Below are 57,205 nucleotides of genomic sequence, written 5' to 3' on the forward strand. Positions count from 1 at the left end.
CGCCGTCTCGCCGGTGAAACCACCCGCGGTCATCAGCACGCCGCTGTAGTGCGGACGGAACAGCACCATGGCCGACGGCACGTTCTCCCAGTGGACGTCGGCACGGCCGGCGCCGCTGGAGCGCGGCTCGATCAAGTGCAGATAGGCGAGGCCGAGCTTGTCGAGCGCCTTCACCACATGGGTGTAGAGCGGCATCGGGTCGGGATCGGCGGAATCGTTGGCGATACCGTGAGGCGACAGCCGCACGCCGACGCGGTTCGCGCCCCAGACGTCGATCGCGGCCTGGGTCACTTCGAGCAGCAGACGGGTTCGGTTCTCGATCGAGCCGCCATATTGATCGGTGCGCTGGTTGCTGCGCGATTGCAGGAACTGCTCGAGCAGATAGCCGTTGGCGCCGTGGATCTCGACGCCGTCGAAACCGGCGGCGAGCGCATTCTTCGCGCCCTGCCGGAAAGCCTCGACGATGCCCTTGACCTCGTCCGTCTCCAGCGCGCGCGGCGTCTCGTATTCGGCGATCTTGCCGTCGGCGGTCATCGCCCGCATGCCTTCGGCCTTGATCGGGATCGCCGAAGCGGACACCGGCAGCTCACCACCATGGAACGAGGAATGCGAGACGCGGCCGACATGCCAGAGCTGGAGGAAGATGATGCCGCCCTTGGCATGCACGGCGTCGACCACCCTGCGCCAGCCGGCGATCTGCGCCTCCGAATAGATACCGGGGGTTGCCGGGTTGCCGCGGCCTTGCGACAGCACCGGAGAGGCTTCGGCAATCAGCAGGCCGCCAGGCGTAGCGCGCTGACCGTAATATTCGGCGTTGAGCGGCCGCGGCGAAAAGCTCTCGCGCTCCGCGCGCATGCGCGTCAGCGGCGCCATCGCGACGCGATGCGCGAGCTTGTACGGACCGACCTGCAACGGTTGGAACAACGCCTTGAATTTCATGGGGGCCCCGGATGTCTTTGAAAGGATGCGGATCATATAGCGAGGGGCGGCCACCGGAAAAGGCGCCGCCCCTCACAAAAGCAGATATTCCCTCGCGCGGAACGCGGCAGAGAACAGGCCTTACGCCGTCTTGACCCAGACGGCCTTGACGTTGAGATATTCCTCGACGTGCTGCTTCCCGGACTCGCGGCCGTAGCCGCTCATCTTGTAGCCGCCGAAGGGCACTGCGGGGTCCATGGCCTGATAGCAATTCACCCACACCGAGCCGGCACGCAGACGCTTCGCAACCGCATGCGCCTTGGTGACATCACGCGTCCACAGGCCGGAGCCGAGGCCGAAGGTGGTGTTGTTGGCGCGCTTGACCAGTTCGTCCATGTCCTTGAACGCGATCGCGGAGATGACGGGACCGAAGATCTCTTCCTGCGCGATGCGCATGTTGTCCTGGACGCCGGCGAACACGGTCGGCGAGACGAAGAAGCCCTTGGCAAGCGCGCCTTCCGTGACGCGGCCGCCGCCGGCAAGCGCCCGCGCACCTTCCTTCTGGCCGATGTCGAGATAGCCGGTGACGCGCTTGAGTTGCTCCTCGGACACGAGCGGGCCAATCTGCACATTGGGATCGAGGCCGTTGCCGACCTGCAGCTTCTTGCCGAACTCGGCAACGCGGCCGACGAACTCTTCATAGACCGACTGCTCGACGAACAGGCGCGTGCCGGCGCTGCAGATCTGCCCCGAATTGGCGAACACCGCCATGGCCGCGCCCGGCACGGCGGCATCGAGATCCGCATCCGCGAACACGATGTCCGGCGACTTGCCGCCGAGCTCGAGCGAGACGCGCTTGAGGTTCCCGGCCGAGGCACGGATGATCGACTGGCCCGTGATGTGCGAGCCGGTGAAGGCGACCTTATCGACGTCATGGTGCGAGGCGAGCGCGGCACCGGCGGTCTCGCCGTAGCCCGGCACGACGTTGACGACGCCGGGCGGAATGCCGGCTTCCATCGCGAGCTCGGCGATGCGCAGCGAGGTCAGCGGCGCCTCTTCGGCGGGCTTGAGCACCACGGTGCAGCCGGTCGCGATTGCAGGTCCGATTTTCCAGAGCGTCGCGGTGAGCGGGCCGTTCCAGGGAATGATGGCGCCGACGACACCGACGGGCTCCTTCAGCGTATAGGAGAAGATTTCGCCAGGCAGCGAGTTCTCGATGGTCTCGCCGTGGATCGCGGTGGTCTGGCCGGCATAGTAGCGGAGCATGCCGACGGCGCGGAGGCGATAGGCGCGGGTGCGGCTGAGCGGCGCGCCCATGTCGAGCGTGTCGAGCTGCGACAATTCGTCGAAATTCTTCTCGACGAGGTCGGCGAGCCTCAGCAGCAGATTCTGCCGCTCGAACGGCTTGACCTTGCTCCAGGGTCCTTCGAAGGCACGGCGGGCGGCGGCGACCGCGCGGTCGATGTCTTCCTTGTCGCCCTCAGCCACGGTTGCGAGCAACTCGCCGGTGGCGGGGTTATGGGTCTCGAAGCGCTTGCCGGAAGCGGCATCGACCCACTTCCCGTCGATCAGCATCTGCTTGTAGGAGCCGTTGGCGAACGGATGACGCGTGATCGGAATAGCCTGCGACACAGCCATGGCTGCACTCCCTAGGTTAGCTCATTGATTGGATTCGATCTGGCTCGATCGTTAGGTCGCGCAGAATACAGCGGTGCCGGATGAGCGTAAAGGCGGCGCGGAACGAAGATCTCCCATGCCGACTTGTACAGGCTCGTGCGCGTGCCATGTTATAGCTCGACCGAACGCAACGCCATGTCCCGGAGAATAGCCATGCCGCATCCTGTCATCACCAAGGGCAATGTTGCCGTGATTACCGGGGGTGCATCCGGCATCGGTCTCGCCGCCGCCATGGCGTTTGCGCGCGCCGGGATGAAGGTGTGCATCGCCGATGTCGATGCGGGCCGGCTGGCCGAGGCCGCAACAAAACTGTCATCGATTGCGGGTGCAGCGAATGTGATGACGTCCGCGATCGACGTCAGCCGGGTCGAAAGCGTGACGGAACTGGAACGCGCCGTGGGCGCGCATTTCGGCGGCACCGATCTGCTGATGAACAATGCCGGCATCCAGCCGGGCAGCACAATGTTCGGCGAACCCGACAATTGGCAGCGCATCATCGGCGTCAACATGTGGGGCATCATCAACGGCGCGCGCATCTTCGCGCCCAACATGATCGCGCGCGGCAAGGCCGGCCTGATCATCAACACCGGCTCCAAGCAGGGCATCACCACCCCGCCCGGCGATCCCGCCTACAACGTCTCCAAGGCCGGCGTGAAGGCGTTTACGGAAGCGCTGCAGCACGAGCTGCGCAACACGAAAGACTGCCACATCACCGCGCATCTGCTGATCCCCGGCTTCGTGTTCACCAACCTCACCGCCAAGGGCCGCACCGAGAAGCCGGCCGGCGCGTGGACGCCGGAGCAGACCGTCGATTTCATGATCGCGCGGCTCGAGGCCGGCGATTTCTACATCCTCTGCCCGGATAACGATGTACCCCGCGCGCTCGACGAGAAGCGCATGCTTTGGGCCGCCGGCGACATCGTCGAGAACCGTCCGCCGCTGTCGCGCTGGCATCCGGATTACGCGGATGCGTTCAAGAACTTCGTCGACCGGAGTTAGCCCGGGCGATCAGCTCAGCGCCAGCAGAAGCGCGGTGCCGATCGGCACGCCCCAGCCGGACACCGCATCGAACCCACGCCTCGCTTCGTATCCGACGCCGGGCTTCGGCCTGGATACGTTGTGGCCGATGGTGATGTCGTAGCAGACGAGATCTCCTGTCGGCCGGCCGAGCGACGATTTGCGATAGAGCAACGGCGCGAGGAAGCGCTGCCGTTTCTCCGGCGGCAGGAGCGCATTCACGCGCGCGATGAGCGCAGCCAGGAGCGGCGCAGACGCGCTGGTTCCACCGCCGTAATCCGCCTTGCCGCGGAAGATCATCGCGTAGCCGGGCGGGCCGGCAAGCGCCGCGATGTCGGGCACGATGCGCCCCCACCGACCGGAACCGTTTAGCGACGCAATATCGAGTCCGCGCTGCCACGCAGGACGCCGAAAGACCTCGCTGACTCCTCCACCTGTCGCCCCGCCTCCCGCCTTCATGCGCCGCCCCGGCGTCTCCCACCACACTTGCTCCGTGACCTCGCCGCCAAGACGCGTAATCATCGTGCCACCGACCGCGAGAACGAACGGGCTGCAACTCGGAAAATCGACATGAGCGGCGCCGTCGGTCTCCTCGTCGCCCGCGCCATCGTCGCCGGAGGCGCCGCAGATCGTGATGCCCAGCGCGGCAGCTGCCTGGAGCCGCTCGTTGATGGCCGTACGTGCCGCCGGCGACCAATCACTGGAATCCTCTGCAGACCCCCAGCTTATCGACAGTGCGACCGGCCTGTCCTTGATGACGCGATTCAGTAAATCGACCCAGCCCTTCTGATCGAACGTCGCAAAATAGACGGACAGCTCGGCACCGGGAGCCAGGCCCGCAGCCACCTCGACGTCCATCATCACCTCGCCGGTATCGTCGAGCGCGTCCTGACGATCGTCCTTTGGCAATCGCTCGATTTGCCTGCGGTTGCGCACCGGCCAATTGATCGAGACGATCTCGACCTTGGGCCTCTTGCGACCGAATGTCCTGCAATGGAGCGCGAGGTCCTCGGCAAAATAGCCGCCACCGAACTCTGCGATTGCGATCTTCTGGCCGGCGGCATCCCCGGGCGGAAAATGATACAGCGCCTCCAGCGACGACGGGCTGAGCGGCGTCAAACCAGCGCCGATTCTCGCCCTGCTCCGCCACATCACACGCCGCTGGCCGAATCCGATCAACGCGGTGACGATCTTCTTCAGCGAAGCAGGAATCTTGTAGTCGTCCTCTCGATCGCGGAATTGCCCCTGATCCTCGCTCCAATAAACGCCGAGGCGGGGCTGAAACGCCTTCTCCATCTCCGCGACGGTCCCGCTCACGCGCATGCTGCGCGTCTCAAGCGAGACCTCCTCGACCTTGAGGCCGAATTTGCGCAGAACCTGTGACACCTTGTCGGCGTCGCTCTTCGAGGCACTGTATCTTGCCCTGAACTGGGCCCGCGACAACGCTCGACGTCCGAGCTTGTCGCCATCCGGCAATTTCGGTCCACGCAATGTCAGCGTGATCTCGACGTGCTGACGCGGATTCTCGTCGCGCAGACGCCTGGCCCCCGCAGTCGGCGGGCGCGCACTGCCGGACACGACAACAGGGCGCGTTACCGCACCTGCCGATCCGGCCTTGTCGTCTCGCTTTGCGACCTTGCGATGTGCGGCCGACCGGCGGCCGGTACGCGCCTTAGCCTTTGATGCCATATCCGAGCCCCCGCTCTCGACACGACCAAAGGTTGCAGGTTATCGTCGATCCCCGGACCCGTCAAATCTGAGGCCCGCCCGGCACTTTCCGCCGCGCGTTTCCGACCGGCCCTCGACGGTTCTGATTTTTCGATTTTGATTTCGACCTGAGGATTTCAATCATGCGCTCGATTTTCGCACGTCTCAATCGCCGCTACGGCAGGAAGTTCATCGGCTTCGACCGCCAGAAGCTCGTCAGCTCGACCCTTGCCAACGCAATGGTCGTCACTGCGGCCACACCTCCTCGCGACATGCCACGCCCGGCGCGGGCGGCGCCACGGCCGCGCGTCACGATCGTCGGCGCGGGACTCGGCGGCCTGATGGCCGGCTACACTCTCGCGCATTGCTGCGACGTGACGATCTTCGAGGCGCGCGAGCGCGTCGGCGGTCGCGTCTGGAGCAAGAACAAGTCGAGCGGCGTGGTCGAAGCGGGTGGCGAGCTGATCGGCTACAATCACCCGCTGTGGTTGGCCCTGGCGCGCCAATTCCGGCTGGGACTCTCGCTGTTCACGCTGGACTCCAATTTCGACGCGCTCGATCTCGATATGCCGATCTATCTCGACGGTCGAAAGATCTCGAACCCGTTCGCGCTCAAGACCCTGTTCGAGCAGATGGAGGCGGCCTTCGGGCGGATGGCAAGGCGCGCGCGGCACGTGCACAAGCACGCACCCTGGCTCACGTCGGATGCCGACGCGCTGGACCAGCAATCCATGGCGGACTGGATTCGGGGCGAACATTGTTCGCGTCTCGCCAAGCTCGCGATAAAGGAGCAGTTCAGCAACGACGCAGGGCAGCCGGTCGAACGGCAGAGCCTGCTCGCCAATTTCGCGGTGGTGCATGGCGGCGCATTGAAGGGACATCCGGCCGCCTTCTTCACCCAGACCGAGACGCTGCGCTGCTCGGAGGGCAATCAATCGCTGGCCGAGCATCTTGCCGAGGAGATCAGGAAGGTCGGAGGGGTGGTGCATCTGTCCACACCCGTCGTCGCTGTAGACATCGACAAGGAGGGCGTGACGATCACGCCCGAGGGGGCAGCTTCCCATCTCGCCGACTATGTCGTGCTTGCGATACCGCCGAGCCTGTGGCCGGGCGGACGCTTCGCCAAGATCGAGATCACGCCGCAGCTCACGCCCGACCATTACATCTCGATGGGGACGGCCGTGAAATACCTCAGCCCGGTCAAGCGCCGCTTCTGGATCGACCATGGGCTGGCGCCGGCCGCGACTTCGAGCCGCTTCGGCGTCACATGGGAAGGCACCGACAACCAGATCGCGCCGCGCGGCCGCGAGGTCGAGCTCAGCCTGTTCGCCGGCAGCCGACCGGCGCAGCTGGCTATTCGACAATGGGAACGCGGCGGCAAGACCGCGGTCGATGCCTTCTACGCCTCACGGATCGGCCAGGTCTATCGCGGCTATCAGGACAATCTGTCCCAGCCGCCGGACTTCATCGCGTGGCCTGCAGATCCCTGGACCGGCGCCGGCTATTCCTGCCCCGCGCCCGGCGAAGTCACGCGAGCCGGCCCGCTGCTCAACAGCGCATTTCACAAGCGCATGTATTTTGCCGGCGAGCACACCTGCTTTGCCTATTACGGCTACATGGAAGGCGCGTTGCAATCCGGCCTGAAGGCAGGGACGGCGATCCTGAGGGCGACCGGACGCACAAGTCGGCGCCGGTCGGCCTGAGCGTTACAGCGTCTCTTGCTGGTGCCCGCAATTCTTGCAGGCGAACTTGACGCGGCTCTGGCCTTTTTCCGCCTGGACCCGGTTTGGCGCGCCGCACTTGCCGCAGACGGCCTCGATGCGGGTCGAGCCCTGCTTCACGACGATGGTCTTCTTTTCCATCGATTCGCGGATCAGGCGCTCGGCCTCTTCACGCAGGGATTGTTTCGACAAAGCTGGTCTCCGCCTCTGAAAGCGCGAGAGCCATATCGCACTTGCGTACGAATCTCAATCGGCAATGCCGGCTCAGACCTCGACAATCACATAACTGTCTTCGACATGCACCGGAAACGTTTCGGCCACATACGGGCCTTTCTGCAACTCGTCACCGCGTTCCACCGCAACCGGATATGACCGGATCTTGAAGCGCTTGGGATCGAACCAGGACTGGCCGTTGCGCATGTCGAATTCCCAGCCGTGCCAGGGACAGCGCAGCATCTCTCCGACGCGCGAGCGCTCGTAGACGCCCGGCTCGGGCGAGGTCAGCCGCGCCACGCAGGCCGCCTTCTCCAGCGGCGCGCCTTCATGCGGGCAGCGGTTCAGGAGCGCAAAGAACTCGCCATTGACATGGAACACGACGATATCGCGGCCCGCGACGTCGACGACCTTGTTGCCGCCGGGCGGGATCTCCGAGGTGGATGCAACGATGTGACGGGCCATGGGACTCAGAACTTGTAGACCGCACGGGCATTGGTGCTGAAAATCTTCCTGCGCTCGGCCTCGGTGAGCGGCGTCTTGAAGGCAAAGCGCGGATCGTCGAAATCCCAGTGCGGATAGTCCGACGAGAACAGCAGGCGATCGACGCCGACCCATTCGATCAGCGCGCGCAGATGCCGCGCCTCGTCAGGCTCGTCAATCGGCTGGGTCGTGAACCAGAAGCTTTCGCGGACATATTCCGACGGCTTGCGCTTGAGATGCGGCACCTCGCTACGGAACCGCTCGAAATGCTGGTCCATCCGCCACATCGCCGACGGGATCCAGCCGAAGCCGCCCTCGATGAAGACGATCTTCAGTTTGGGAAACCGTTCCGGCACGCCCTCAATCACGAGGCTGGCAAGCTGCGCCGCGATGGTGTGGGCGTTGGATTGGTGCTCTTCGACATAATAAGACGGCCAGCCGCCGCCGGTCGGCGCGTGGCCGCCATAGCCGCCGACATGGATCCCGAGCGGCAGGTCCAGCGCCTGCGCGCGCTCGTAGATCGGCCAGTAGCGGCGGCGACCGAGCGGCTCGTTGGCACGCGGCGAGACGTTGATCTGGATGTATTCACCGACTTTCGCGCAGCGCTCGATCTCGGCGATGGCAAGATCCACACCGTCCTGCCCAACCAGGATCGAGGCCTTCAGGCGCGGATCGCGGTGCGACCAGAACGCCAGCTGCCACTCGTTGATGGCGCGCTGGATCGCCGCGCCGAATTCGAGATTCTGCTGCGAGAAGATGAAGAGATCGAGCACCTGCAGGATCCCGAACTCGACATCGAGCGGATCGAGATGCTGCTTCTGCATGAAGGCGAGGTCTGAACCGGGCGGCCCGCCGGTCGGCGGCCAGGCGTCACGCCGCGCGATCAGCGGCGATGAGCGCGGATAGGGCGTGGTGAAGAGATAGGGCGTGCGCAGATGGCTGCCGTATTCCTTCAGATGCTGCTGCCAGCGCTTCGGCAGGAACTCGTTGAGATCGTCGTGCGAATGCAGGCTCGGATGCACGTCGCAATCGACGATGCGCAAGCGCGAAGCGGCAGGCTTCTCATCGTCGCGCAGCGGGCGGTCGATGACTTCACTCATGCGAACCTCCTGGATCAGTTGACGAGCGACAGCCGCGGAAACGTCTCCAGCGGATTGTCGACGCACATCTTGTCGATGATGCTCTTCGGCAGATGCGGCGGGATCGGATCGTCGCCGTCGAACTGCCAGTGCGGATAGTCGGACGCAAACAGGAACATCTTGTCGGAGCCGATCTGGTCGATGATCTCCAAGACGCTTTTGGCATCGCCCGGCGCATCGAACGGCTGCATGGTGACGCGGAAATTGTCGCGGATGATCGCGGCCGGCTCGCGCTCGACCCAGGGCACCTCGACGCGCACGCCGCGCCAGGTCTTGTTGGCCCGCCACATGAAGGCCGGCAGCCAGCTGACGCCGGACTCCATCAGCACGACGTTCAGGTTCGGAAACTTTCCGAACACACCCTCGTAGATCAAGCTCAGGATCTGCGCCTGAAACGCCTGCGCCTCGACGAAGTAATATTCGTAGCGGTGCGACGGCCAGCCGGCCGAGCTCGGTGCCTGCCGATATTGCGTGCCGGCGTGGATCGCGAGCGGCAGCCTGTACTTTTCAGCAAGCTGGTAGACCGGCCAGAAATGCCGCCGGCCCAGCAGCGTCTCGCCCTGCGCCAGCACCAGGATGGAGACGAAGCGATTGTCGCCGGCGCGACGCTCGATCTCTTCGATGGCGAGATCCGGCGCCTGCATCGGCACCACGATGGAGGCACGCAGGCGCGGATCGCGCGAGAGCCATTCGGCCGCAATCCAGTCGTTGATCGCCTTGCAGAAGTCCGCCGCCATGTAGGAATCGAACACGGCCTGCGCGCCATAGAGCACGTTGAGGATCGCGTGGCTCGCGCCCAGTTGGTCGAAGGCGCCCTTCTGCACCATCGCCAGATCAGAGCCGGGCTTGGCACCGTTGGCCGGCCGCCAGTCGGCGCGGCCGGAAAACGGCATGCTTGGCGGATAGGAGGTGAGGTCGAGGCCGTCGATCGCGCGGCTCACCACCTGCTCCTTCCAGTGATCGCTGAGATAAGGAAGCAGCGTCGTGCGCGTGCCACCAACCGCCGGGTGGATGTCGCAGTCGATCCGCGTCACCGCCATGGATGCTTCCTCGGGCAATCTTTATTGGCGGCGTTCGTTTCCCGCGCCGCCTCGGCAGAGTGCTCCGGCAGGTGCCGACGCGCAAGGGCGCAGACCTGCGCGATCCGTCATGGCTCGGTTGCATTTCGCAGGCGCGATACGAGGTTTGGCGGAATGCACGCCGGCGCCGAAGCAGCGGAGTGGATTGCTCCGCTGCATCCTCGCGTCTTGTCTATGCCTATCAAGCCGCCTTGGAGACTTCCATCAGCAGGCGCTCGGCCTTGGCATCTTCGATGCGGTTCACCAGCCGGCTGCTCTCATGGTTGTCACGCACGGTCTTGGTCAGAGTGATACAGGTCTGGATCAGCATCACGATACCCATCGTGAGATAGCCTTTCATCCAGAGATCGATCGGCAGGAAGAAGATGCCGATCGCGACGAGAAAGGCGGACGCTGCAAAGGACACGTAGGTAAAGGTCACCCAGGCGCCGCTGTGGGGTTGGCCGTTCTGGTTCATGATTATCTCCTGTTGATTCGAATGATGATTGAGCTTGAGATCAGGCAGTCGGCATGCGCTTGGACTTCAACCGCGCCAGCACATCGTCCGCGGTCGTCTTGAGCCGGGGACCAAAGCCCTGCTCGGCGAGTTTCTCGGCGGTGGCGAGCGGACCGGTGGCCGCATCGAGCTCGACCAGCGCGTCATCGGCGGCCTGGGCCTCCATCTGTCGCTCGCGCAGGCGCCTCAAGGTGCTCTCCGCTTCCGGCAGCGTGGATTCGTAAGGGCGTGCCGCCTCGATGCCGCTGCGGCGAAGCGAGCGCACCGCTTCCGAGGCGCGGGCGACACGGCGGCCGCGATCGAGCTCGGTGATGCGGGCCTGCGCATTTGCGACATGCCGCTTCAGCCGGGCGATCTCGGCCGCGAACAACGCGCGCGCGGTCAGCGCCGCGTCGCGGTCGGCCTCGAGGCCGGCGATGGCATCGGCCGCCTCCTTGGCGAGATCCTCGCGGCCGCCATCGAGCGCTGCGACCGCGCGGGTCTCGAGATCGGCGATTCGGGCGACGGTCGCCTCGAGCTTGCCGCCTTCCTGCTGGTCCTGGGCGATCGCCAGCGCCAGCGTCCGCTTGCCGCGCTCGACGGCAGCAGCCGCATCGCGCATCTGCTGGTCGAGGATCAGAAGAGCCGTCCGGTCTTCCAGCTCCTCGCCGGCTGCGGCCACGCTGCCGCGGAAAAGTGTCACTACGGTCTTGAACATCTGCAGCTCCCTGTTATGAGCGTTGCTCACAGATCCTTTGTAGCATCGACTTTGAACATCGTTCAATAAATATTTGAGCGGCGCTCAAGAAATTGGTTAAGAATGACTAAAACCTTGGAGCGTCGAGAGAAATTGCGAACCGACCTGATCCAGGCGGCTGAGCGGATGATCGCCGAGCGGGGATTGGCCGGGCTGAAAACCCGCGATCTTGCCCGTGAGATCGGCTGCGCCAATGGTGCGGTCTACAATCTCGTTGCCGATGTGGACGAGCTGGTCCTGCGCGTCGGCTCGCGCACGCTGCTCCGGCTCGACGAGGCGCTCAGCGCGGCGGTGCGCGCAGGCAATCCATCGCCAAAGGAGACGCTGGTCCGCATCGCGATTGCCTATTGCGATTTCGCCGCAGACAATCTCCAGCTCTGGCGCGCCCTGTTCGAGCACCGGATGGAGATCGAGAAGGCCCTGCCCGACTGGTCGGTCGATGACCAGTTGCAGTTGTTTCGCCACATCTACCAGCCGCTTGCTGCGTTGTTACCAAAGCGAAATGCGGAGGAGCTCGGCATCACCGCACGCAGCCTGTTCTCGGCCGTGCATGGCATGGTGGCACTAGGACTGGAGCAAAGGCTGGTCGCCGTTCCCCTGCCGGCGCTCCGCAAGGAGATCGCAGGCCTGGTGCAGGCGATGATCGACGGCTTGATCGCGCGCGAGCCAGCCGCAAAGCCTGACTAAACTTTCGCCTGTCGCATCGCAGCCGACACGCTTAGCTTTCGCCGCGTCCCGTCCTCCCTGCTCTTCCCGGAGTTCCCATGTCCCTCCTCATCCGCGGCGGCACCGTCGTCAATCATGATCATTCGCGCCGTGCGGACGTGCTGATCGAAGGCGACAGCATCGTCGCGGTCGGCGCAGCCATCACGGCGCCGACCGGCGCGGAGATCGTCGATGCGGGTGGCGCCTATATCATTCCGGGCGGCATCGATCCGCACACCCATCTCGAAATGCCTTTCATGGGCACGGTCACGGCGGACGATTTCGAGTCCGGCACCAAGGCGGCGCTGACCGGGGGCACCACCATGGTGGTCGATTTCTGCCTGCCGGATCCCGGCCAGTCCATGCTCGCGGCCTACCAGGAATGGCGCCACAAATCCGAGAAGGCGGCCACCGACTACGGCTTCCACATGGCGGTGACGTCATGGTCGAAGCAGATCTATGACGAGATGGAGACCGTGGTCAAAACCTACGGCATCAACACCTTCAAGCACTTCATGGCCTACAAGGGCGCGCTGATGGTGAACGACGACGAGCTCTATAACTCGTTCGCGCGCTGCGCCCATCTCGGCGCCATGCCTGTCGTGCACGCGGAGAACGGCGACGTCGTCGCCCTGATGCAGGAGGCTCTGATCGCACGCGGCGTCACCGGCCCCGAGGGCCACGCCTATTCGCGACCGCCGGAAGTCGAGGGCGAAGCCACCAACCGCGCCATCATGATCGCTGATATGACGGGAACGCCGGTCTATATCGTTCACACCAGCTGCCGCGAGGCGCACGAGGCGATCGCGCGGGCACGGGCCGCGGGAAAACGCGTCTATGGCGAACCGCTGATCCAGCATCTGTTGCTCGATGAGCGCGAATATCAGAACAAGGACTGGAATCATTCCGCACAGCGCGTGATGTCGCCCCCGTTCCGCGACAAGTCGCATCAGGACAGTCTTTGGGCCGGCCTGCAGTCCGGCTCGCTTCAAGTGGTCGCGACTGATCACTGCGCCTTCACCACCGAGCAGAAGCGGTTCGGGCTCGGCGACTTCAGAAAAATCCCGAACGGTACCGGCGGCCTGGAAGATCGTCTCGCGCTGCTGTGGACCGCGGGCGTCGCCACCGGGCGGCTGACAAAGGAGGAATTCGTCGCGGTGACTTCGGCGAACATCGCCCGCATCCTCAATATCTATCCGCGCAAGGGCGCGGTCGCCGTCGGCTCGGATGCCGACATCGTGGTTTGGGATCCAAATGCGACGAAGACCATCAGCGCGAAACGGCAGATGAGCCGGATCGACTACAACGTGTTCGAAGGCTTTGCCTGCACCGGCGGGCCGGCCGCGACGCTCTCGCGCGGTCGCATCGTGTGGAAGGATGGCGGTCTGCGTGCCGAAGCGGGCGACGGACATTATGTCGAGCGGCCGGCCTTCTCGCCGGTGCACGTCGCCAATTCAACGTGGAAAGAGCTGACCGCCCCGCGCGCGGTGCCACGCGGAGCGGTGACGCCGTAGCAACCCAGCGGCGTCAGAAACGATAATTCACGCCGACCGTCACGGTATGAATTCTGTCCTTCAGGTTTCCCGAGAAGGTGCGTCCGATCGAGTCGACCAGAACGAAATCGTTGGCGCCGAAATCGTAGTAATTGTACTCGACGTTCGCAGACCAGTGCTGCGCGAATGCCCAATCGAGACCGACGCCGGCCGTCCACCCGCTACGCGTCATGGTCCCCTTTGGATCAATCGGAAATCCCAGGACAGGCGGCGTGAAAACGATGTCTGCCTTTTCTCGCGTCCAGGCGGCACCGCCGCGGGCATAGGCGAGCCAGCTGCCGGCGAAAGTATAGCCGAGGCGCGCTGTCGCCGATGCGAGGAAGTCGTTGCCGACGGTGAATTGCGTCGGGAACAGCAGGCCGCCGGAAGTACCGATGCCCGGCGTCTTGCTGGTCAGGCTCGACCAAGCGGCTCGGCCTTCGACGCCGACGACCCAGGCCGATGCAAACTGATAATCGCAGCCGATCTGTCCGCCGCCGATGAAACCCGTGGAGGTGAAATCGCCCGAGCTTCTGATTTTGTCATAGCTGAAGTCGCCTCCCGCATGCACACCGGCGAAACAGCCGGTCCAGCTGAATGGCTGGGCCGCTATCGGAGCCTTGACCGCGAGATCAGCGGCGATTGCCGCGCTTGCAAATCCCATAATCGAAATCAAACCAACGCCAACCGCAACAAGACGACGCATTCCCGGCCCCTGCCAATTCCAAAAGTAACGGTGTTCTTGTTGCAGGAAACGGGTTGTTGCGACAGCCTGACACACCATCAAAGTTGTGATTTGCATTGATATGTGGCCAACGCGCCACAGCGGGAATGGCGCCATACTTGTCGGGACAAGGCGTGCCAGCTTGCCTACGCTAATTCTTCTCGACCATGCGAACGGCTGAAGCCGCGCGCGCCAGCTCGATCGGAAAGGCCCGCTCCAGCCGTGCCTTGCTTGCGCGGAGCATCGCTGCATCAAGCTTGCCCTGCCGCGATCCGTCGAGTGCACATCCAAAGATCCGGTAGAACTGCGCGCCGTCATAGGCGACGAGCAGCAGATCGACGCCGGCGTTGATCGCCTCGACCACGGCCTTGCAGACGTCGTGCTGATAGATCGCGCCCATCACGAGATCGTCGGTCATCACCAGGCCCTGGTAGCCCCATTTGTCGCGGATGATTCCATCGACGAGGCGCTTCGAATGCGAAGCAGCATGGTCGGGATCGACGGCAGTGAGCGTGATGTGGCCGACCATGAGCGCGCTGTGCGAGTGCGACAGCACCTCGCGGAATGGCAGCCAATCCGTGGCCTCCAGCTCCCTGACCGGCGTATCGAGGTTGGCGCTGAAATGATGCGTGTCCGTACGCACACGGCCGATGCCTGGAAAATGCTTCAGTGTCGCGCCGACGCCGGAGGCCTCCAGTCCGTTCACATAAGCGCTCGCGATCGTGCTGACGACAACGGGGTCGGTGGCAATCGCGCGCTGGCCGATCAACGTATGGAAATCAAGGCGATTGCGCCGAACGGGCGGCTTGAGATCGAGCACCGGCGCGAGATTGAGGTTGACGCCAAGGCCGGCGAGTTCGCGGCCGTGGATCCGGCCAAACTCTTCCGCTTTGCTCTGCTGGTCGTCAGGAGCAAGCCCGGCGAGCGTCGCCAGCGCCGGCACCTTGGTCAGCGGAGGCGCGAGATGTCCGACGATGCCGCCCTCCTGATCCGCGGCGACGATCAGCGGTGGCAGGCCGGCTGCACGGCGCTTGCCCTGAAGCGCAGCGATCTCGGCACGCAACGCATCGACCGATCGGCCACGGATGTTGTGCCGGGTGACGTAGACGCCGCCAATCAGCCCCTGCTCGGCGAGGCGCGCGACCTCGGGAAAGGAGGAATAGCCGACCATAAAATGGAGGCCGAGCTGACGCGCCTCGGTCGCGCCGGCGCTGAGCACATCGTGCTTGCGCAGCTCGAAGCTGAGATGCGCCACCGCCATCAGCATCGGCGGCAGACACCAGAGCATGACAAGGAGCTTGCCGGCCAGGCTGTGCCAGCGCCCGCGGCGAAGCAACAGGATGGCGATCGTGATGCTAGCAAGGACAAGCGCGATGTTTCCGACGCCGCGCAGCGGAAGCAGATAGGGATCGTTCTTGTTCGCAGCCGCGAACGCGACGAGAGGCGCCCCAAACCAGAGCAGGATGAGGCCGATACGACGGAGGAATTGCATGAAGCGTCACGTCCGGGGAGTGGCGAATGCTTCGCACCTATCAAAGCGATTTGCGCTCGGCGAGAGGCAAAAGCGCGCCTGCACGAAATCTGCAAAAGACTCCTGAAACCGTGCAGACGTTGATCCCGGCTTCTGCACAAGGGCCGTGCAGATTTCGTGATGCCACCCATCACGAAAGGTCATCTGCACATGACGAGCCTGGCTTCGACAATCGCCGCCGACATCCAGCCAATCAGGCATTCCGCCATTCCGGCCAAGGTCGGCCTGGCGCTGGCGCTGGCCGCGCTCGCGGACTGGCTGTTTTATGGCGAGCGGATCGGCCTGTCGCTCTCACTCTTTGCGATCGTAATCGCCGTGGTGTCGATGCTGTTCAATCACGACACGCTGGACCTGCGTCGCGCTTTAACAGGCGCAGCGATTTTCGTCGCAGGCCTCGTGCCGGCCGTCGAGGAGCTCAACCCGCTGTCGTCCCTGATCCTTGTCGCTGCATTGCTCATGTCGCTTCTGCTCGCGACCAATCCGGAGACGACCGGGCTCACCGAGCGCGCCCGTGCGCTGCGCAACTTCGTCCTGCTTGGCCCATTCAGGTTCTTCCCCGATGTCCTTCAGGTCTTCAACATGTCGGCGTTCACGCGCGGCATCGCACTCTGGTTGCTGCCGGCGGCGCTCGGCACCGTCTTCGTCGCCCTGTTCGCCGCGGCCAATCCGGTGATCGAGCAGTGGGTGTCCCTGCTCAATCCAAAGATCATCCTCGACTATGTCAGCATCCCGCGCGTGCTGTTCTGGATCATGATGCTGGCGTTGGTCTGGCCGTTCATCCACGTCCGCTGGCGGCGCAGAAAGGTCGCCACCACCGACGTCGACGATGCTCCCATGCCACCGCCACTGCCGCCCGTAGTCTCGGCCGAATTCCTCGGCCCCTCCACGATCCTGCGCTCGCTGATCCTGTTCAATCTGCTATTTGCGGCGCAATCGATTCTCGATGGCCTCTATCTCTGGGGTCACGTGGCCTTGCCCGCCGACATGACCTACGCGGCCTACGCCCATCGCGGCGCCTATCCGCTGATCGCGACCGCATTGCTCGCCGCCGCCTTCGTGCTGGTCGCAATGCGTCCGGGCGGACCCGCTGAAAAGTCGACGGTGATCCGTCCGCTGGTTTATCTCTGGGTCGGGCAGAACGTCCTTCTGGTAGCCTCCTCCATCCTCCGCCTCGACCTTTATGTTGATATCTACATGCTGACTTACTGGCGCATCGCGGCCTTCATCTGGATGGGGCTGGTGGCGCTGGGGCTGATCCTGATCGTGGCGCGGATCGCACTCGACAGGTCCAACCGATGGCTTGTCGGCGCCAACCTGATCGCGTTAACGATCGTGTTGTATAGCTGTTCGCTGGTGAACTTCGATGCGTTCATCGCCGACTACAATGTTGCGCACAGCCGGGAAGTTTCGGGCAGAGGCATGTCGATCGACGTCAACTATCTTTCACAACTTGGACCACAAGCCTTACCCGCGATCGCGAAGCTATTGCCGTTTCGCTCCGATTATACTCTTGTCGGATGCCAGGACCGGCTTGTAGAAGCACAGCGCCTGGACTTGGCCTGGCGGGCCTGGGGTCTTCGCAGTTGGCGTCTGCAACGCTGGCTGGATGCGCAGGCCAAGAGCTCGACCAACAATGGTCAGCCTGCGGGTTGAGCGGAGAAGCCCTTGGCGCATCGCATTCTCATCGTCGACGACGAGGGCCACATCCGCGAGGTCATCCGCGTCGCCTTGAGGAAGGCCGGCATGGACGTGATCGAAGCACGCGACGGCAAGGAGGGACTTCTCCGCTTTGCCGCCGACAAGCCCGATCTGATCGTGCTCGACATCGGCATGCCGGAGTTCGACGGTCTCGATGTCTGCCGCGAGGTTCGCAAGACGTCCGACGTGCCGATCCTGTTCCTGTCGGCGCGCGACGAGGAGATCGATCGCGTGCTCGGCCTCGAAATCGGCGGCGACGACTACGTGACAAAGCCGTTCAGCCCGCGCGAGCTGGTGGCGCGGGTCAACGTCATCCTGCGCCGCCTCACGCCCCGCAACGGCGAGGCCAAGTCCGGCCCCGCCGCCTTGTCGCAAGGCGGCCTGCTGATCGATCCCGAGCAGCATGTCGCAACCTTCGCCGGCACACCGCTGAAGCTGACCGCCATCGAGTTCGGCATTCTGCGCGCGTTCCTGACCCGACCGACCTCGGTGTTCAACCGCGAACAGCTGATGCGCGCGGCCTATCAGCTCAACATCCAGGTCTCCGACCGCACCATCGACAGCCACATCCGCAACATCCGCGCCAAGCTCGCAGCGGCTTCCTGCGACAACGTGATCGAGACCATCCACGGCGTCGGCTTCAAGCTCGGCCGCTGTGAGACAGAGGCATGAGTACGGCCCCCGACAAATGGCGGCCGTCGCTCGGGCTCGTGATCTTCGCGGTGCTGGCGACTGTTGCCGTGCTGCCGCTGGTCGGCCTGTTCTTCTTCCGCCTCTACGACAACCAGCTGATCCGCCAGACCCAGGCGGAGCTGATCGCGCAGAGCCGCGTGCTCGCGACGATCTATGCGCAGGAGGTCGAGGCCCGGCTCGGCAGCGGCCTGACCCTCGGCCCCGAGGTAGCGCCGGACGTGCTGCCCGATCCCGGCGACCAGTTCACGCCGATCCGGCCCGCACTCGATCTCACCGCCAACGATCTGTTGCGGCGACGGCCCGACGCGCAAGCGGCTGCGCGGCCGCCGCAGCCGGCTTACGTCGAGATCGGCGCCAAGCTGACGCCGATCATCCGCGAGACGCAGAAGGTGACGCTGGCCGGCTTTCGCATCCTCGATCCGCAGGGCGTGGTGATCGCCGGGCGGCAGGAGGTCGGGCAGTCGCTCGCCCATATCGAGGAGGTCTCCGACGCACTGCACGGCCAGTACCGCGCCACCTTGCGCAACCGCGTGCCGGACAAACCGCCGCCGCCGATCTATTCCTTCAGCCGTGGACTTGGCGTGCATGTGTTCTCGGCGATGCCCGTGATCGTCAACAACCGCGTTGCCGGGGTGATCTATACCACGCGGACGCCGAGCAACATTTTCGATCATCTCTATCAGGAGCGCGCCAAATTCGTGCTGGCGGGGCTCGCCGTGATCCTCGGCACGATCGCGATTGGGCTGGTGTTCTCGCGCACCATCACGCTGCCGATGCGCGAGCTGATCGACCGCGCCGTCAGAATCGGCCGTGGCGACCGCGAGGCGTTCCAGCCGCTCCGGCACTACGGCACACGCGAGTTTGCCCAGCTCTCGCACAGCTTTCTTGGCATGGCCGAGCAGCTGGCGCGGCGCTCCGACTATATCGCGACGTTCTCGGCCCATCTCACCCACGAGCTGAAATCGCCGCTGACCTCGATCAAGGGCGCGGCCGAGCTGTTGCAGGATTCATTTCAGGGCAAGCCCGAAGGCCTCACACCGGCCGAGCAGCGAACCTTCATCGCCAACATCCTGTCCGACACCCAGCGGCTGGAGGCGATGGCGCAGCGGCTGCGCGAGCTCGCGCGGGCCGAAAGCCTGCCGCAGAACGAGCGGACGGAGCTGGCACCCGTGATCGCGGACCTCCGGAGCCGGTTTCCGGCAAGCGCGATCGAGGCCAGCGGCAGCCTCGAGCGGCCGATCGGCATGTCCGGCGAGAAGGCGCTGATCGTGCTGTCGCATCTCGCCGACAACGCGATCCGGCACAAGGCTGGGATAATCAGGCTGGAGGCGGTCGACGAGCGGACGACGCTGCGACTGACTGTGAGCAATGACGGCGAGCCGATCTCGGCGCCGAACCGCGACAGGATCTTTGACGCGTTCTTCACGACCCGCCGCGACCAGGGCGGCACCGGTATGGGGCTCGCGATCGCGCGGGCGGTGATGGCGAGCCATGGCGGCTCGATCAGGCTCAAGCCGACCGCCGACGGCGTGGCCTTCGAGCTGCAATTCCCTGCGGCCTAGATCGCGAACACCCAGGCGGCGACGATGGTGCCGATGGTGACGAGACCAGCGATGGTCCAGCCGGCGACATATTCCAGCTCAGGATGACCGGTCGCCCGCATGATCTCTGCCGGATCGGCGGTATGCTTCTCTGCCATGACTGCCTCGCACGTGTTTCCCCGTGTCATGGATAAGTCGCACCAGCCGCCATTAGGTTCCATCACGGACGCGCGAATGGCGAAAAAGTCGAAAACAACCCCATGCAAAGTAGAACGACCTTGCCGCCCTGAGACGGGGTCGCGCGTCCCAACCATTTGACCCGTCGAGCCAAAACCGCCGCGCCGCGCAAATCGCCATGCGTGCCGTATCTTGCGCTGCAAAATCCGATTGCATGCTAGACTGGATGCACGCGATCCAAGGCACGTGACAGGGCGGGAGAGAAGCATGGCCGACGACAAGACCAAGCGGGGCGGAGCGGACCGCAAGCTGATTGCGCTCACCGAAAAATACGAAGTCGCCTATTGGTCGAAGAAATTCAAGGTGACGCCGGCCAAGCTGAAATACGCGGTCAAGAAGGTCGGCCACTCCGCGAGAAAGGTAGAAGAGTACATCAAGCTCCAGAAGCACCGCGCCGCCGACAAGAGCCGGATTGCCCTCGGCGAAGCCTATGAGGTCCGCTACTGGTCGAAGAAGTTCAAGATCACGCCGGCCAGGCTGAAGGCGGCCGTCGCAGCCGCGGGCCATTCTTCGAAGAAGGTCGAGGCGTATCTGAGCGCGCAGAAGGCGGCGAAGAAGAAGAAGACCAAGAAGACCACCAAGAAGACCGCCAGGAAGAAGACATCCGCTTCGCGGAAGTAGGCCGGCCAAGTCATCAAGACATAGCCGAGACATCGGGACACCTGTCCGCAAGCCCGGCACATCAGCCGGCGTGCATCGCGCCCTCGCGCACGCACGGCGATTGTGACAATTCAACTGCGTGAGATCGCCGACTGCGTCAGATCGCTTGGCACATCGATGCTGCGTGCCTGCGATACATTGACGCGATTGTGAGGCGCGCGCGGCGCGTTCGGCTTTGCCGCACCGGCATCCCGCTGTTAGGATGCATTACTTCAGTTTGCTATTTTAGGTTTGGTCACCTGACGCGCCGGCGATTTTCTCGCCGCCGCACGACGATTCATTTTCGAACACCAGAACCCTTTCGAACGAACAGGACCTGCGTTCGCAATCCCGGTTTTCCAGCGCGCCACCTCGTACAAGGAGGAAATACTATGTCCCCTAGTGCAACACCCCACATGGTCGAACTTCCCAACTCCGTCCATCAACTGCCGACAGGCTCGAAGGCGATGCGCCGAACCAACGGCCAGCGCTGGATCGAGCTGACGCTCGGCGTGAAGCGCTCCGCCGATCTGCCCGACCTGTCCGATCTGGACAACAAGCTCCCCAAGGCGCGCAAATACATGACGCGCGACCAGCTCGAGAGCAGATACGGCTCCGATCCCAAGGCCATCAAGTCGATCGAGGATTTTGCCAAGGCGCACAAGCTCGTCGTCACCCGCAACGAGCCCGCCGCCGCACGGCTCGGCATCGCCGGCACGGTCGACGACGTCAGCGACGCCTTCGGCGTCACGCTGTTCGACTATTCGCATCCGCATCTCGGCGACTTCCACGCCCGCACCGGCCCGGTGCACGTCCCGACCGAAGTCGGCGATGCCATCACCGGCGTGTTCGGGTTGAACAACCACCGTGTGCTCAGGCGCTCGCGCCATTCGGCACAGAGCGCGAAGCCGGACTTCGCAAGCTCGGTGCGACACTGGTTCGTTCCGACCGAGCTCGGCGCCATCTACAAATTCCCCCAGGTCGACGCCAGCAAGCAATGCATCGGCCTGCTCGCATTCGGCGGCGGCGTGGAGACCCCCGATGTCGCAGCCTATTTCGCCAAGATCGGCGTTCCCGCGCCATCCGTCGCGGTCATCGCGGTCGACGGCGTCTCGACCGATCCGGCCGGCGATCCGGATTCGACCGGTGAAGTGATGCTGGACGTCGATGTCGCCGGCGCACTCGGCGGCGGCGCCAAGATCGCGACCTATTTCTCGACCTTCGACGAAAAGGGTCTGGTCGATTGCCTCGCCAAGGTCGTCAGTGACTCCGACAACGATCCCTCTGTCGTCTCGATCAGCTGGGGCTGGGACGAGAACCAGTCCTTCAACAATGCCGGCGTGATCTGGTCACCTGCGGCGATCGACCATTGCAACCACAGCTTCCTGGCCGCGGCCCATCTCGGCATCACGTTCTGCGTCTCCACCGGCGACGACGGCTCGGAAGCGCAGATGCAGGACGGCCGTGCCCATGTGAACTTCCCCGCAACCAGCCCCTACGTGCTGGCGGTGGGCGGAACGTCCCTGCACGCGCGCGCGAACGCGAAGAAGCAGGTGCAGATCACCGAGACCGTCTGGAACGACGGGCCGGGAAGCGGCACCGGCGGTGGCGTCAGCGACATCACGCCGGCTCCGAGCTGGCAGAAAGGCATCGTGCCGAAGTCGATCAATCCCGGGCACTTTGCCGGACGCGCGATCCCGGATGTAGCGGCCAATGCCGATCCGGCGACCGGCTATCTGACGATGTCGGGCGGCAAGCTCGGCATCGTCGGCGGCACCAGCGCGTCCGCGCCGCTCTGGGCGAGCCTGATCGCCCGGATCAACGCCGCCAATGGTGCACGCTCCGGCAACTTCAATGCCCTGCTCTATTCCAAATTCGGTCCGGCCGGCGTGCTGCGCGACATCACCGTCGGCAACAATGACACCGACGGTCTGCTCGGCGGACAATTCAAGGCAGGGCCGGGATGGGATGCCTGTACCGGCTGGGGCGTGCCGGATGGCGGCAAGCTCCTCGCCGCGTTGCAGGGCGGCCCGACCAGCTAGCCGATCCGCGCTCACACAGGCGGGCAATCGTCCGCCTGTGCGAGACATAACAGCCGGCCGCGTCCGACCGACGCGACCGGTCGCGTCTCGGCGGCGCCAGAATAGAAGTGAAAAATCGAACGCAACCGGCTCAGATCACTGTGGGTGTCCGCTTGTCCTCCAACAGCGGCGCAATAGCGGACATGCTGGGAGGCCTGTTGCGGGCCAAAAGCGGAAGTCGCGATCGGACGACAAGTCCGCTGTCATGGTTGGCGATAAATATCGTACGTGAAGTGGTTCACAAATGGACGGTCGAGACCGCGATACGCTAACCGGGCTCTTGGCCGTCGTGCGCCAGTAGGATCAGCAGATTCGAAATCGAAAATCGACATATACCGCTCCGCCGCGCGTATCGTGCTTCGCAATGCTGGCTCTATGAACTGGCAAAGCTCAAGAACGACCAACCTCCTCGCGCAATTCAGAAAGTTGATTGGAGAATAAGCCACACGACAAATCAGATGGAGGATCCGATGGTGAAGAGAGCGATCACGCTTGGCGGCGGGGGCCCCGCAGCAGGGCTGCATATCGGTGTTTTGGAAGCTCTCGCCAACGCGGGAATAACCTTCGACGTGTGGGCATTGTCCTGCATCGGCGCCTGGGTCGGGATCGTCTATAACCAGTTCGATGATAAAGTCGTTGCGAATAAATACAGGGCGCAAAAGACCTATGAATTCTTCAGGGATGGCGTATTTCGCGACGACGAAAGCTACAAGCGCTTTCCCATCAACATGGTGTTCGGCGCGGATTGGGGAAACATCAGCAAAGCTATGGTCGACTTCGTCACGGATGCCGATACCTACAAGCATTTGTGGGATCCGCAGGCGATCACGAGTGCCGTCGAAGAAACCATGTCGCTCTGGTTCCCTCAACACTCTAACACGAGCTGCGGCGGGAGGTTCACGATCCCGGACGAGGGCGACAGAAATAGATGGATTCTCAATCAGGTGCTGGCACCCAATCCGTTCGTTCGCTACGTCACGTCGATGATGTATCTGTCCCATGTCACTGGCCTCTCCAGGATCAATTATCCAGACAGCCAGTTCATGAAGAGCATAAGGTTCAACGAGCTGAGCAAGCCCGAAAAGCCATTCATATTTCATAACGCCTGGAATCTTGATGCTCACAAGCTCGCGCTGTTTTCCAACCGCGACTTTGCTCAGACTCAGAAGGCGAAGCACATTGAGTACAACGTGCCTATCACTGCATCCAGTTTGTGCGCATGTTCAGCCCTTCCCTTCGTCGAAGAAACGGTAGAGATCGACAAGGTTACATACTGCGAGGGAGCGCTGATCGACACGGTCAACTTCGAGAGCCTGATCCAGGAGCACCATAAGCCGGGCGATGAACTCGACGAAATATGGGTGAGCCGGATCGTCGATGCGAAGCAAGTCCGCAAACCGAAAAACCTTCATGATGGCTTGGCAAATCTCTGCCAATTGTTCGCAGCGACCGTTGGCGAAGACGACGTCAAGCTCTTCAAATACCACGTCCGGTGCGACGCGAAAAAGGACAGTCGGTGGCAAGGCACCGTCGTGGAGATTCATGTGCCGGGGCACATCAATTTCAAATGGAATCACAGCAACCTGCGCGGCGGACGCAAGTTGGGGAAAGCCGCCGCGGAACAAGCGATCGCCGCATACTACGACCACCAAAATCGTCCGCCGCATCCCGGGCCGCATTTCATCAACGAGGATCCCGCGAAAGAGCATGCGCAGGAATGGCGAGAGGTGCAAGGTACCTATCAGGACTGTCGCCAGGAGTTCGATGCTTGACGCCGTGGCGAAGTGGCTTTGCAACTGTTGAGCCAGGCCGCTCTATCTTTAGCGAAAGCAACTACCGCAGCCGGTCGAGCAACGCCTTCGCTTGCTTGAGGTCCCTCGTTTCAGAACCCTCGGTGAACCAGGCGTAGATGGGTGCGAGCAAGTCGAGCGCTTGCGCGCGCTTGCCCTGATCGACCCACAAGGCAGCGAGGTCTGTTGCAGCTCGAAGCTCGAGGGCCTTGGCGTACTGGCTTCTTGCGATTGTCAATGCGCGATCGAGCAGTAGTTGCGGCTCGCTGCCGGCTTCCGATCCGGCACGGACGAGCAACACGCGCGCTTTCAGCCGGCACAGCTCGGCCTCGAATATGCGCTCGCTGTTGCGGCCGGTCGTGGCGAGGCCCTGTTCTATCAGCTCCAGCGTAGGTTCGTATTGATGGCTCGACAACAAGGCCGGCCCCAGGAGCACGTACAGTGCCGTGATGCCGAGCTGATAGCCCGCGCCGCGATATTCGTTCATCGCAGCCTGGACTTCCTCGAGCGCAGCGGATGACGAATCGAGAAAGGTGGCGCTTATCCCCCGGACGGCGCGCGACAATCCTCGCCACTGCCTGAATCCATGCTCTTCCGACAGACCGAGACAACGATCGGCGTAGCGGTGCGCCGTCAGGAACTCGCCCCGAAGCGCGTGGACAATGGACGCATAGTAGGTCGCATAGGCCTGGGAATGGGGATGATTGATGGCGTCGGCGCGCTGGATGGCGGCATTCACACGTGCAAGTGCCATATCGGGGTAGCCCAGCAGCAGCAGCGCCCATGACATCAGGGCAAGGTCGGCCACGCCCGCATCCTGCCCGGCGGCCCGCGCCGCCAATCTGTCCTGCTCGCTGCTCGTCTCGAACGTCTCGAAGGCCCGTTCGATCACTTCGCGCGCGCCGGTAAGATGTCCCATGAAGAGGCGGATCATGCCTTGGCCACGCATCGCGTTGAGCAGCGTCGGTCGATCGTGGTGCGCTTCGGCGAGATCGAGCAGCGCCGAGATCATTTCCTCGGCGACCGGCAGCTCACCGCGAATGACGCTCGCTGTGGTCAACCAGAACATGATCTGCAGTTGCTCAGGGGGATCGGTGAGGCGCTGGCACAGCTCGCGCGCACGCGCGAAGGTCGCCACTGCCTGGGGCGAGGCCGGCCCCAGGGTGGCGATCAGGCATGGTCCCAGCTCGAACTGAAAATCAAGCTCCAGCCTGTCCTTCACCGCGCCGTCAGCCAGATGGGCGGAGACCTCGATGCCTTTGCGCAGGTGTGCAATGGCTTCGAGGTTGGCGGAGCGCATGGCCGCCTTCCTGCCCGCCTGGAGCCAGTAGCCCCTGGCCTTGTCGAACAGTCCGGCCTCCGTCAGGTGGAGCGCGATCGTCTCGGGTTGCGCCTCCACGACTTCCGGAAACCGTTGCTCGAAAGCGTCCGCGATGGTGGCATGCAGCGCCGCGCGCCGGCTCTTCAGAAGTCCCGCTTCGGCGGCGTCCCGCACCAGCGCGTGCTTGAAGGTATAGACGGCCCGGGGGATCTCGCCGCGGCAGAATATCAGCTCCGCCCTAACCAGCTGGGCAAGCGCCTCCTCGAGCCTCTGCGCCGGCAGCCCCGCAACGGCGCTCAGCAGTTCGTAAGAGAATTCGCGCCCGACGACGGCGCCGATCTGGGCCACGTCCTTCACCGGGGCCAGCCTGTCCAGTCTCGCCATCAGCGATGCGCTCAATGTCGACGGAATCGCCATCGGGGGAAGCGGACGGCTGAGCGCGTAATGGTCGCCCTGCTCTTGCAGCAGCCCAGTCTCGAGCACGGTCTTCGTCAGTTCCTCGACGAACAAGGGCACGCCATCGGTACGGGCGAGGATCTGGTCCATGACCTCCTCGGGCAGCGTCTTGCCCGCCGTGACGCGCTCGACCAGTGCGGCACCGTTGCGACGATTCAGCCGTGTAAGCGAGAGCGTCGTCACATGTGCATGGCCGGGCCAGGGCGGCGTGAACTCCGGTCTTGCGGTGATCAGCAGCAGCACGCGAAGCCGCGGCACCTTTTCCAGTGTGACCGTGAGCAGCTCCAGCGAAGTCGGGTCCGCCCAATGGGCATCCTCGAAGATGACGAACACAGGTTGCCGCGCCGCCAATGCGTCGAGCTGGTCGAACAACGCCGCCAGCGTCATGTCCTTGCGGTTCTGTGGACTGAGCTCGGGCAGCCGGTAGCGGTTGCTGACCGGCAGCGACAGAAGATTGGCCAGGGGCGGCACGACGCGGTCGGCGTCGCCGCCAGAGCGCAGCAGCAGAGCCTCGAGCTTGGCGAACTTCTCCGTCGGCGTCTCGCCTCGCTCGAACCGGGCGGCGCGTTCGAGGTTGGCAATGAAAGGATGCAGCGCACTGTTGGTGTGATGCGCCGAGCAGAAATGGCGCACCGTGATGTGCCGTTCCGCCTGCAGCCGCTCCTGCAGCGCCAGTGCTATGTGCGACTTGCCGATGCCTGGCTCGCCGGTGAGAAGCACGACGCAGCCTTCGCCCGACACGGCATGCTGCCAGCGCCGCAACAGCAGCTCGATCTCCTCATCACGCCCGATCGGTGGTGTTAGTCTGGTCTTGTGCTGCGCCTCGAAGCGGCTTTCCACGCCACTGATCCCGAGCACCTGCCAGGCAGAGGCAGGCTCCGACCATCCTTTGAGCGTGACAGGCCCGAGATCGAGATACTCAAAATATCCATCCGTGAGCTGATGCGTGCTCTCGGAGATCAGCACCGTGCCGGGCTCGGCAAACTGCTGCAGGCGAGCGGCGAGGTTCGGTGTCTCGCCAATCACCGCCTGCTCCTTGGCGGCGCCTTCGCCGATCAGGTCGCCGACAACGACCATACCGGTGGCGATGCCGATGCGGACCTGCAGCTGGGTGCCGATGTCCGTCTCGAGGTTGGCGACGGCATCGACCAGCGCGAGCCCGGCGCGTGTTGCCTGCTCGGCATCGTCCTCGTGGGCCTGGGGATAACCGAAATAGGCGAGCACGCCATCCCCCATGTACCGCGCGATGATGCCTTGGCTCCGCGCGATGATCTCCGCGATGCAGGCATGATAGGCGCGGATGACCGCGCGCAGATCCTCCGGATCAAGTCGGGCCGAAAGTGCCGACGAGCCCACCAGATCGCAAAACATGACCGTGAGCTGGCGCCGCTCGGCGCTGTCCCGCGGCGCCGGTCTGGCGGCCGCTTGAGCCGATACGAGGTCACCCTTGAGGTCTGCGATCACGCGCAGCAGCTTACGCCGGTGCCCGAGCAGGACGCCGAGGTCCTTAAGGTCCTGCTCCGTGAGGTCGCCAATGACGGAAAGGTCGATGGCATTCTCGGCGAAACGCTGGGCGTACTCACCCAACCCGATCGATGCGAGCCACTCTGCAGTACCTGTCATGGGATACCTATGGCCAATGCGATGAGAATAGCACATTGGAATAGCCAGCGAAGGCGCATCTATCGCCAGAAGCGCAGATCGCCGGACCTCTCGCCCAATTGAAAGGGCTCCGGCGAAAACTGGATGCCGCCAAGCGATGTCCGCTCAGGGTCAAAGGCCGAAGCATTCACTTCGAGCTCAATTGGTCCGCTGCGCTCTCGGAAGCAGACTTCCGTCCGGCCCCTCATGAGTACACGTTCTTGTTCGTCAAGTGACTTCGTCGCGTTCAACTCTCCCCGGCCCATGACTATAGCCCTCCCCCTCATGGGAAATCTGTCATAGGCTCCGACTGTCATGTGGCGGCAAAGCCGTGGCCTTCTAGGAGAAACGTCAATGAAAATTACGATGCCGGCCTGCCTCGCCTGTGCCGTCCTTGTCGTTGGCACCGCCCATGTCGCCACCGCTAACGGCGCCGGCGCCGCACCCTCCAAAGTCTCGGGCTCCACGGCGCTGGCGCTGGCCGGCGTGATCGCGCCGCTGTCGCCGCTCCTGTCGGGCGCCGAGAAGAAGGCGGTGGCGATGCTGTTCGCCGCCAATGCCGACATCCCCTACAAGAAGCCGATCGTGGTGACCGCGGACAGGATTGTCTGCCGCACCAGCAATGTCGACATCACCTTGCGCAACTGCGAGGTCACCTTCGGCAAGAAGGTCAGGAACGTGAACGGATCCACGGCCAACGAGATCTTCGCGACCGAGGCGCTGGCCGGCATTCCGCCCGATGGCGCGGCAGGATCGAATTTCGAGAGCCTGAGCAAGCTGAGCTGCACGATCGACCCCAATGCCATCAGGCAGAAGGACGGCAGCGGGGCGGATTGCACCTTCCAGCCGGCAGATTGAACCCCGGCGATGAGAGCGCGGACCAAGGGTGCCGTGAAATCGCCGCAAGAAGAACCAACAACACGAATCAAGAAGCCGAACTAATAAGGCGAATTGAAAAGACAGGCCAAACCGGCGCACCAATATGAAGCGCGCAAGGGCCGGCACCAAGATGATGAAGAATTGTCTCGCGTTTTTTCTTGTTCTGACCGTGACGGCGGCCTCTGCACATGGCCCGCTTCCGGCGAGCCGCATCGCGCCATCGGATCTCGTCCGGGTCGGCCTCACTGATAACGACACGACCGCCGGCGGCGTCGCGCGGCTGTGCGAGCAGGTCACTTTTTCGCGCGGCCTGCGCTATGGCGACAGCGAGGCCAATGTGCTCGACGTCGCGGTCAGCGACACCACCAAGGCGGACACGCCCCGGCCGGTGCTGCTGTTCGTGGCGGGCGACACCTTTACCGGCGACCGCGGCGCGCCGGACCTGTCCCGCGACATCCAGGACGAGGCCATGTGCTTCGCCGCGCGCAACGGCATGATCGGGGTGCGCGTGAATTATCGGCTCGCTCCGGCCGCGACCTGGCCGATGGGCGCGACCGATGTGGCGGCGGCGCTGTCCTGGATCCACGGCAATATCGACCTGTTCAACGGCGACGCGCGCGAGATCGTCGCGGTCGGCTATGGCGCCGGCGCCTTCCATGTCGCCACCCTGCTGGCGCATCCCGAGCTCCAGGCCGACCGCGCCGATGTCGCCGCCGTGGTGCTGGTGTCCGGCATCTACCGCGCCGGCAAGGACGCCAGTGACAATGAGAAGGCGTATCTCGGCACGGATGCCGCTCAATATGACAAGCGCTCGGTGTTTCCCGGCATCCTCAATGTCGACGCGCCGATCGTGCTGGCCTGGGCCGCGAACGATCCCGCGAGCCTCATCGCGCAGGGCGAGACCCTGAAGAAGACGCTCTGCGGCGCCGGCCACTGCCCACGCACCACGGTGCTGCGCAGCCGCGACGGCATCGCCGCAGCGTTCGGGCTGGATGGTTCGGGCGACAGTCTCGCCGAGCCGACGCTGCTGCTGGTGCATCAGCTGGAAGCGCGCGGGCTGCCGTAAGGGCGGCGCGCGACTCACCACTCACACCATTTGCTGGGCTACCCCTCTCCCCCGCCCTCCCCCACAAGGGGGGAGGGAGCGCAATGGCGCGTGTGGCTGCGCTGCGCGTTCACCGCTCGCGCACTTTGGATCGAGTCACGCGCAATAGGAAAGGTCTGTTCCCTCCCCCCTTGTGGGGGAGGGTTAGGGAGAGGGGTGCCACACGGGGACTCTCTCAATCGACAAAGTAGCGTTTCAGCACCATTCCTCATCCTGAGACTGAGGGCCCGCCAAAGGCGGGCGTCTCGAAGGATGGCCGCAGGGAAACTCGCTCCCGGACGCGAGAGGCTTGCGGGCCCGCATCAGGATCATCGCAGGACATCGAAGCGGTCGGAGAGGGCGGAGGTGCGCGTCACGTCGAGCGCCTCCCTCCAGATCATATATGTGGAGCGCAAGGCTCTTGCTTCAAGACCCCGCCTCCGCCGTAGAAGTCAGGCCCCCTACCAAACCGAGGCGGCAAATGACTGAACATGACGTGATCATCGTCGGCGGCGGCCCGACTGGATTGATGCTGGCCGGGGAGCTGGCGCTGGCCGGCGTGGACGTCGCGATCGTCGAGAGGCGTCCGAACCAGGACGTGGCGGGCTCGCGCGCAAGCGGTCTCCATCCACGGGCGATCGAGCTTCTCGATCAGCGCGGCATAGCCGACAGGTTCCTCCCGCTGGGAAACAAGCACTACGCCGTCGCGCTCGCGGGCATGGTCCTCGAGGCTCGCGACCGACCGACCCGTCACAACTACACGCTCGGGCTCTGGCAGGAAAAGATCGAACGCGGTCTCGCCGACTGGATCTCGGAACTCGCCGTGACGCTCTATCGAGGCTGCGAGATGGCGAGCTTTGTCGACACCGGGGAGCGCGTGGAGGTTCAGCTGACGGACGGGCGCAGGCTTGGTTCAAGCTACCTCGCCGGCTGCGACGGCGGCCGCAGCCTCGTGCGCAAGACCGCGTCGATCGGGTTTCCCGGATCGGAGCCACAGGCGAGCTACCTCATCTTCGAGGCCGACATCGCGGATGAGCCGCCACTTGGCATCCGCTATGGGGACCGCGGGCTGTATGCCCTGGGATGGCTCGACGGCGGCCCGCGCGTGCGTGGCATCGTGACGGAGCAGCGGATCGAACGGGGCGAACGCCCGACGGAAGCGGATCTCAGGGCGGCGCTCAGGGCTGCCTACGGATCGGATCTGGGCATCCGCGAGGTCACGTGGATGTCGCGGTTCACGGACGCGGCGCGGCAGGCGGAGGCGTACCGGAAGAACCGCATCCTGCTCGCCGGGGATGCCGCGCACATCCATTCCCCGGTTGGAGGACAGGGCCTGAATGTCGGACTGCAGGACGCCGTGAATCTCGGGTGGAAGCTGGCCCAGGTGGTGAAGGGGATCTCACCCGACGCCCTGCTGGACACCTATCACAGGGAGCGGCACCCGGTCGGGGCCGCGCTGCTCGAGCTGACGTTGGCGCTCACGGCTCTCAACCGCGGCGACGAACACACCACGGCCCTCCGGGGGCTCCTCGCCACGACCATGAAGATGGACGAGCCGAGAAGATGGTATTCCGCCAAGGTGTCCGGCCTCGACATCCGCTACGGTGAGGAGGGTTGCCATCCCTTGCTCGGCAGGCGCATGCCCGACCTCGACCTCGTCACCGCAGATGGCCCGACCCGCGTGTTCGAGCTGATGCGTGATGCGCGGCCGCTCTTCCTGACTCTCGGCGCGCCGGCGTGCGTCGTCCCGGCGCGATGGGACGAACGCGTCAGGCAGGTCAGTGCGACGTGCACGGGCGCCTGCGAGATGCCGGTGATCGGCGTCGTTCCGCCCCCTGCCGCCGTGCTCGTCCGGCCCGACGGGCATGTCGCCTGGGTCGGCACCGGCGACAGCGAAGGACTCGTGGAAGCGCTCGCGACCTGGTTCGGAGACTAGGAACGTGGCGGGCGGCCACTCTCACGATTTGCTGAGCCCCTCTCCCTCCCTTCCCCGGGGGAGAGGGGTACCGCACGGAGACTCTCTCAGTCGAGAGCGCGTCAACACGGCTGCCGCTTCGCTCGGGTGCCACAGGATTGCCAAACGCTTGACGTAGATCAACTCCACTGGGTGCGGAACGAGCCGACTTCGTTGGGGCCAACAACGACAAGGTGTCGAGCATGCGCGTCACCGGCAGACTGCTGTTCGTCTTGATTGCCGCTCTCGCCTCGCTCGGGGCGATGTCGCAGCAGCGCTCGGATCAACCCAATTCCGACTCCAGTCCCGACAAGGAAATCCGCATCGGCAACATCGTGCCCTATTCCGGGCCGCTCTCGGAATTCGGCGCGATCGGCAAGGCGGAGGCCGCCTATTTCGACATGGTCAACGATCGCGGCGGCATCAACGGCCGCAAGGTCCGCTTCATCACCCGCGACGACAATTCCGATCCCGCGGCCGCGCTGGACCTGACCCGCGATCTCGTCGAGAAGGACGACGTGCAGCTGATGTTCGGATCGTTCGGCACGCCCGGCAATATCGCCACGCGCTGGTATCTCAACGAGAAGAAAATCCCGCAGCTGTTCGTCGCTTCCGGCGACGAGGAGCTGAGCCAGGCCAAGGCGTTTCCCTGGACCATGGGCTGGCAGCCGCCATTCCGCTCCGAGGGACGCATCTACGCCAACTACATCCAGGCCTATTATCCGCGGAAGAAGATCGTGGTGCTCTGGCAGAACGACCAGTTCGGCCGCATGCTCTACAAGGGCATCCAGGAAGGACTGGGCGACCTCAACCGTCAGGTCCTCGTCGACGTCGCCTTCGACATCTCCGACGAGCATCTCGAAGGGCACGTCTCGATCCTCAAGCGCGCAGGCGCCGACATCTTCGTGTTTCTCGGCGTACCGTCGACCGCGGCCAAGGTGATCCAGCTGGCGGCGTCGCTGAACTGGCACCCGGTCGTCATCGTCAACGATGCTTCCGCCTCGATCGCCAATGCGATGGCGCCCGCGGGCCTGGAGAATTCGGCCGGCGTGATCTCGGCGGCGTTCCTGAAGGATCCGAGCGATCCCGCCTGGAAAGACGACCCCGCCATGAAGGACTGGTTCGCCTTCATGGACAAGTATCATCAGATCGAAAGCACCAACAACAGCGCGGCGCTCTATGGCTATGCGGCGGCAGAAGCGCTGACCAAGGTGCTGAGGCAATGCGGCGACGACCTGTCGCGCGAGAACATCATGCGCCAGGCGGCGTCGCTGCGGGATTACCACCCCTCCGTCGCGCTGCCCAACATCAGGATGAACACCTCGCCCGACAGCTACCTGCCGATCAAGCAGATGCGACTGGTGCAGTTCGACGGGCGGTCGTGGCAGCCATTTGGGGCGGTGATCGAGACGGCGTTCACGGAAGGCGCGGCAAGGTGAGGATTTCCGCGCGCACCTTTTGCTGAGCCACCCCTCTCCCCGCCCTCCCCCGCAAGGGGGGAGGGAGCGCAGCGGAGTGCGCGGCGACACTGTGCTCATCGCAAGCGCCCTAATGAATCGAGTCATCCGCCACAAGGAAGCTATGTTCCCTCCCCCCTTGCGGGGGAGGGTTAGGGAGAGGGGTACCACACAGGGACTCTCTCAATAGAACGACGCATCCTCACGCCGGCTTCAACGCGGCCAGCGCACTCTCCAGCAGCGAGCGCACGCGCGCGGCATCGCCGGACTTCACCACGACCGGATCGAGATAGAGCTCGAGCCCGGGCGCTCGCTCGGTGATCACCCCGCTCCGCTCGGTCGCCGCATCGTTGAGCGCATCGACCGAATAGGGAATCACCTCGCGGCTGATGCCCTTCATGGTAATCGCGGGCAGCGCGTGGGCGCGGACGATGTCGCTGACCAGCGCAAAACTCTCATAGCTCAGCACGATGCCGCCGGGCTCGGCGATCGACTGCAGCCGGGCGGCGAGGTTCGCCTCTGCGCCGATGATGGTGTAGTCCATGCGGTCGCTGCTGCCGAAATTGCCGACATTGCAATAACCGGAATTGATGCCCATGCGCGAGCGGAACGGCTGCTCGATGCCGGAGGCGCGCCACTTCGCATTGAGCTCGGTGAGACGCTGCTGCATGCGCCAGGCCATCTGCAGGCAGGCCTGCGCGTCGGCGCGGTCGCCCTTGGTCTCGGGATCGCCGAAGAAGATCAGCATGGCGTCACCGATGAACTTGTCGACGGTGCCGCCATGTTCATGCGCGATCGCCGACATCTCCGTGAAATATTCGTTGAGCAGCTGGGTCAGCAATTCCGGCTGCAGCCGCTCGGTGGTAGCGGTGAAGTTCTGGATGTCGGAGAAGAAGATCGTGAGCTTCTTGCGCTCGGTGTGGATGGTGACGTCCTTCTGGCCCGAGAAAATGCTCTTGTAGACCTGCGGCGGGATGTAGCGCGAGATCTTCATCGACAGCGAGGCGAGGAAGTCGTTGGCGGATTCGAGCTCCTTGTTCATGCCCTTGATGCGGCGTGCCTGACGGCGCTGCAACGACAGGAAGGAAAGTCCGCTGCCGGCGGCGATCAGGAAATAGGCCAGCAGAAACTTGAACGAGAAGATGTTGGCGGCGATCGGCTGGGCGATGATGACTTCCTGGATGCCGCGGACGTCGCCCACCTTCCAGTCCTTCTTCGGGCTTTCGGGGTGGCTGTTGTGGCAGCTGACGCAGGCCGGGCCCATGATGACGGGCGCGACCAGGCGGACCTTGTCGGAGAAGAGCGAGGTTTCGGTGTCGACGATCTTCTGCTCGGGATCGGCGCGCAGCGCGGCCAGCGCATCCTTCTCGAACTTGTCGAGCTGGTGCGGGGCGCGGTTCTGGAACGGGAAGTCCGAGACGAAGCGGTAGGTGATGTTCTCCTGCTGCGCGCCGATGACACGGCCGAGCTCGAGCGACAGCGTCGCCGGGATCGGGATCGCACCGGGGACGGATTCGTAGTTGTGAACGACCTTGGTCGAACCGTTCGGGTTCGCCAGCACGCGCCCGACCACGTTGGACGCATAGTAGCTGCGCACGCTCGATATGACCGAATTGAGATCGGCGGTTTGCCGGCGAAGCGCGGTCTTGTTCAGCTCCGTCAGGTCCAGCCACACGGCCAGCGGCAGCGCGAGCAGAAGGAAGGCGACCACGGCTCCAATGAGGATGCCGTGCTTGCGCTGCTCTTCGGAGATCTCTTGTTTCACTTGATGGCTCCGTTGTGTGCGTTCTTGTCGCGAATCCCCGGGATTTGCGGCACAGCATGCGGCCTGCACAGAGCCCATAAACGCGCGCCCGCGCAACCCCATTTTATGGTGGTCGGGCCAGGCACCTTTTCGTTTCATGACGAATGTTTAAGATCGGGCATGAACCTGCATTCATGCCGCCGGGAGATCCCATGACCGAAACCATCCGCATCAAGCGCTTCAACGCGCGCCCCGTGATCGTGCCGATGAACTTGCCGCTTCTGACCTCGACCGGCGCGGTGGCGAAAGCGCCGCTGGTGCTGATCGATTGCGAAACCGACCAGGGTGCGATCGGGCACGCCTATCTGTTCTCGATCACGCCGTCGGCACTGAAGCCGCTGACCGCGATGGTCACGGAAATGTCGGAGCTGCTCGCCGGCGACGAGTTGCTGCCGTTCGAGATCGAGCGCAAGCTGACCCAGCGCTTCACCCTGCTCGGGCTCGCCGGCCTGCAACGGCTGGCGCAATCCGGCATCGACATGGCGGCGTGGGACGCGTTGGCCCGCGCCCGTGGACTGCCATTGGCGCGGCTGCTTGGGGGCGCGCCGAAGCCGGTGAAAGCCTACAATTCGAAGGGGCTCGGCATCATGCCGGCGGGCGCCGCGGTCGAGGAAGCCCACAAGCTGCTGGCCGAGGGCTTTCACGCCGCGAAGATCCGCGTCGGCCGGCCCGATGCGCGCGACGATCTCGCCGTGGTGCGCGCGGTGCGCAAGGCCGTCGGCGACGAGGTGACGCTGATGTGCGACTACAATCAGGCGCTGACGGTGACCGAAGCGATCCGGCGCGGCGAGATGCTCGACGACGAAGGCCTGACCTGGATCGAGGAGCCGATCCGTCACGATGATTACGAGGGCAACGCCCGCATTGCGGACGCGCTGCGCACGCCGGTCCAGATCGGCGAGAACTTTGACAGCGCATTTTCGATGCAGGCTGCGCTGTCGGCCGAGGCCTGCGACTACGTGATGCCCGACGTGCAGCGCATCGGCGGTGTCACCGGCTGGCTACGCGCCGCGTCACTGGCGCATGCCGCCGGCATCGAGATGTCGACACATCTGTTCTCGGAGGTCAGCGCGCATCTGCTGTGCGTGACACCGACTGCGCATTGGCTGGAATATGTCGACTGGGCCGACGCGGTGCTTTCGACGCGGTTGACAATCAAAGACGGGTTTGCGCTGCCGAGCGAGGAGCCCGGCAACGGGATTGCGTGGGACGAGGCGGCGGTTGCAAAATATCTCGTCGCATAAGGCAGCCTGCTACGACCGAACGGCGGCAATCATGCTCAGCTCGACCGGAGCACCCCGCGGCAGCTCGGCGACGCCGACGGATGTGCGCGTGTGACGACCGCGATCGCCGAGGCGCTCGATCAGCCGGTCGGAGGCTCCGTTCATGACTTGCGACTGCTGGGTAAATCCAGGCGCTGAAGCGACGTATCCGACGAGCTGCAGGACCTGGACGATCCTGTCCTCTCCGCCCGTTGCGTGGCTGATGGCCGCAATGCAGAGATCGGCACAGAGGGCTGCGGCCTCCTGTGCGGCCCCGATATCGACACCTGCGCCGACCTTGCCCGCGTACAGCAGATCTTCGCCGCGACGCGGCAGCTGACCACTGACATACGCAAGCCCGCCATGAATGATCACCGGCAAGTAGTTTCCGCCAGGTTTGTTCACGCTGCTCATGTCAATAACCCACCCTCTTTTTCACATCCGGCGGCGCGACACTTCTCGACGAACGCCGCAACATCGACCTCCCAAGGCTCATGGCCGTGGTGGATGAGCGGACAATGGCAGGCGGCCGGTAGCGGATCAAGACTTGCGCGCATCGCCGTCTCATCGCCCTCATTGCGAGGAATGCGCTCGGAATGACAGGACGGATGATGCGGTGAAATCTCACCGCGCTGCGGCGTTCAGGTCCATCGTCTCGAGCAGGCTGTTCTGGCGCCAGTCGATGAAGGCATCCTTGAGGCGGCTAATCTCACTGGCATGCTCGCCCACGCCCCAGAGATTGTGCTGCTCGAGCGGGTCGCTGGCGAGATCGAACAATTGCCCGTCCTCGGCGCCGTGGATGAACACGACCTTCCAGCGGTCGTCGCGCACCATCGTGATCAGCCTTGCGCCGGTCATGGCGACGTCGCCGGCCTGCTCCGAGAAGACGAAGTCGCGGCCGGTCCAGTCCTCGCCCTTCAGCGCCGGCAGCAGGCTGCGCGCCTGGAACGGCTTTGGATGCTCTGCGCCGGCGAGATCGAGAATGGTGGGCGCGAGATCGAACAGCTGGCACTTCTCGCGGATGCGGCGGCCGTCGGAAAACAGGCTCGGCGACCAGAACAGCAGAGGGATGCGCGTCACCGGCTCGTACATCGACCATTTCTGGCTCAGCCCGTGCTCGCCGAGATTGTCGCCATGGTCGGACATGAAGATGACGACGCAATTGTCGAGATAGCCCTTGGTGTCGAGCATCTCGATCAGGCGGCCGATCTGCTCGTCGATCATGGTGACGTTGGCATAGTAGTGCGCGCGCAGGCGGCGCATCTCTTCATGCGTGGGCGCGAGCTTCCATGACACGGCGTCGTGGTCCACTTCCGTGTCGTGGCGGCGCTTCTCCTTCAGATAGGCCGGCAGGCCCTCAATCTCGGCCTCGGTCGGCTGCGGCACCGGAAGGTCGTTGCGGGCGAGATAGTGCTCCAGATATTCCGGCAGCGGGTCATAGGGCGGATGCGGGCCGGGCAGGCCGATCTGCATGAACAGCGCCTCCGGCCTGGGGCGCGTCTCCAGCCACCACATCGCGGTTTCGGCGACGAAGATGTCCGGATGCAGCGATTTCGGCATCTCCCAGGTGAAGGCGCCCATGCGGTCGCCATAATCAGGCAGGCTGCGATAGCCGGCGCGCGAGGGCTTGGTCAGCTTGTGCGCGGCAAAGGCCTTGTCGAGCTCGTCGGCGAACCAGCGGCCCTCGAAGAAGCGGTCCTTGTTCTCGACCACGAAACGCTCGTGGAAGCCGGCCTTCGCGTCGTAGGGGATGGTGTGCATCTTGCCGACATTGACGCAGTGATAGCCGACCTCGCCGAGCTTGCTCACCCAGGTCTTCTGCCAGTGCTGCCCGTTCTTCAGCACGCCCGAGGCGTGCGGATAGAGTCCGGAGAACAGCGCCGCGCGCGACGGCACGCAGCTCGGCGCATTGATGAAGCAATTGTCGAAATAGACGCCTTCGCGCACCAGGCGGTCGAGATTCGGCGTCTTCATGTAGGGATGGCCCGTCGCGGCGATCGTGTCGAAGCGCTGCTGGTCGGTCATGACCAGGATGATGTGGGGCTTTGTCACGATTGCTTTGTCCTGCGCGGCGATGAGTCAATGGAAAATATGTCTGACATAATAATTCTTGTCAAACCAGCCCTGGTTTGATTATCTGCGACAGGACGCACGATTTGGCGCGCTTCTCCTCTGTCACACGTAATAAATCAGACATTTTATTCCACGAATCCGGGATCACCGTGGCAAAATCTCCTCACAAGGACAGCCCGCAATCGAGCACCCAGGTCGCCCGCGAAGTGGCGCGGATGATCCTGACCGGGGTCTGGCGCGAGGGCACCACGCTGCCGCGCGAGATCGAGCTGGCGTCCCGCTTCGATGTCAGCCGCGCCTCGATCCGCGAAGCGCTGTCGCTGCTTAAAGCGAAAGGACTGATCGCCTCGAAGCAGAAGGCCGGCACCCATGTGCGGGCGCGGTTCGACTGGAACATGCTCGACGAGGAGTTGCTGAACTGGACGCTGTCGGCGCTGCCGACGCAGGAGTTCGCCAAGCAGATTCTGGAGGTTCGCCGGATCGTCGAGCCCGAAGCCTGCGCCATCTGCGCCGTGCGCGGCACCGACGAGGATTTTGCCCGGATCGAGCGCGCCTATCGCGGCATGGATGCGGCCGGCATGGACCGTGTCGCCTATGCCGAGCCCGACCTGCAATTCCACCGCGGCATTCTCATCGCCACCGGCAACGATTTCCTGATCGCCTTCGGCGCGACGGTCGCAGCCGCCTTGCGGATGTCGTTCGATTTGTCGAGCACCAATCCGGGCGCCCCGCGGAAAAGCCTGCCGTATCACCGCGCCGTGCTCGACGAGATCTGGGCACGCAACGCCGACGGCGCACGCCAGGCCATGCACAAGCTGATGGATCTCACCGAACAGAACATCGTCACGGCCATGTCGCGTCAGAAGAAAAAGGACGCCGAGGACGAGACCGTCCGCACCAAGCGGACGCGTTGAAGCCGACAAAAATAGTAATGAGGGAGAACGTCATGACAAACGCACCGCGCGCGAGCTCGATCACCCGCCGCAAACTGCTGAAAGCGAGCGCTGCCGGCGCCGCGCTGGCCGCATTCCCCGCGCCGCTGATCGCGCAGACGAAGCCGTTTGCCGGTGTCACCCTGCACGGCGCCTCGTTCCAGCACCGCTTCTTCACGCTGCTGGCGAAATACATTCCCGAGTTCGAGGACAAGACCGGCATGAAGGTCGACCTCCAGCTCTCGGCCCTGCCCGTCTACAACCAGCAGGCCAATCTCGAACTGTCCTCGGGCGGCTCGGCCTATGATTTCGTCAACGTCACCTTCACGCTCGCGACCCGCTGGATCGCAGCAGGCCTGCTCGCCAATCTCGACGAGTTCACGGGCGACGCCAACCTGACGCCGGCCGAGTGGAATCCGAAGGACTTCGTCGACGGTGCACAGGTGCCCTATCGCGACGCGAAGGGCGCGACCTACGGCTATTCCTGGGAAGGCGGCGCGATGCTGATGGGTCTGTCGCGGATGGACCTGATGGAGAAGAAGGGGCTGAAGATCCCCAAGACCTTCGCCGAACTGCAGCAGGTCTGCGCCGAGATCAACGGCACCGATGGCGTCAGCGGCCTGGTGTCGTGGTTCCTGCACAACTGGAATCTGCCGCCCTACATCCAGGGTTTTGGCGGCAACATCTTCAGGAATCCGCCCGGCGACGTCATGCCGGCGCTGAACACGCCCGAGGCGATCCAGGGCGTCGAGTTCTATGCGAAGCTGCTGAAGAACGCGCCTACGGGCGTTCTGACCTACACCGAGGATCAGGCACGGCAAGCGATGCTGACCGGCCGTGCCAACATCTTCATCCACTCCAGCGCCTGGGTGACGCCGATCCTGCTCTCCGACGAGAGCAAGGTGAAGGAGACCTCGCGCGTGGTGCGTTCGCCCGCAGGTCCCGTGCACGATTATCCGGCCTCGAACAGCCAGGGCCTCGGCATTCCCAAGAACGCCAAGAACCAGAAAGCCGCGTGGGAATTCATCAAATGGGCGCTCTCGCCGGAGATCTCGATGAAGCTCGTGCGGGAGCACGGCCATTCCTCGGTCTGCCGCCGCTCGATCATCACCAGCGACGACTATCGCAAGCTCAACACGGTGAACGGCCAGGACCTCGGCGCGCTCTATCTCGAGGTGCTGGAGCAGCCCGGCAAGGGCGAGAACTACATGGCCTATCGGACGTCGAAGGAATTTCCGATCGTCGGCGACGTCCTCAACAAGGCGTTCGAGCAGGTCGCCACCGGGCAACTGCCGGCCAAGGACGCCATGAACGCGGCCCAGGACCAGGCCATCGCCGCACTCCGCCGCGCCGGGACGAAGCTTTGAGCGAGAGCGGAATTGACCGAGAGCGGAATTGACTTGGAGCGCCGAAGGTTCATCGCCTTCGCGCTCACCCCGAGCCTGATCGTGCTGTTCGCGGTGGCGGTGCTGCCGGCGATCTATCTGATCGTGACGAGTCTGACGCCGTTCCAGCTGACGACGCCGGGCTCGGCCACCGATTTCAGCGAGCCGTTCCGCAATTATGGCCTGCTGCCGGGCGATCCCCGCTTCGTCAACTCGCTGGCGGTGCAGGCCAAGCTGTCGGTCGCGAGCGTGCTGTTCCAGGTGCTGCTCGGCATGCTGCTGGCGCTGCTGCTGAACGTGCCTTCACGCTTTGTCGAATTCGCGCGCACCTTCTTCCTCATCCCGATGGTGCTGCCGCCGATCGTGGTCGCGGTGATCTGGAAGCTGATCTACGCGCCCGACATCAGCCCGCTCTACTACGCGGCTCAAGCGCTGCACGTCACGCTGCCGGCGCTGACATCGAGCGTCGACTTCGCGCTGACCGCGATCGTCATCGCCGACACCTGGGAATGGACGCCCTTCACCTTCCTGATGGTGCTGGCCGCGCTGCAGACCATTCCCGACGAATATTCGGAAGCCGCTCTCGTCGACGGCGCCAACAAGCTGCAGATCTTCTGGTACGTCACGCTGCCCTTCATCACGCCGATCCTGGTGATCTCCGGCATGTTCCGCCTGATCGACAGCGTGAAAGCGTTTCCGCTGATCTTCCTGTTGACCGGCGGCGGCCCCGGCACGGTGACGGAAGTCACGAACTACTATGCTTATCTCCTCGCCTTCGACACCAACGAGATCGGCTATTCCAGCGCGGTCACCGTGGTGATGCTGCTGCTGGTCTGCGGCATCAGCCTGGGGCTGGTCTGGATGGGCCGGCGCAAGGAAGCACTGGCATGAGCGAGTCGTCACTGCGCAAGGCAACGCCGGGCCGGTTGGTCGCGATCACCGTCACGCTCCTCATTCTGCTGTCGCCGTTCCTGTGGCTGCTGCAGATGAGTTTCAAGACCAACGACGAGATCCTGCAGTTCCCGCCGCCGCTGATCTTCACGCCGACGCTGCAGAATTACATCTCGCTCTGGCACAGCGCGTTCTCGGCCTCGTTCGTCAACAGCCTGTTGAGCGCATCACTCTCGACCGCGCTCGCGCTACTGTTCGGCGTGCCCGCGGCCTACGCGCTGTCGCGCTGGGCCGGGCGCGGCAAGCATGCGCTCTCCTTTGCGATCCTGGTGACACGCATGGCGCCGCCGATCGCGTTCACGATTCCCTTCTTTCTGTTCTATCGCTGGATCGGCTTGCTCGACACCATCACCGGCCTCGTGCTGGTCTACACCAGCTTCAACCTGCCGCTGGTGATCTGGATGATGCAGCCGTTCTTCGACACCATCCCGGTCTCGCTGGAGGAAGCGGCGCTGGTCGACGGCGCGCGGACGCGCACGGTGTTCACCAAGATCGTGCTGCCGATGGTGACGCCCGGCATCGCCGCGACCGCGATCCTGTGCTTCCTCTACGCCTGGAACGACTTCTTCTTCGCGCTGATCCTGACCCGCACCAATGCGCGTACCGCGCCGGTCGCCGTCGTCAACTTCATGAATTACGAGGGCTGGGAATGGGGTAAGATCGCCGCCGGCGGCTCGCTGGTGATGGCGCCGGTTCTGATCTTCTCGCTCGCGGTGCGCCGCTATCTCGTCTCCGGGCTCACGGCTGGTGCCGTCAAAGGCTGACCTCATGAAATATCCGACCGGCGCCTCGCGCACCGTTTTCATCCTCGCCCACCCCTCCAGCCATGTCGCCGCGCCGCGCTACTACACGCCCTATTTCGAAGAGCAGGGCCTCGACTGGCACATGGTGGTGATGGACGTGGCGCCGAAGCATCTCGTCGAGACCATCCGAACCTTGGCCAAATCGCCGAGCACCGCCGGCTTCAACATCACCATCCCGCACAAGCCGGCCGCGTTCGAGCTCTGCGACGAGGTCGGGCCCGCAGCAAGCTTCGAGGGCGTGGTCAACACGATCCGCATCGAGGCGAGCGGAAAACTCGTCGGCGAGTCCTACGACGGCGAAGGCTTCCTGAATGCCGCACGCGAGGCCGGCATTTTCGACCCCGACCGCCGCATCGTGGTGATCGGCGCAGGCGGCGCCGGCCGCGCGATCTGCCATGGGCTGGCGGCGGGAGGTGTGAGGCGGTTGCGCATTCTCAACGAGGTGCCCGGCCCGGTCGAGACGCTTGCGGCAAAGCTCCGCGGCCAATTTCCCGGTCTCGATATCGACCTCGAGACGCGCTTCGACGATGCCGGTCTTTGCGTCAATGCGACCTCGCTCGGCCTGAAGGCGACCGATGCCTTGCCGATGGACCCGGCAAAACTGCCGAAGGATTGCGCCGTATTCGACATCATCGCCGGCCGGCGAACCGGCTTCATGGAAGCCTGCGCGGCGCGTGGGCTGAAGGTCGTCGACGGCGTGGCGATGATCCGGCAGCAGCTGCCGCTGCAGACGGCGTTCTGGCGGGGCGAGGCCTAGGTACCGATGACGGGGAGACATTTGCGCCTCCTCCCTCGTTGCGAAAGCATGTGGCACCGACTATCGATGGCCCATGACCACATGGCGCCCTCATCCCCATATCCGCGTCGTCGCGATCGGCCTGCACTGGCGGGACGGGCGGCTGCTTGCGGCTGAGGTGCGCGACGATTCGGGCCGGATCAAGGGCGTGCGCCCGCTCGGCGGCGAGATCGAGTTCGGCGAAAGCTGGCGGACTGCGCTCGCGCGCGAGTTCAACGAAGAGCTCGGCATCGACATCACCATCACAGGCGAACCGCTGATGATGGAGAACATCTATGTCCACGAGGGCGCGACCGGGCACGAGGTGATGTTCATCGCCGAGGTCGCGTTTCCGCAGCACGCGTTCGCCGGCCAGGACCGCATCGACTTCCGCGAGGATAATGGCGAGGAGATCGTCGCCCGCTGGTTCGACCTCGCCGATCTCGACGTGCCTGACGGACCGAGCCTCTATCCGGGCGGACTCAAAGACCTGCTGCTCGCAGCCAGGGATGGCACAGCGGCGAAACTCCCAACCCCGTCATCCTGAGGTGCGAGTGGCGCGGTGCGAAGCAATCGCGCCGGGAGCCTCGAAGGATGAGCGGCCCGATGCGGCAGCCGGGCTGTCGCCCTTCGAGGGCCGCTGAAGAAGCGGCCACCTCAGGGTGACGATCAGGCAGACGCGGTCACATCCGCACTGTTCTCGCAACGAGCCAACCTCCTACCATGTCTCCGCGCCGGGGATTTTCTTGCGGACCGCCATACGCTGGATCCAGATGCAGCGACGGACGGATCTGTTGGAACGGCCGACGGCGGATATGCCCTCGCCGGCCTGAAGCAGCGGCGCCACGCTCTCGCGCACCGCGCGGCAGCGCTGCATCTCGGCCTGCCAATCGATGATCGCCGCATTGGCGCTCGAGGCCGTCAGCGCGAGAGCCGTCACGGCAAGACAAATCCCAAAACAAGTCCCAAGACAAATCGTCCGCATCATTCACTGTCCCTTCCCTTCGATCCGTCCGCAACGCGCCGGTAGCGGAAGTCGCAATGATCGGCGCCTTGCATGATGGTCTGCGTCCGCGTGAGCCTGACGTCGGGGCCGAACCCTTCGGCTGTCGCAAAATCGGCGGTGCAGACCATGAGGAAGCCGAGCTCCGGCTCGCCGAGCGCCTTGTAGAACTCGGCATAGGCGCATCGCTTCACGTCGAACGCGAATGCGTCCTGCGTCTGCTCGATCACGTCATAGGCGAGCGCGTCGTCCCGCGCGTAGGTCTTGAAGGCGGAGGCGACGGCCTGACCGAGATTGGCCTCGTTCTTCGCCGTCCAAAAGGCCTCGCCGAAGCCGCGATAGAGATCGCCGAGCGTTTTGCGCACCAGCGCATTCGCGCGCGCCTCGCCGAGTTCGGCCTGCAGCGCCTTGACCAGCGGCACCAGCACCTGCGCCTGGATCTTTGCCTGTTCGATGACGGATATGCTCATGGGGTCGCCTGCTCGTCTTCGGTGCTTCGATGAGAACCAGATCTGGCGCGGGCCTCACGCCGATCGTGGGCGTGACTGCGACTCTTTCGCTTGTGAAATGGAACACACTTGAAGCACCTCTTAGGTTGTATCATAATCGAGATGTAACCAAGGCGAACGGGGCGTGCGACCCCGTATGTTTCGATCATTCCATTTTTGAACACCCCTGACAAAGCGTCGTTTCGCGCAGGGTGACACCGACGATCCCCGCGACGGACGACGCGCCAGAAGATCGCGATCGGTTTCAAAAAATTCCGACGTCTCGCCGAGCCAGGCGATGCGACATCCCGCGCGTGCGCGTGGCGCGGCCTGACACAGGGAGACCATCGATCAGCCCGGAACGCCGGCCCGGGAGAGTGCCGGCATCGACAGTCGCGCTTGCAGCCATCGAAAGGAACGCCCTATGGACGAACCCAAGCCGCTTACCAGCGCCTTCAACAGAACAGCAAACTTTTCCATCCACCAGGTCGATAGCGTGTTCAGGGCTGCCGCGCATGCCGCCGTCGCGCCTGCTGCGCTGCCGCTCGTCCTGCCGCCGACGCTCGGGCCGCTGTCGGCCTTCGCCGGCACGTTCACGGGACAGGGTTTCAACACCATCTTCCGGCCCGACAGTGCGACGACGCCGACCCAGATGCCGGGGCCGATCAACACCACCGACCCGCCCGACAACGTGCTGGAGTTGAACCTCACTGACGAGACGATGTCGTTCTCGAACAGTCTCGGCTCGATTCCCAATCGTGGCTCGGGGCCGCAGGCGGATGCCTTCCTGAACGGCGTGCCCTATCTGCAGACCATCAACGACGTGACCACCGGGACGCCCGTCGGCATTCACTTCGAACCCGGCATCTGGCTCGCGGTGCCGTCCAGCACGAATCCGAACGAACCGTTCACCCTCGCGCGCATGGCCTCGATTCCGCACGGAACGACGATCACCGCGCAAGGCGCCGCGTTGCCGGCCGTCGCCGGCAAGCCGACCATCGCGCCGATCGACATCACGCCGTTCTTCGGCGGCAATCCGGCCAACAAGTTCACGTTCCAGAATCAAACCGCGGCCAACAAGACGACACGCAGGTTGCCGCAGGACCTCACCGCGCTGATCGCCTCGGGCAAGCTCACCCAGGCCATGATCACCGATCCGAACACGGTGCTGCGCCATCAGATCGCGCATCAGACCATCCATCAGACCATCATCATCGAGACTTCGACCAAGCCCGGCACGCCGCTGTCGGGCGGTCCGTTGCCGGCCGTCGTTTCACCGGGCCCGCATCCGCAGGCGCCGAACTTCGCCGGCGGCACCGCGAACATCGCGTTCCTGCAGGGCGTGCCGGCACCGCCGCCCGGCGGCAATGGCGCCAACGCCAACGCCTTCCAGATGGATGCCGTGTTCTGGATCGAGACCGTCATCTACGACATCGACGTGCCGCACATCGCATCGGGCGAGCCGCCGATCATCCTGCAGCCGGTGCAGAAGAGCACGGTACCGCTGGTGCCGAGCTTCGTCGCCTCACTTCCGTTGGTGCCGGGCAAGGGATTTGCCGGCGGCCGTGTGAAGGTGGCGACGACGCAGATCCAGTACTCGCAGAGGGTGATGCTGGATTTCAACGGCCTGACCTGGCCGCACGTCTCCGTCGCCTCGCTGGTGCCGGCAGCCCCAGTGCCGATCCCGGAGCATTTGTTGCCGCTGAGCTGAGAGGGCTTGAGGCGAGTTGAGATCAGGAGCGCAGCCGCCGTAGAGCCTTGCCCTTGTGCAAGGCGACGTGATCGGTCTTGTCGCTCTTGATCTCGTACTGCGGATCGTCCGCCGTCGCGTGGTGGACGTAGCCCTTGTAGTCGACGTCCTTGATGTGCACGCGCAGGATATGGCCGCGGACGCGGCCGGCCTCGGAATTCCAGCTGACGTGATCGCCGCGCTTGAAGGGCTTGGTTGAGGCCTTGGGCATGGCGGAACAATGCCGGGTGCGGAGGCGTGTTCCAAGGGAGCTGAGAATGACGTTCCAGTTCGTCTTCGCTCTTCGAGCTACGCCGGACACGCTTCGCCATCTATGGGCGTGGCTGTGCCACGCGAAGCCTTTTGGCGAAGCGTGGTGGGCACGACAGGGATCGAACCTGTGACCCCTACCATGTCAAGGTAGTGCTCTCCCGCTGAGCTACGTGCCCTAATAGTCCACTTACGTCGGGTGGGGTCCCTATAACGGCTCGTGGGAGCCGGTGCAAGGACGGAAGGGGGCCAATTTAGGCCGCCAGCATCTTGTTCACTTCGCTCACCAATTCGCGCAGGTGAACGGGCTTCGACAGCACCTTGGCGTTCTTGGGGGCGTCCGAATCCGAGTTCAGGGCGACCGCGGCGAAGCCGGTGATGAACATGATCTTGATGTCGGGGTCGAGTTCCGAGGCCCGGCGGGCGAGCTCGATACCGTCCATCTCCGGCATCACGATGTCGGTCAGGAGCATCTCGAACGGCTCTTCCCGCAACCGCTGATAGGCGGCCATGCCGTTGTCATGGGACGAAACCTGAAAACCGGCGTTTTCCAGCGCCTTGACCAGGAAACGGCGCATGTCGTTGTCGTCTTCGGCGAGCAGGATTTTTGGCATGGCAGGAACGTCGAATCCCCAAAGGATATGCAGAGGTCAGTAAGCCCGACAGAGGGTAAATTTCGGGTGAAAATCTTTACCCTGGGCCCGACCGGCGCGGCCCCTTGTGAACCCGAACGGGCTGCGAATCAATCTCGTCGCGCCGGCGCATCCCCGCCTCCCTGCCCGCACGGTTAAGACATGTTCCATGCGCCAATCACATCTTTTCGCTTGGCAGAATGGTTGCGATTCCGGACAATGACGACACATAAGAGCCGCTCGATCGGCCGAATCATTCGATCTGGGGCTTGCTGGATTTTGGCCGGATCGTGCGGCGTGAAGGGACGAAGCCTGAGAAGATGACCCGGTTTGACGGCGACGCGTCGCCAGCCTTCGAGATCGTGGAGCCCGCCGAGTGGCGCGCGCCTGTTATCTTCAACTCTCCGCATTCCGGCTCGACCTATCCGGACGAATTCCTCGCGGCATCGCGGATCGACCTTCCGCAACTGCGGCGATCCGAAGATTCCTTCATGGACGAGCTGATCGGCCATTTGAGCGATCGCGGCTTTCCGACCGTGCGGGTGAACTTTCCCCGCTCCTATGTCGACGTCAATCGCGAGCCCTATGAGCTCGACCCCCGCATGTTCACCGGCCGGCTGCCGAGCTTTGCCAACACGCGCTCGATGCGGGTCGCAGGCGGCCTGGGCACGATTCCCCGCGTGGTCGGGGACGGCCAGGAGATCTATCGCGACCGCATCCTGGTCGACGACGCGCTGGCGCGGATCGAGACGCTGTACAAGCCCTACCATCGCGCGCTGCGCCGGCTGATCAACAAGGTGCACCAGATGTTCGGCACCGTGGTGCTGGTCGACTGTCATTCGATGCCGTCGGTCGGGGTCAGCAGAGACGAGCCGCGCCGGCCCGATATCGTGATCGGCGACCGCTACGGCACCAGCTGCACGCCGCTGCTGCCCGACCGCGTCGAGGAAACCATGACCGGCCTCGGCTATTCGATCGGCCGCAACAAGCCCTATGCCGGCGGCTTCATCACCGAGCATTACGGCAACCCGGCGAGCGGCCTGCACGCGGTGCAGCTCGAGCTCAACCGCGCGATCTACATGGACGAACGCCGCCGCGAGCGCGGTCCGCGCTTTGCGCAGGTGGCAAGCGACTTCGGCATTCTCGCCGATGTGCTGGCGACCACGATCCCATTCGGCGATCTCGGCCCGTTCCAGGCCGCGGCGGAATAGACGCGAACTATTCTCGAACGATTTTGCTCGAACGATCGTGCTCGCTGCGAGAAGTGCGAATGCGTTTTCGCTTCGCAAGCGTATGCGCGCTAAACTGAAAACAGAGACCCAAGAAAAAAGGGCCGCTTCTAATGAAGAAGCGGCCCAAGTCTAGGGAGGAAACGCCCAAGGAGGGCAGCGGTAACGCAGAGCGCTACCGCACCGCAACAATATGCGGCCGCGCCGCACAAAGTGCAAGGGCTTTTGAGCCGTTTCCCATGCAAAAACACATGGCTCATTTGCTTCCAGCGAAATCCAGATTCAGTTTCTTTGATAAGGAATTTCAATGGGTTGATAGTCATTTGCATACGAACGAGGCATACGCGGAACTAAGTTCTCAACACTGTGATCGATATTTGGCCAGCATATAGCTCGCCTGGGCCGCCGGTATCCGCATCCAAAATACCAGGGTGCAAATCAAGACAGCGCTGCACGCGAGAGGCGAATTGAGCTAGGCAGATGAAAGCTTCACCCGACTTTCGTTTTGAGGATGCGCCGTGACGGTGATCGACTTCTCAGCCTTCATCGGACGGCTTGCCACCGCCTCCGGCGAAACCATCCTGCCGTTCTTCCGGACCTCGCTGTCGATCGACGACAAGAGCAAGACCAAGGATTTCGATCCGGTGACGGAAGCCGACCGCGCCGCCGAAGCGGTGATGCGGCGGCTGATCAAGGCGAGCTTTCCCCAGCACGGCATCGTCGGCGAGGAATTCGGCAATGAGCGCGAGGACGCCGATTATGTCTGGGTGCTCGACCCCATCGACGGGACGAAGTCGTTCATCGGCGGCTTTCCGATCTGGGGAACGCTGATCGCGCTGCTGCACAAGGGCACGCCGGTCTACGGCATGATGCACCAGCCCTTCATCGGCGAGCGCTTTTCCGGCGATAATGGCTCAGCCATTTATAAAGGCCCCTCGGGCGAGCGCCGGCTCCAGGTCCGCCGCTGTGCTTCACTGTCGGAGGCGACGACCTACACCACCTCTCCCTTGCTGATGAACGAGCGCGACCGCGCCATTTTCGGCCGGATCGAGCAGGGCGCGCGGCTGTCGCGCTATGGCGGCGATTGCTACTCCTATTGCATGCTGGCGGCCGGCCATGTCGACCTCGTGGTCGAGACCGAGCTGAAGCCGTACGACATCGCAGCCCTGATCCCGATCGTGACCGGCGCCGGCGGCGTCGTCACCACATGGGAAGGCAAGCCGGCCCAGGGCGGCGGCCGCATCGTCGCGGCCGGCGACGCCAGGGTTCACGAAGAAGCACTGAAACTGCTCAACCAGTAACAAGCGCCAGCAGGAGGCTTGCATGACCATCTCACGCAGGCTTCTTGTTGGATTGTTACTGCTGCTGCTGCCGTGCATGGCGGCCGCCCAGAATTTTCCGGCAAAACCGATCAAGCTGATCGTGCCGTTCCCGGCCGGCGGCCCCAACGACATCATCGCCCGTGTCATCGGCCAGCGCATGTCGGAACTGGCAGGACAGCCGGTGCTGATCGACAATCGCGGCGGCCAGGGCGGCGTGCTCGGCACCGACGCGGTCGCAAAGAGCCCGCCCGATGGCTACACCATCGCGATCTCCTCCGCCGGCGCGCTCGCGATCAGCCCGAGCATGGAGAAGGTCGCCTACGACACGCTTGCCGATCTGACACCGGTGACGCTGGTTGCGACCGTGCCGGAAATGCTGGTCGTGGCCACCAACGTGCCCGCCAAGGACATCGGCGAACTGATCGCGCTCGCGAAAGCGCAGCCCGGAAAGCTCAATTTCGCCTCCTCCGGCCCCGGCAGCCTGCCGCATCTCGCCGGCGAATTGTTCAAGCTGACGGCCAAGATCGACATCGTGCACGTGCCCTATCGCGGCGCCGCGCCGGCGGTGAACGATCTCTTGGGCCAGCAGGTGCAGATGACATTCCTCGACCTCCCGGTGCTGCTGCCGCAGGTCAAGGCCGGCGCCCTCAAGCCGATCGCGGTCGGCTCGGCTGAACGCGCCCCGACCGCCCCCGACGTGCCGACGACGAAGGAAGCGGGTTTCCCCGATCTGCGCATCGAGAACTGGTACGGCATGGTCGCGCCCAAGGGCACGCCGAAGGAGATCGTCACCGCGCTGCATGACCTCGCGACCAAGGCGATGGCGGATCCCGCGGTGAAGGACAAGCTCGCGCAGCAGGGTGCAACGCTTGTCGGCGACGAGCCGGAGCATTTTCGAAAGTTCATCGCGGATGAGACCGCGAAATGGGCGACGGTAATCAAGGACGCCGGTGTGGAGACGGCGAAGTAGCGCGCTCTTTCTTACCCCCCTGGAGGGGTCCGAGACGAGCGTAGCTCGCTCGTGGGTCGGCTCACATTGAGCGCAGCGAAAAGTGAGCCGGGGTGGGGTGACGGTCTCTCCAGCTCCAACAGTGCCCGAGTGGAGAGATCACCCCACCCCGCTCGCGCTTCGCGCGAACGACCCACGAGCGAGCTACGCTCGTCTCGGACCCCTCCAGGGGAGGGTAAGAGTCATCTCACACCGCAGCCGCCCTCAAATGCTCCACCAGCATCTTGGCCGGCTTTGGCAATGCCTTGAAGCTGCGCGCGCAGATCACGAGGCGGCGATTGGCCCAGGCGTCGCGCAGGCGGACCATGGCGAGCGGCATCAGCTTGGCGCAGCGGCGGGCGGCGGATTCCGGCACCAAGGCCACGCCGACGTCGGCCGAGACCAGCTGGCAGATCGCATCGAAGTCGCGCAGGCGCGCGCGGAAATGCGGGCGCATGCCGAGCCGCGCGGCGTGCTTTGAAATATGCATCTGGAGCGCGGTGGCGCTGGTCAGGCCGACAAACTCGCAGGCGTTGGCCTCCTGGAAATCGATCTGGCGGCGGCCGGCGAACGGGCCTCGTTTCGAGGTCACCAGCGTCAGACGATCCTCGCTGAACACGAAACGCTCGACATGATCGGGCAGCGCGTGCTCGGCGGCGAAGCCAAGGTCGGCGGCGCCCGCGGTGATCGCGGCCGCGATGTCGGTGCTCTCGCGCTCCTCGATGTCGATGGCGACGTCGCGATGCTCGCGCAGGAAGCCGGCTAGCGCCTTCGGCAGATGCTCCGACAGGCCCGAGGTGTTGGCGAGGAAATGCACGCTGGCGCGCACGCCGCTGGCAAAGCCCGCGAGATCGCCGCGCATGGCGTCGATCTGGTGAATCACGAGCCGCGCGTGATCCAGCAGGCTCTCGCCGGCCGCGGTCAATTCGACGCCGCGGCGCCCGCGCTTGAGCAGCGCGACGCCAAGCGCATCCTCGAGCCCCTTGATCCGTGCGCTGGCGGAGGCCAGCGCCAAATGCGACCGCTCCGCGCCGCGGGTGATGCTGCGCTGGTCGGCGACCGCAATGAACAGCTGGAGATCGACGAGATCGAAGCGCACTTTTGCTTCCTCCAAAATGAGCCTTCGCTATCATCGAAGGCTGTCTCCGTAACCTCCAGATTGTGCCTGGGCGCGGCTTCGGTCAATGTGGCTCGCATGATTGATCCGCTTCTCATTCTGATCGCCGCCGTCTTCCTGGTCGCCGGCTTCGTCAAGGGCGTCGTCGGGCTCGGCCTGCCGACGGTGTCCATGGGCCTGCTCGCGGTGAACATGGCGCCGAGCCGCGCGATCGCCATCGTGATCGTGCCCGCCATCGTCACCAACATCTGGCAGACCTTCGTCGGCCCTCATCTGCGCGACATCCTGAGGCGGCTGTGGCCGCTGATGATCGGCACCGTGGTCGGATGCTGGCTCAATGCCGGCGCGCTGACCGGGCCCTATGCCCGCTACGGCACCGTCGTGCTCGGCATCCTGCTGGTGATCTACGCCATCATCGGCCTCAGCAAATTCAACTTCCACGTGGCACCGCAGAACGAGAAATGGGTCGGCGGCGTGGTCGGCGTGATCACCGGTGTGATCTCGGCCTCGACCGGCGTGCAGGTGATCCCCTCGATGCCGTTCATGCAGGCGATCGGCATGGAGAAGGACGAGCTGGTGCAGGCGCTCGGCGTGTTCTTCACCACCGCAACGCTGGCGCTCGCCTTCAATCTCACCGCCGGCGGCCTGCTGACGCCAGCCAATGCCGTACCGGGCACTGTTGCCATGGCCATGGCCTTTGCCGGCATGTTCGTCGGCCAGTCGGTGCGGGCGAAAATGCCGGCGGAGGCATTCCGCCGCTGGTTCCTGGTCGCGATGATCTTGCTCGGCGTCTATCTGGCCGGCAGCGCGCTGCTGAAGGAATTTGCGTAAGGAAGAATTGTCGGGTGGGCAAAGCGAAGCGTGCCCACGCATTTTTTGTAACCGAGAGAGGTGGTGGGCACGGCGCAAGTGCGCCTTTGCCCACCCTACGAAGCCTGCATCATCCGTTCGGACGAGCTACCGCGTCTCCAGCATGGCGACGCGGATGCCGAGATAGATGAAGAGGCCGCCCAGCGTCCGATTGACCCAGGCGATCACGCCTTCGGACTGCCGCAGCCGGTTGGCGGCGTTGGCCGCGAACGCCGCCAGCACCAGGCACCACAGCGTGCCCGTGCAGATGAAGATCAGGCCGAGCGTCAGGAAGGCGAGCGGCTTGTGGGGCGCATCGGCTGCGACGAATTGAGGCAGGAAGGCCAGGAAGAACAGCGCGACCTTGGGATTGAGCGCGTTGGTGAAGACGCCCTGGAGGAAAACCCGCCGCAGCGAGTTCCGCTCGGCCTCGTCCTTAACCGCCACCAGCGCCGGGCGCGACCACAGCATCTGGAGCCCGGTCAGGACCAGATAGGCCGCACCGACCAGCTTCAGGATCGAAAATGCGGTGGATGAGGCCATCAGAAGCGCCGAAAGGCCGATTGCGGCGCCCGCCACATGGAAAAAGCAGCCGCAACTGATGCCGAAGGCGGCCGCCGCCCCGCCGCGCCAGCCCATCTGCATGCTGCGGCCGATCACATAGACCGAATCCGGCCCCGGCGTGATGTTGAGCAGCACGCCCGACAGGACGAAGAGCCAGATTTCGTGAATACCCAGCATGCGAGGTGCCCCGACGCTGCGACGGTTCGTCTCAAGAGCTGCCCTTAGTCGGTTCGCGCCCCGCCGTCCACTGCCGCGATTGCGGAGAATTTACCTCGAATTTGCAATGCGGATCACACTTTCGCTCGGCGCCATCTGCTCTATAAAGGCAGGGTTTTGACACGCGGGATTCGAGGCGCCTGCCACGCGGTGGCTATCCCCTCTCCGTTGGAGCTCCGAGGATATGGAAAGACGTCTGGCCGCCATCGTCTGCGCCGATGTCGCCGGCTATTCGCGGATGATGGGCCATGACGAGGCCGGCACCCATGCCGCCTTCAAGGCCCATCGCAGCGCGATCCATCCGATCATCCTCAATCACGGCGGCCGTGTCGTCAAAAACACCGGCGACGGCTTCCTGCTGGAATTCCCCTCCATCGTCGGCGCCGCCGAGGCCGCGATCGCGATGCAGGTGCTGATGGCGGAGCGCAATCACCATCTGCCTGCCGAACGCACCATGCAATTCCGGCTCGGCATCCATATGGGTGACGTCATCGCCGACGAGGACGAGGTGTTCGGCGACGATGTCAACATCGCCGTCCGGCTCGAGTCGGTGTCGAGCCCCGGCGGGTTCGCGATCTCGGCCAAGGCCTATCGCGAGGCCAGCAAGCATCTCACCGTGCCGCTGGTCGATGGCGGCAACCACCGTTTCAAAAACATCAAGGATCCGGTCGGGGTCTGGACCTGGACGCCCGACGGCGCGACTGCACTCGCACCCGAGCTGAAGGAAGGGTCCGCACTCTCGCAGCAATACCGCACAGCCATCGTCGGCGTGCTGCCGTTTGCCAATCTCAGCGACGCGCAGGATGAATATTTCTCCGACGGCCTGACCGAGGATCTGATCCACGCGCTGTCGCTGCAATCATTCTACCGCGTGCTGAGCCGCAACTCGACCTTCCCCTTCAAGGGCAAGACTGTCAGCACCCGCGTGATCGCGCGCGAGATCGACGCCACCTATCTGATCCAGGGCTCGGTGCGGCGCGCCGGCGCCAAGATCCGCGTCACTGCCGAGCTGATCGCGCCGGAGACCGGCGAGCAGCTCTGGACCGGCCGTTACGACCGCGACATCGGCGATCTCTTCGCGATGCAGGACGAGATCACGACCAATCTGTCTGCGGCGATCGCCACCGAGATCGTCCGCGCCGAGGCCTCCGCGCCCGCGCGCCCCACCACCGACATCACCGCCTGGGACCGCTTCCTGAAAGGCCTGTCGCACTATTATCGGCACACGAAGGAAGATATGGGCATTGCCGTCGCCCTGTTCCGGGAGGCGATCGCGCTCGACCCCAAACTGTCGATCGCGCATGCCTATCTCGCCACGATCCAGATCCAGAGCATCCAGTTCGGCTGGGTCAAGGGCACGCGCGAGATGTGGACTGAGGCGATGCAGCTGGCCGAGACCAGCGTCCGACTCGACCCGCGCTCCTCCTTTGCGTTCTCCATCCTGTCCTGGGCGCACGCGATGGAAGGCCATGACGAGGCCGCGATGGACGCGGCCAAGCGCGCCGTCGCGCTCAACCCCTACGACGTGGGCGCACGCGGCGTGCTCGGCATCTGCCATTTCGTCATCGGCGAGCACCGCCAGGCGATCGAGCTGTTCTCGATGGCCGCCCAGCGCGACAACGGCGACCCGCGCTATCAATGGGCCGCGCTGAACGCCTTCAGCCATTATCTGCTCAGGCAATATGACGCGACGCTGTCATGGGCGCGCGAGCAGCTCTACATCAACCCCAACCATATGCAGGCGCTGGCGATCCGCGCTGCGGCGCTGGCGCAATTGGGCCGGACCGACGAGGCGACGGAAGCGACCGGCGTGCTGATGGGCAATTACCCGACCCTGAACGTCGACCGCCATTTGCGGAATTTTCACTGGAAGCGGCCCGAGGACATCGCGCATTACCGCGACGGGCTCCTGAAGGCGGGCGTCCCGGCCAGCAAGCTCACGCTAGTCCAAAGCGACGTCAAACGCGCCGCCGAGTCGTGAAGGCAACGGCCGTCGGGAGGCGATCTCTCGCCCAGTTTTATTGACACGACAGTGAATTCAGCCACACTTCGCCACACGCTGAAGTAGTATAGGTTGCTGTCGGTTTGTTAGGACTTTCCGCGCTTGATCGGCGCGTCTGCATTTCACGATTCGCTGTTTTCAGGATTTTTGGGCCATGAACGATTCCGTCTCGAAGCCCCCCTTCAACCCCTCGATCCAGGTTTCGCCGAACAATCCCTGCCCGTTCCTGCGCGGCCTCGTCGGCGAGGGTTTTGTCGACGGCGGGACCGTCCCGCTCCGAACGCTGTCGCAGACCATCGCAAATGCAAGCGGCGAGACCGGGCTGAACAAGGTCTCGGCCCGTGTCCAGGTCCGCGGCGTTGCGCTGATCGCCAATGGCGCCTGTCACATCCTGCAAAGCATCTTCTGGGGCGCGCAACTCAATGGCCTGCGCGGCGGCCCGCTCGACAAGCTCGGTGCCGGCTCGCGCATCCTCGGCGTCGACGGGCGCGTCAACGAGGACGAGATTGCGCGGCTCGCCAGTTTCGGCGGCACCTACACCGATCCCGATGGCGGCACCGAGACCGGGCTCAACGCCTCGCAAATCCAGACCTTCATGAACGACAATCTCAAACGCGCCGGCAATCAGGCGCGCTGGTACTACCGGATCCTGATGAAGTTCGAATGGCCGGTCCTGCTCAAGATCATGGGCAAGGGTCAGGGTGATGACCGCTATCTCAGCGTGGCCGAGGTGAGGACATTGTTCAACGAGCGCAAATTCCCCGACAGGATCACCCAGCGGGTCGTCAGCCAGCCGGTCAAGCCGCCCTCGCTGATCCTGCGCGCGGCCGGCGGATTGGTCGCTGCGCTCGTCCTCTTTGGCATCGTCGCGCTGCGCTTTCCCGATCAATTCCAGCCGATGCTGCCCAACGTCGTCGGACAACTCGTGGCCCCGCCATTGCCGAAGCTGGTCGAGCCCCACGCCGCCTACTGGCTCGAGCAAAACTGGGCGCTGGAGGACCGGCACTGGTTTCATCACGCGAGCCAGGGCACCGCGACCTTCCCGGTGCCCTATAGCTGGTTCATGGCGCTCGAGCAGCCGCGGCTGCATTTCTTCGCAAAGCCCGGGATGCTCCATGACAGCGAACACCTGCAGCGCTTCGGCTTCATCCCCAGCCCGCAGACGATCAACACCGACGACGCCACCTTGCGCCGGTTCGGCTATGCCAACGTCTACGACAAGACGAAGCCGGTGCCGGCGCGGCTTTGGGATCCGCCGGTCGACTGGGGCGCTCAGGCCGAAAACGTCGACGGCCTGCCCGTCGGCTTTGCGCGCATGACCGGCGTGCCGGATCCAGCGACCGGCAAGGTCGGCGAGGACCGGATCGGCCTGACCTGCGCCGCCTGCCACACCGGCCAGATCCACTACAAGGGCATCGACATCCGCTTCGACGGCGGCCCGGCGATGACCGACCTACGGAAGCTCGAGATCACGACCGGCCTGTCGATCGCCTACACGCTCTTCGTGCCGGGGCGCTTCACGCGCTTCGCCGACCGCGTGCTCGGCCCCTCCGCCAGCGATGCGGATCGCGATGCGCTGAAGCAGAAGCTGAGCGCGATCGGCACGTTCCTGAAAGACTGGGAAACGACCTACAGCAAGACCATCGAAGGCAAAACGCGGTT

At 64.0% G+C, this 57,205-nt stretch carries 50 protein-coding genes and 1 tRNA gene (2 of these 51 only partly in view); 28 read left to right on the plus strand and 23 right to left on the minus strand.

Annotation, left to right across the window (positions count from 1 at the left end; all coding sequences use genetic code 11):
- Window positions 1-939, minus strand: partial view of an alkene reductase gene (locus tag NLM31_RS39325; RefSeq protein WP_254195712.1) — the 5' portion only. It extends 189 nt beyond the left edge of the window; the window shows 939 of its 1,128 coding nt (coding positions 1-939); it begins with the start codon at window positions 937-939; its stop codon lies off the left edge, out of view.
- A 120-nt stretch (window positions 940-1,059) separates the two neighbouring features.
- Window positions 1,060-2,556, minus strand: a complete 1,497-nt coding sequence (locus tag NLM31_RS39330; protein ID WP_254195713.1) for an aldehyde dehydrogenase family protein — start codon at window positions 2,554-2,556, stop codon at window positions 1,060-1,062.
- 192 nt (window positions 2,557-2,748) lie between these two features.
- On the opposite strand from NLM31_RS39330, the gene NLM31_RS39335 reads away from it, so the two are divergent.
- Window positions 2,749-3,594: an SDR family NAD(P)-dependent oxidoreductase gene (locus NLM31_RS39335; RefSeq protein WP_254134529.1), complete on the plus strand. Its 846-nt coding sequence runs from the start codon at window positions 2,749-2,751 to the stop codon at window positions 3,592-3,594.
- Window positions 3,595-3,603: 9 nt separating this feature from the next.
- Here the strand turns inward: NLM31_RS39335 and NLM31_RS39340 are convergent, their stop codons facing one another.
- A complete protein-coding gene (locus NLM31_RS39340) occupies window positions 3,604-5,301 on the minus strand; it encodes a protease pro-enzyme activation domain-containing protein (protein WP_254195714.1) in 1,698 nt (565 codons plus the stop codon).
- A gap of 161 nt (window positions 5,302-5,462) precedes the next feature.
- Between NLM31_RS39340 and NLM31_RS39345 the strand changes: the two genes are divergently transcribed.
- Window positions 5,463-7,022, plus strand: coding sequence for an NAD(P)/FAD-dependent oxidoreductase (locus NLM31_RS39345; protein ID WP_254195715.1), 1,560 nt, complete (start codon window positions 5,463-5,465; stop codon window positions 7,020-7,022).
- A gap of 3 nt (window positions 7,023-7,025) precedes the next feature.
- Here NLM31_RS39345 and NLM31_RS39350 read toward each other — a convergent pair whose 3' ends face one another.
- From NLM31_RS39350 to NLM31_RS39375, 6 genes are all read right to left on the minus strand, one after another.
- Entirely contained in the window at window positions 7,026-7,232 is a 207-nt protein-coding gene (locus tag NLM31_RS39350) for a hypothetical protein (protein WP_014491844.1), read from the minus strand.
- Window positions 7,233-7,304: 72 nt separating this feature from the next.
- Entirely contained in the window at window positions 7,305-7,718 is a 414-nt protein-coding gene (locus NLM31_RS39355) for a Rieske (2Fe-2S) protein (protein WP_164933673.1), read from the minus strand.
- Between the two features lie 5 nt (window positions 7,719-7,723).
- The gene (locus tag NLM31_RS39360; protein ID WP_254195716.1) at window positions 7,724-8,836 is read right to left on the minus strand and encodes an amidohydrolase family protein; all 1,113 of its coding nucleotides are present in this window, start codon (window positions 8,834-8,836) and stop codon (window positions 7,724-7,726) included.
- A gap of 14 nt (window positions 8,837-8,850) precedes the next feature.
- Window positions 8,851-9,915, minus strand: a complete 1,065-nt coding sequence (locus NLM31_RS39365; RefSeq protein WP_254195717.1) for an amidohydrolase family protein — start codon at window positions 9,913-9,915, stop codon at window positions 8,851-8,853.
- Between the two features lie 220 nt (window positions 9,916-10,135).
- Complete coding sequence (locus NLM31_RS39370; RefSeq protein WP_254134534.1) at window positions 10,136-10,411, minus strand: YiaA/YiaB family inner membrane protein; 276 nt, start codon at window positions 10,409-10,411, stop codon at window positions 10,136-10,138.
- A 40-nt stretch (window positions 10,412-10,451) separates the two neighbouring features.
- Window positions 10,452-11,147 carry a PspA/IM30 family protein gene (locus NLM31_RS39375; protein ID WP_254195718.1) on the minus strand — a complete coding sequence of 232 codons (696 nt, stop codon included), beginning with the start codon at window positions 11,145-11,147 and terminating at the stop codon, window positions 10,452-10,454.
- 102 nt (window positions 11,148-11,249) lie between these two features.
- On the opposite strand from NLM31_RS39375, the gene NLM31_RS39380 reads away from it, so the two are divergent.
- Both NLM31_RS39380 and hydA read left to right on the plus strand, forming a co-directional pair.
- Window positions 11,250-11,873, plus strand: coding sequence for a TetR/AcrR family transcriptional regulator (locus NLM31_RS39380; protein WP_254134536.1), 624 nt, complete (start codon window positions 11,250-11,252; stop codon window positions 11,871-11,873).
- Window positions 11,874-11,950: 77 nt separating this feature from the next.
- Complete coding sequence (gene hydA / locus NLM31_RS39385) at window positions 11,951-13,405, plus strand: dihydropyrimidinase (protein ID WP_254195719.1); 1,455 nt, start codon at window positions 11,951-11,953, stop codon at window positions 13,403-13,405.
- A 13-nt stretch (window positions 13,406-13,418) separates the two neighbouring features.
- Here the strand turns inward: hydA and NLM31_RS39390 are convergent, their stop codons facing one another.
- Window positions 13,419-14,225, minus strand: a complete 807-nt coding sequence (locus NLM31_RS39390) for an outer membrane protein (RefSeq protein WP_254195720.1) — start codon at window positions 14,223-14,225, stop codon at window positions 13,419-13,421.
- Window positions 14,226-14,298: 73 nt separating this feature from the next.
- A complete protein-coding gene (locus NLM31_RS39395; protein ID WP_254195721.1) occupies window positions 14,299-15,639 on the minus strand; it encodes a glycoside hydrolase family 3 N-terminal domain-containing protein in 1,341 nt (446 codons plus the stop codon).
- A 189-nt stretch (window positions 15,640-15,828) separates the two neighbouring features.
- Between NLM31_RS39395 and NLM31_RS39400 the strand changes: the two genes are divergently transcribed.
- From NLM31_RS39400 to NLM31_RS39410, 3 genes are read left to right on the plus strand one after another with little or no spacing between them, the layout of a single operon-like run.
- Window positions 15,829-17,331 carry a DUF4153 domain-containing protein gene (locus NLM31_RS39400; protein WP_254196340.1) on the plus strand — a complete coding sequence of 501 codons (1,503 nt, stop codon included), beginning with the start codon at window positions 15,829-15,831 and terminating at the stop codon, window positions 17,329-17,331.
- A 12-nt stretch (window positions 17,332-17,343) separates the two neighbouring features.
- Window positions 17,344-18,048, plus strand: coding sequence for a response regulator (locus NLM31_RS39405; protein WP_254195722.1), 705 nt, complete (start codon window positions 17,344-17,346; stop codon window positions 18,046-18,048).
- On the plus strand, window positions 18,045-19,631 hold the full coding sequence (locus NLM31_RS39410) for an ATP-binding protein (protein WP_254195723.1): 1,587 nt from the start codon (window positions 18,045-18,047) through the stop codon (window positions 19,629-19,631). Before NLM31_RS39405 ends, NLM31_RS39410 begins: the two co-directional genes overlap by 4 nt.
- Here the strand turns inward: NLM31_RS39410 and NLM31_RS39415 are convergent.
- Window positions 19,628-19,768: a hypothetical protein gene (locus NLM31_RS39415; protein WP_254134544.1), complete on the minus strand. Its 141-nt coding sequence runs from the start codon at window positions 19,766-19,768 to the stop codon at window positions 19,628-19,630. The two genes, NLM31_RS39410 and NLM31_RS39415, sit on opposite strands and share 4 nt — an antisense overlap.
- Before the next feature lie 286 nt (window positions 19,769-20,054).
- Between NLM31_RS39415 and NLM31_RS39420 the strand changes: the two genes are divergently transcribed.
- From NLM31_RS39420 to NLM31_RS39430, 3 genes are all read left to right on the plus strand, one after another.
- Window positions 20,055-20,468, plus strand: coding sequence for a DUF3606 domain-containing protein (locus NLM31_RS39420; RefSeq protein WP_254195724.1), 414 nt, complete (start codon window positions 20,055-20,057; stop codon window positions 20,466-20,468).
- Window positions 20,469-20,878: 410 nt separating this feature from the next.
- Window positions 20,879-22,528, plus strand: a complete 1,650-nt coding sequence (locus NLM31_RS39425; protein ID WP_254195725.1) for a protease pro-enzyme activation domain-containing protein — start codon at window positions 20,879-20,881, stop codon at window positions 22,526-22,528.
- Window positions 22,529-23,025: 497 nt separating this feature from the next.
- Window positions 23,026-24,339 (plus strand): patatin-like phospholipase family protein, encoded by a 1,314-nt coding sequence (locus tag NLM31_RS39430; RefSeq protein ID WP_254195726.1) that lies wholly within the window; start codon window positions 23,026-23,028, stop codon window positions 24,337-24,339.
- A 61-nt stretch (window positions 24,340-24,400) separates the two neighbouring features.
- On the opposite strand, the gene NLM31_RS39435 is transcribed toward NLM31_RS39430, so the two are convergent.
- Window positions 24,401-27,757: an adenylate/guanylate cyclase domain-containing protein gene (locus tag NLM31_RS39435; RefSeq protein WP_254195727.1), complete on the minus strand. Its 3,357-nt coding sequence runs from the start codon at window positions 27,755-27,757 to the stop codon at window positions 24,401-24,403.
- A 372-nt stretch (window positions 27,758-28,129) separates the two neighbouring features.
- On the opposite strand from NLM31_RS39435, the gene NLM31_RS39440 reads away from it, so the two are divergent.
- The 4 genes from NLM31_RS39440 to NLM31_RS39455 all read left to right on the plus strand — a co-directional run bounded on the left by NLM31_RS39440 (window position 28,130) and on the right by NLM31_RS39455 (window position 33,131).
- A complete protein-coding gene (locus NLM31_RS39440; RefSeq protein WP_254134549.1) occupies window positions 28,130-28,633 on the plus strand; it encodes a hypothetical protein in 504 nt (167 codons plus the stop codon).
- Between the two features lie 154 nt (window positions 28,634-28,787).
- Window positions 28,788-29,720 (plus strand): carboxylesterase family protein, encoded by a 933-nt coding sequence (locus NLM31_RS39445; protein ID WP_309143733.1) that lies wholly within the window; start codon window positions 28,788-28,790, stop codon window positions 29,718-29,720.
- Window positions 29,721-30,219: 499 nt separating this feature from the next.
- Window positions 30,220-31,674, plus strand: coding sequence for an FAD-dependent oxidoreductase (locus NLM31_RS39450; protein ID WP_254195729.1), 1,455 nt, complete (start codon window positions 30,220-30,222; stop codon window positions 31,672-31,674).
- 221 nt (window positions 31,675-31,895) lie between these two features.
- Window positions 31,896-33,131 (plus strand): ABC transporter substrate-binding protein, encoded by a 1,236-nt coding sequence (locus NLM31_RS39455; RefSeq protein WP_254195730.1) that lies wholly within the window; start codon window positions 31,896-31,898, stop codon window positions 33,129-33,131.
- Window positions 33,132-33,351: 220 nt separating this feature from the next.
- Here the strand turns inward: NLM31_RS39455 and NLM31_RS39460 are convergent, their stop codons facing one another.
- Window positions 33,352-34,914, minus strand: a complete 1,563-nt coding sequence (locus NLM31_RS39460; protein WP_254195731.1) for an adenylate/guanylate cyclase domain-containing protein — start codon at window positions 34,912-34,914, stop codon at window positions 33,352-33,354.
- Between the two features lie 191 nt (window positions 34,915-35,105).
- On the opposite strand from NLM31_RS39460, the gene NLM31_RS39465 reads away from it, so the two are divergent.
- Complete coding sequence (locus tag NLM31_RS39465; RefSeq protein ID WP_254195732.1) at window positions 35,106-36,197, plus strand: enolase C-terminal domain-like protein; 1,092 nt, start codon at window positions 35,106-35,108, stop codon at window positions 36,195-36,197.
- Window positions 36,198-36,206: 9 nt separating this feature from the next.
- On the opposite strand, the gene NLM31_RS39470 is transcribed toward NLM31_RS39465, so the two are convergent.
- Window positions 36,207-36,629, minus strand: coding sequence for a RidA family protein (locus NLM31_RS39470; protein ID WP_254195733.1), 423 nt, complete (start codon window positions 36,627-36,629; stop codon window positions 36,207-36,209).
- Between the two features lie 210 nt (window positions 36,630-36,839).
- Window positions 36,840-38,267, minus strand: coding sequence for a sulfatase-like hydrolase/transferase (locus tag NLM31_RS39475; protein WP_254195734.1), 1,428 nt, complete (start codon window positions 38,265-38,267; stop codon window positions 36,840-36,842).
- A gap of 170 nt (window positions 38,268-38,437) precedes the next feature.
- Here NLM31_RS39475 and NLM31_RS39480 point away from each other — a divergent pair, with 170 nt between their 5' ends.
- The 6 genes from NLM31_RS39480 to NLM31_RS39505 all read left to right on the plus strand — a co-directional run bounded on the left by NLM31_RS39480 (window position 38,438) and on the right by NLM31_RS39505 (window position 43,681).
- Window positions 38,438-39,202 (plus strand): FadR/GntR family transcriptional regulator, encoded by a 765-nt coding sequence (locus NLM31_RS39480; RefSeq protein ID WP_254195735.1) that lies wholly within the window; start codon window positions 38,438-38,440, stop codon window positions 39,200-39,202.
- A gap of 32 nt (window positions 39,203-39,234) precedes the next feature.
- Window positions 39,235-40,587, plus strand: coding sequence for an ABC transporter substrate-binding protein (locus tag NLM31_RS39485; RefSeq protein WP_254195736.1), 1,353 nt, complete (start codon window positions 39,235-39,237; stop codon window positions 40,585-40,587).
- Between the two features lie 33 nt (window positions 40,588-40,620).
- Window positions 40,621-41,496, plus strand: coding sequence for a carbohydrate ABC transporter permease (locus NLM31_RS39490; RefSeq protein ID WP_254195737.1), 876 nt, complete (start codon window positions 40,621-40,623; stop codon window positions 41,494-41,496).
- Window positions 41,493-42,320, plus strand: a complete 828-nt coding sequence (locus NLM31_RS39495) for a carbohydrate ABC transporter permease (protein ID WP_254134560.1) — start codon at window positions 41,493-41,495, stop codon at window positions 42,318-42,320. The genes NLM31_RS39490 and NLM31_RS39495 overlap by 4 nt, the downstream gene beginning before the upstream one ends.
- Window positions 42,321-42,324: 4 nt before the next feature.
- Window positions 42,325-43,116, plus strand: coding sequence for a shikimate dehydrogenase (locus NLM31_RS39500; RefSeq protein WP_254195738.1), 792 nt, complete (start codon window positions 42,325-42,327; stop codon window positions 43,114-43,116).
- A gap of 73 nt (window positions 43,117-43,189) precedes the next feature.
- Window positions 43,190-43,681 carry an NUDIX hydrolase gene (locus NLM31_RS39505; RefSeq protein WP_254195739.1) on the plus strand — a complete coding sequence of 164 codons (492 nt, stop codon included), beginning with the start codon at window positions 43,190-43,192 and terminating at the stop codon, window positions 43,679-43,681.
- 171 nt (window positions 43,682-43,852) lie between these two features.
- Here NLM31_RS39505 and NLM31_RS39510 read toward each other — a convergent pair whose 3' ends face one another.
- Together NLM31_RS39510 and NLM31_RS39515 are read right to left on the minus strand one after the other, a co-directional pair.
- Window positions 43,853-44,119, minus strand: a complete 267-nt coding sequence (locus tag NLM31_RS39510; protein ID WP_254196341.1) for a hypothetical protein — start codon at window positions 44,117-44,119, stop codon at window positions 43,853-43,855.
- Window positions 44,119-44,607 (minus strand): L-2-amino-thiazoline-4-carboxylic acid hydrolase, encoded by a 489-nt coding sequence (locus NLM31_RS39515; RefSeq protein WP_254195740.1) that lies wholly within the window; start codon window positions 44,605-44,607, stop codon window positions 44,119-44,121. Before NLM31_RS39515 ends, NLM31_RS39510 begins: the two co-directional genes overlap by 1 nt.
- A gap of 442 nt (window positions 44,608-45,049) precedes the next feature.
- On the opposite strand from NLM31_RS39515, the gene NLM31_RS39520 reads away from it, so the two are divergent.
- Window positions 45,050-46,336 (plus strand): heme-binding protein, encoded by a 1,287-nt coding sequence (locus tag NLM31_RS39520; protein WP_254195741.1) that lies wholly within the window; start codon window positions 45,050-45,052, stop codon window positions 46,334-46,336.
- A 22-nt stretch (window positions 46,337-46,358) separates the two neighbouring features.
- On the opposite strand, the gene NLM31_RS39525 is transcribed toward NLM31_RS39520, so the two are convergent.
- From NLM31_RS39525 to cpdR, 3 genes are all read right to left on the minus strand, one after another.
- Entirely contained in the window at window positions 46,359-46,586 is a 228-nt protein-coding gene (locus tag NLM31_RS39525) for a DUF2945 domain-containing protein (protein WP_254134565.1), read from the minus strand.
- A gap of 142 nt (window positions 46,587-46,728) precedes the next feature.
- Window positions 46,729-46,803, minus strand: a tRNA-Val gene (locus NLM31_RS39530).
- A 75-nt stretch (window positions 46,804-46,878) separates the two neighbouring features.
- Window positions 46,879-47,238, minus strand: a complete 360-nt coding sequence (cpdR, locus tag NLM31_RS39535) for a cell cycle two-component system response regulator CpdR (RefSeq protein ID WP_007597092.1) — start codon at window positions 47,236-47,238, stop codon at window positions 46,879-46,881.
- 338 nt (window positions 47,239-47,576) lie between these two features.
- On the opposite strand from cpdR, the gene NLM31_RS39540 reads away from it, so the two are divergent.
- The 3 genes from NLM31_RS39540 to NLM31_RS39550 all read left to right on the plus strand — a co-directional run bounded on the left by NLM31_RS39540 (window position 47,577) and on the right by NLM31_RS39550 (window position 50,777).
- Window positions 47,577-48,467: an N-formylglutamate amidohydrolase gene (locus NLM31_RS39540; protein WP_254195742.1), complete on the plus strand. Its 891-nt coding sequence runs from the start codon at window positions 47,577-47,579 to the stop codon at window positions 48,465-48,467.
- Window positions 48,468-49,003: 536 nt separating this feature from the next.
- Complete coding sequence (gene hisN / locus NLM31_RS39545) at window positions 49,004-49,786, plus strand: histidinol-phosphatase (protein ID WP_254134567.1); 783 nt, start codon at window positions 49,004-49,006, stop codon at window positions 49,784-49,786.
- A gap of 22 nt (window positions 49,787-49,808) precedes the next feature.
- Window positions 49,809-50,777, plus strand: coding sequence for a tripartite tricarboxylate transporter substrate binding protein (locus tag NLM31_RS39550; protein ID WP_254195743.1), 969 nt, complete (start codon window positions 49,809-49,811; stop codon window positions 50,775-50,777).
- 226 nt (window positions 50,778-51,003) lie between these two features.
- Here NLM31_RS39550 and NLM31_RS39555 read toward each other — a convergent pair whose 3' ends face one another.
- A complete protein-coding gene (locus NLM31_RS39555) occupies window positions 51,004-51,894 on the minus strand; it encodes a LysR substrate-binding domain-containing protein (RefSeq protein WP_254195744.1) in 891 nt (296 codons plus the stop codon).
- Window positions 51,895-51,990: 96 nt separating this feature from the next.
- Here NLM31_RS39555 and NLM31_RS39560 point away from each other — a divergent pair, with 96 nt between their 5' ends.
- Window positions 51,991-52,743, plus strand: coding sequence for a sulfite exporter TauE/SafE family protein (locus tag NLM31_RS39560; RefSeq protein ID WP_254195745.1), 753 nt, complete (start codon window positions 51,991-51,993; stop codon window positions 52,741-52,743).
- Between the two features lie 126 nt (window positions 52,744-52,869).
- Here the strand turns inward: NLM31_RS39560 and NLM31_RS39565 are convergent, their stop codons facing one another.
- The gene (locus NLM31_RS39565; RefSeq protein ID WP_254195746.1) at window positions 52,870-53,502 is read right to left on the minus strand and encodes a LysE family translocator; all 633 of its coding nucleotides are present in this window, start codon (window positions 53,500-53,502) and stop codon (window positions 52,870-52,872) included.
- Between the two features lie 223 nt (window positions 53,503-53,725).
- Here NLM31_RS39565 and NLM31_RS39570 point away from each other — a divergent pair, with 223 nt between their 5' ends.
- Together NLM31_RS39570 and NLM31_RS39575 are read left to right on the plus strand one after the other, a co-directional pair.
- On the plus strand, window positions 53,726-55,522 hold the full coding sequence (locus tag NLM31_RS39570; RefSeq protein ID WP_254195747.1) for an adenylate/guanylate cyclase domain-containing protein: 1,797 nt from the start codon (window positions 53,726-53,728) through the stop codon (window positions 55,520-55,522).
- Between the two features lie 175 nt (window positions 55,523-55,697).
- On the plus strand, window positions 55,698-57,205 hold the 5' portion of the coding sequence (locus NLM31_RS39575; RefSeq protein WP_254195748.1) for a di-heme-cytochrome C peroxidase. The gene runs 1,300 nt beyond the window's last position; 1,508 of the gene's 2,808 nt are visible here — the first part of the coding sequence; its start codon is at window positions 55,698-55,700; the stop codon falls past the right edge of the window.

It is taken from the genome of Bradyrhizobium sp. CCGUVB4N, from assembly GCF_024199945.1.
Taxonomy (GTDB): Bacteria; Pseudomonadota; Alphaproteobacteria; order Rhizobiales; family Xanthobacteraceae; genus Bradyrhizobium.

Bases quoted from the DNA above. Each gene is read 5' to 3' on its own strand.
- NLM31_RS39330 (WP_254195713.1), bottom strand. From the start codon at position 2,556: ATGGCTGTGTCGCAGGCTATTCCGATCACGCGTCATCCGTTCGCCAAC.
- NLM31_RS39335 (WP_254134529.1), top strand. From the start codon at position 2,749: ATGCCGCATCCTGTCATCACCAAGGGCAATGTTGCCGTGATTACCGGG.
- NLM31_RS39340 (WP_254195714.1), bottom strand. From the start codon at position 5,301: ATGGCATCAAAGGCTAAGGCGCGTACCGGCCGCCGGTCGGCCGCACAT.
- NLM31_RS39345 (WP_254195715.1), top strand. From the start codon at position 5,463: ATGCGCTCGATTTTCGCACGTCTCAATCGCCGCTACGGCAGGAAGTTC.
- NLM31_RS39355 (WP_164933673.1), bottom strand. From the start codon at position 7,718: ATGGCCCGTCACATCGTTGCATCCACCTCGGAGATCCCGCCCGGCGGC.
- NLM31_RS39360 (WP_254195716.1), bottom strand. From the start codon at position 8,836: ATGAGTGAAGTCATCGACCGCCCGCTGCGCGACGATGAGAAGCCTGCC.
- NLM31_RS39365 (WP_254195717.1), bottom strand. From the start codon at position 9,915: ATGGCGGTGACGCGGATCGACTGCGACATCCACCCGGCGGTTGGTGGC.
- NLM31_RS39370 (WP_254134534.1), bottom strand. From the start codon at position 10,411: ATGAACCAGAACGGCCAACCCCACAGCGGCGCCTGGGTGACCTTTACC.
- NLM31_RS39375 (WP_254195718.1), bottom strand. From the start codon at position 11,147: ATGTTCAAGACCGTAGTGACACTTTTCCGCGGCAGCGTGGCCGCAGCC.
- NLM31_RS39380 (WP_254134536.1), top strand. From the start codon at position 11,250: ATGACTAAAACCTTGGAGCGTCGAGAGAAATTGCGAACCGACCTGATC.
- hydA (WP_254195719.1), top strand. From the start codon at position 11,951: ATGTCCCTCCTCATCCGCGGCGGCACCGTCGTCAATCATGATCATTCG.
- NLM31_RS39390 (WP_254195720.1), bottom strand. From the start codon at position 14,225: ATGCAAATCACAACTTTGATGGTGTGTCAGGCTGTCGCAACAACCCGT.
- NLM31_RS39395 (WP_254195721.1), bottom strand. From the start codon at position 15,639: ATGCAATTCCTCCGTCGTATCGGCCTCATCCTGCTCTGGTTTGGGGCG.
- NLM31_RS39400 (WP_254196340.1), top strand. From the start codon at position 15,829: ATGACGAGCCTGGCTTCGACAATCGCCGCCGACATCCAGCCAATCAGG.
- NLM31_RS39410 (WP_254195723.1), top strand. From the start codon at position 18,045: ATGAGTACGGCCCCCGACAAATGGCGGCCGTCGCTCGGGCTCGTGATC.
- NLM31_RS39415 (WP_254134544.1), bottom strand. From the start codon at position 19,768: ATGGCAGAGAAGCATACCGCCGATCCGGCAGAGATCATGCGGGCGACC.
- NLM31_RS39420 (WP_254195724.1), top strand. From the start codon at position 20,055: ATGGCCGACGACAAGACCAAGCGGGGCGGAGCGGACCGCAAGCTGATT.
- NLM31_RS39425 (WP_254195725.1), top strand. From the start codon at position 20,879: ATGTCCCCTAGTGCAACACCCCACATGGTCGAACTTCCCAACTCCGTC.
- NLM31_RS39430 (WP_254195726.1), top strand. From the start codon at position 23,026: ATGGAGGATCCGATGGTGAAGAGAGCGATCACGCTTGGCGGCGGGGGC.
- NLM31_RS39435 (WP_254195727.1), bottom strand. From the start codon at position 27,757: ATGACAGGTACTGCAGAGTGGCTCGCATCGATCGGGTTGGGTGAGTAC.
- NLM31_RS39440 (WP_254134549.1), top strand. From the start codon at position 28,130: ATGAAAATTACGATGCCGGCCTGCCTCGCCTGTGCCGTCCTTGTCGTT.
- NLM31_RS39445 (WP_309143733.1), top strand. From the start codon at position 28,788: ATGAAGAATTGTCTCGCGTTTTTTCTTGTTCTGACCGTGACGGCGGCC.
- NLM31_RS39450 (WP_254195729.1), top strand. From the start codon at position 30,220: ATGACTGAACATGACGTGATCATCGTCGGCGGCGGCCCGACTGGATTG.
- NLM31_RS39455 (WP_254195730.1), top strand. From the start codon at position 31,896: ATGCGCGTCACCGGCAGACTGCTGTTCGTCTTGATTGCCGCTCTCGCC.
- NLM31_RS39465 (WP_254195732.1), top strand. From the start codon at position 35,106: ATGACCGAAACCATCCGCATCAAGCGCTTCAACGCGCGCCCCGTGATC.
- NLM31_RS39470 (WP_254195733.1), bottom strand. From the start codon at position 36,629: ATGAGCAGCGTGAACAAACCTGGCGGAAACTACTTGCCGGTGATCATT.
- NLM31_RS39485 (WP_254195736.1), top strand. From the start codon at position 39,235: ATGACAAACGCACCGCGCGCGAGCTCGATCACCCGCCGCAAACTGCTG.
- NLM31_RS39495 (WP_254134560.1), top strand. From the start codon at position 41,493: ATGAGCGAGTCGTCACTGCGCAAGGCAACGCCGGGCCGGTTGGTCGCG.
- NLM31_RS39500 (WP_254195738.1), top strand. From the start codon at position 42,325: ATGAAATATCCGACCGGCGCCTCGCGCACCGTTTTCATCCTCGCCCAC.
- NLM31_RS39505 (WP_254195739.1), top strand. From the start codon at position 43,190: ATGACCACATGGCGCCCTCATCCCCATATCCGCGTCGTCGCGATCGGC.
- NLM31_RS39510 (WP_254196341.1), bottom strand. From the start codon at position 44,119: ATGCGGACGATTTGTCTTGGGACTTGTTTTGGGATTTGTCTTGCCGTG.
- NLM31_RS39515 (WP_254195740.1), bottom strand. From the start codon at position 44,607: ATGAGCATATCCGTCATCGAACAGGCAAAGATCCAGGCGCAGGTGCTG.
- NLM31_RS39520 (WP_254195741.1), top strand. From the start codon at position 45,050: ATGGACGAACCCAAGCCGCTTACCAGCGCCTTCAACAGAACAGCAAAC.
- NLM31_RS39525 (WP_254134565.1), bottom strand. From the start codon at position 46,586: ATGCCCAAGGCCTCAACCAAGCCCTTCAAGCGCGGCGATCACGTCAGC.
- cpdR (WP_007597092.1), bottom strand. From the start codon at position 47,238: ATGCCAAAAATCCTGCTCGCCGAAGACGACAACGACATGCGCCGTTTC.
- NLM31_RS39540 (WP_254195742.1), top strand. From the start codon at position 47,577: ATGACCCGGTTTGACGGCGACGCGTCGCCAGCCTTCGAGATCGTGGAG.
- NLM31_RS39550 (WP_254195743.1), top strand. From the start codon at position 49,809: ATGACCATCTCACGCAGGCTTCTTGTTGGATTGTTACTGCTGCTGCTG.
- NLM31_RS39560 (WP_254195745.1), top strand. From the start codon at position 51,991: ATGATTGATCCGCTTCTCATTCTGATCGCCGCCGTCTTCCTGGTCGCC.
- NLM31_RS39565 (WP_254195746.1), bottom strand. From the start codon at position 53,502: ATGCTGGGTATTCACGAAATCTGGCTCTTCGTCCTGTCGGGCGTGCTG.
- NLM31_RS39570 (WP_254195747.1), top strand. From the start codon at position 53,726: ATGGAAAGACGTCTGGCCGCCATCGTCTGCGCCGATGTCGCCGGCTAT.